Origin of the sequence: Telmatospirillum siberiense, from assembly GCF_002845745.1 — a bacterium.
GTDB lineage: Bacteria > Pseudomonadota > Alphaproteobacteria > Rhodospirillales > Magnetospirillaceae > Telmatospirillum > Telmatospirillum siberiense.
In genome coordinates this window covers 1-57,671 of record NZ_PIUM01000035.1, presented here as the reverse complement: position 1 = coordinate 57,671, position 57,671 = coordinate 1, and the positions used below count along the sequence as shown (strand labels likewise).

Annotated in this window: 45 protein-coding genes and 2 tRNA genes (1 of these 47 running past the window's edge); 20 read left to right on the top strand and 27 right to left on the bottom strand. The window is 63.6% G+C overall.

Annotation, left to right across the window (positions count from 1 at the left end):
* Positions 1-223, bottom strand: partial view of a hypothetical protein gene (locus CWS72_RS22665; RefSeq protein WP_199175891.1) — the beginning only. It extends 1,436 nt beyond the left edge of the window; the window shows 223 of its 1,659 coding nt (coding positions 1-223); its start codon is at positions 221-223; the stop codon falls past the left edge of the window.
* Positions 224-526: 303 nt separating this feature from the next.
* On the opposite strand from CWS72_RS22665, the gene CWS72_RS22660 reads away from it, so the two are divergent.
* Positions 527-1,531, top strand: a complete 1,005-nt coding sequence (locus CWS72_RS22660) for a LacI family DNA-binding transcriptional regulator (RefSeq protein WP_158240785.1) — start codon at positions 527-529, stop codon at positions 1,529-1,531.
* Between the two features lie 15 nt (positions 1,532-1,546).
* On the opposite strand, the gene CWS72_RS22655 is transcribed toward CWS72_RS22660, so the two are convergent.
* Both CWS72_RS22655 and CWS72_RS22650 read right to left on the bottom strand, forming a co-directional pair.
* Positions 1,547-2,515 carry a bile acid:sodium symporter family protein gene (locus CWS72_RS22655; protein WP_101252929.1) on the bottom strand — a complete coding sequence of 323 codons (969 nt, stop codon included), beginning with the start codon at positions 2,513-2,515 and terminating at the stop codon, positions 1,547-1,549.
* A gap of 264 nt (positions 2,516-2,779) precedes the next feature.
* Entirely contained in the window at positions 2,780-4,633 is a 1,854-nt protein-coding gene (locus CWS72_RS22650; RefSeq protein ID WP_146002840.1) for a tetratricopeptide repeat-containing sulfotransferase family protein, read from the bottom strand.
* A gap of 301 nt (positions 4,634-4,934) precedes the next feature.
* On the opposite strand from CWS72_RS22650, the gene CWS72_RS27935 reads away from it, so the two are divergent.
* Genes CWS72_RS27935 through CWS72_RS22630 form a run of 5 tightly spaced genes read left to right on the top strand, consistent with a single transcriptional unit; the run spans position 4,935 to position 7,616 of the window.
* The gene (locus CWS72_RS27935) at positions 4,935-5,096 is read left to right on the top strand and encodes a hypothetical protein (RefSeq protein WP_158240784.1); all 162 of its coding nucleotides are present in this window, start codon (positions 4,935-4,937) and stop codon (positions 5,094-5,096) included.
* A 1-nt stretch (position 5,097) separates the two neighbouring features.
* A complete protein-coding gene (locus CWS72_RS22645; RefSeq protein WP_241911858.1) occupies positions 5,098-5,775 on the top strand; it encodes a sigma-70 family RNA polymerase sigma factor in 678 nt (225 codons plus the stop codon).
* Positions 5,772-6,419 (top strand): ChrR family anti-sigma-E factor, encoded by a 648-nt coding sequence (locus tag CWS72_RS22640; RefSeq protein ID WP_101252927.1) that lies wholly within the window; start codon positions 5,772-5,774, stop codon positions 6,417-6,419. Before CWS72_RS22645 ends, CWS72_RS22640 begins: the two co-directional genes overlap by 4 nt.
* 46 nt (positions 6,420-6,465) lie before the next feature.
* Positions 6,466-7,194: an SDR family NAD(P)-dependent oxidoreductase gene (locus tag CWS72_RS22635; protein ID WP_101252926.1), complete on the top strand. Its 729-nt coding sequence runs from the start codon at positions 6,466-6,468 to the stop codon at positions 7,192-7,194.
* A complete protein-coding gene (locus tag CWS72_RS22630; RefSeq protein WP_101252925.1) occupies positions 7,191-7,616 on the top strand; it encodes a nuclear transport factor 2 family protein in 426 nt (141 codons plus the stop codon). Before CWS72_RS22635 ends, CWS72_RS22630 begins: the two co-directional genes overlap by 4 nt.
* Here the strand turns inward: CWS72_RS22630 and CWS72_RS22625 are convergent.
* The 6 genes from CWS72_RS22625 to CWS72_RS22600 form a co-directional block, all read right to left on the bottom strand.
* Positions 7,585-8,130: a DUF3833 domain-containing protein gene (locus CWS72_RS22625; RefSeq protein WP_101252924.1), complete on the bottom strand. Its 546-nt coding sequence runs from the start codon at positions 8,128-8,130 to the stop codon at positions 7,585-7,587. The two genes, CWS72_RS22630 and CWS72_RS22625, sit on opposite strands and share 32 nt — an antisense overlap.
* Positions 8,131-8,295: 165 nt before the next feature.
* Positions 8,296-9,513 (bottom strand): SAM-dependent methyltransferase, encoded by a 1,218-nt coding sequence (locus tag CWS72_RS22620; protein ID WP_101252923.1) that lies wholly within the window; start codon positions 9,511-9,513, stop codon positions 8,296-8,298.
* Positions 9,510-10,286 (bottom strand): DUF1365 domain-containing protein, encoded by a 777-nt coding sequence (locus CWS72_RS22615; protein WP_101252922.1) that lies wholly within the window; start codon positions 10,284-10,286, stop codon positions 9,510-9,512. Before CWS72_RS22615 ends, CWS72_RS22620 begins: the two co-directional genes overlap by 4 nt.
* Positions 10,287-10,291: 5 nt before the next feature.
* On the bottom strand, positions 10,292-11,611 hold the full coding sequence (locus CWS72_RS22610; protein ID WP_101252921.1) for an NAD(P)/FAD-dependent oxidoreductase: 1,320 nt from the start codon (positions 11,609-11,611) through the stop codon (positions 10,292-10,294).
* A gap of 251 nt (positions 11,612-11,862) precedes the next feature.
* Positions 11,863-11,939 (bottom strand) — tRNA-Pro (locus tag CWS72_RS22605).
* Positions 11,940-12,048: 109 nt separating this feature from the next.
* The gene (locus tag CWS72_RS22600; protein WP_101252939.1) at positions 12,049-13,074 is read right to left on the bottom strand and encodes a polyprenyl synthetase family protein; all 1,026 of its coding nucleotides are present in this window, start codon (positions 13,072-13,074) and stop codon (positions 12,049-12,051) included.
* Positions 13,075-13,257: 183 nt separating this feature from the next.
* Here CWS72_RS22600 and CWS72_RS22595 point away from each other — a divergent pair, with 183 nt between their 5' ends.
* From CWS72_RS22595 to CWS72_RS22570, 6 genes are all read left to right on the top strand, one after another.
* The gene (locus tag CWS72_RS22595) at positions 13,258-13,992 is read left to right on the top strand and encodes a tRNA1(Val) (adenine(37)-N6)-methyltransferase (RefSeq protein WP_101252920.1); all 735 of its coding nucleotides are present in this window, start codon (positions 13,258-13,260) and stop codon (positions 13,990-13,992) included.
* Between the two features lie 493 nt (positions 13,993-14,485).
* Positions 14,486-15,367 carry a glycine--tRNA ligase subunit alpha gene (locus tag CWS72_RS22590; protein ID WP_101252919.1) on the top strand — a complete coding sequence of 294 codons (882 nt, stop codon included), beginning with the start codon at positions 14,486-14,488 and terminating at the stop codon, positions 15,365-15,367.
* Between the two features lie 4 nt (positions 15,368-15,371).
* A complete protein-coding gene (glyS, locus tag CWS72_RS22585) occupies positions 15,372-17,438 on the top strand; it encodes a glycine--tRNA ligase subunit beta (protein WP_101252918.1) in 2,067 nt (688 codons plus the stop codon).
* 169 nt (positions 17,439-17,607) lie between these two features.
* Positions 17,608-20,286 (top strand): pyruvate, phosphate dikinase, encoded by a 2,679-nt coding sequence (gene ppdK / locus CWS72_RS22580; RefSeq protein WP_101252917.1) that lies wholly within the window; start codon positions 17,608-17,610, stop codon positions 20,284-20,286.
* A 90-nt stretch (positions 20,287-20,376) separates the two neighbouring features.
* Positions 20,377-21,303, top strand: a complete 927-nt coding sequence (meaB, locus tag CWS72_RS22575; protein WP_101252916.1) for a methylmalonyl Co-A mutase-associated GTPase MeaB — start codon at positions 20,377-20,379, stop codon at positions 21,301-21,303.
* Positions 21,300-21,797, top strand: coding sequence for a hypothetical protein (locus tag CWS72_RS22570; RefSeq protein ID WP_101252915.1), 498 nt, complete (start codon positions 21,300-21,302; stop codon positions 21,795-21,797). The genes meaB and CWS72_RS22570 overlap by 4 nt, the downstream gene beginning before the upstream one ends.
* A 68-nt stretch (positions 21,798-21,865) precedes the next feature.
* Here the strand turns inward: CWS72_RS22570 and CWS72_RS22565 are convergent, their stop codons facing one another.
* Positions 21,866-22,141, bottom strand: coding sequence for a hypothetical protein (locus CWS72_RS22565; protein WP_101252914.1), 276 nt, complete (start codon positions 22,139-22,141; stop codon positions 21,866-21,868).
* Between the two features lie 235 nt (positions 22,142-22,376).
* Between CWS72_RS22565 and CWS72_RS22560 the strand changes: the two genes are divergently transcribed.
* The gene (locus tag CWS72_RS22560; protein ID WP_101252913.1) at positions 22,377-22,799 is read left to right on the top strand and encodes an HIT family protein; all 423 of its coding nucleotides are present in this window, start codon (positions 22,377-22,379) and stop codon (positions 22,797-22,799) included.
* 310 nt (positions 22,800-23,109) lie between these two features.
* Here the strand turns inward: CWS72_RS22560 and ygfZ are convergent, their stop codons facing one another.
* Both ygfZ and CWS72_RS22550 read right to left on the bottom strand, forming a co-directional pair.
* Complete coding sequence (ygfZ, locus tag CWS72_RS22555; protein ID WP_101252912.1) at positions 23,110-24,003, bottom strand: CAF17-like 4Fe-4S cluster assembly/insertion protein YgfZ; 894 nt, start codon at positions 24,001-24,003, stop codon at positions 23,110-23,112.
* 107 nt (positions 24,004-24,110) lie between these two features.
* The gene (locus CWS72_RS22550; protein ID WP_101252911.1) at positions 24,111-26,051 is read right to left on the bottom strand and encodes a methyl-accepting chemotaxis protein; all 1,941 of its coding nucleotides are present in this window, start codon (positions 26,049-26,051) and stop codon (positions 24,111-24,113) included.
* Between the two features lie 198 nt (positions 26,052-26,249).
* On the opposite strand from CWS72_RS22550, the gene CWS72_RS22545 reads away from it, so the two are divergent.
* On the top strand, positions 26,250-27,278 hold the full coding sequence (locus tag CWS72_RS22545) for a glycosyltransferase (RefSeq protein WP_158240783.1): 1,029 nt from the start codon (positions 26,250-26,252) through the stop codon (positions 27,276-27,278).
* A 142-nt stretch (positions 27,279-27,420) separates the two neighbouring features.
* On the opposite strand, the gene CWS72_RS22540 is transcribed toward CWS72_RS22545, so the two are convergent.
* Together CWS72_RS22540 and CWS72_RS22535 are read right to left on the bottom strand one after the other, a co-directional pair.
* Positions 27,421-27,684 carry a hypothetical protein gene (locus CWS72_RS22540; RefSeq protein WP_101252909.1) on the bottom strand — a complete coding sequence of 88 codons (264 nt, stop codon included), beginning with the start codon at positions 27,682-27,684 and terminating at the stop codon, positions 27,421-27,423.
* A gap of 66 nt (positions 27,685-27,750) precedes the next feature.
* Positions 27,751-28,818 (bottom strand): M48 family metalloprotease, encoded by a 1,068-nt coding sequence (locus CWS72_RS22535; protein ID WP_101252908.1) that lies wholly within the window; start codon positions 28,816-28,818, stop codon positions 27,751-27,753.
* A 152-nt stretch (positions 28,819-28,970) separates the two neighbouring features.
* Between CWS72_RS22535 and acuI the strand changes: the two genes are divergently transcribed.
* Positions 28,971-29,975 (top strand): acrylyl-CoA reductase (NADPH), encoded by a 1,005-nt coding sequence (gene acuI / locus CWS72_RS22530; RefSeq protein WP_101252907.1) that lies wholly within the window; start codon positions 28,971-28,973, stop codon positions 29,973-29,975.
* A gap of 55 nt (positions 29,976-30,030) precedes the next feature.
* Here acuI and tusB read toward each other — a convergent pair whose 3' ends face one another.
* The 4 genes from tusB to CWS72_RS22510 all read right to left on the bottom strand — a co-directional run bounded on the left by tusB (position 30,031) and on the right by CWS72_RS22510 (position 31,948).
* Positions 30,031-30,342, bottom strand: coding sequence for a sulfurtransferase complex subunit TusB (gene tusB, locus CWS72_RS22525; protein WP_101252906.1), 312 nt, complete (start codon positions 30,340-30,342; stop codon positions 30,031-30,033).
* Entirely contained in the window at positions 30,339-30,701 is a 363-nt protein-coding gene (gene tusC, locus CWS72_RS22520; RefSeq protein ID WP_101252905.1) for a sulfurtransferase complex subunit TusC, read from the bottom strand. Before tusC ends, tusB begins: the two co-directional genes overlap by 4 nt.
* Positions 30,702-30,717: 16 nt before the next feature.
* Positions 30,718-31,077: a sulfurtransferase complex subunit TusD gene (gene tusD / locus CWS72_RS22515; RefSeq protein WP_101252904.1), complete on the bottom strand. Its 360-nt coding sequence runs from the start codon at positions 31,075-31,077 to the stop codon at positions 30,718-30,720.
* Positions 31,078-31,174: 97 nt separating this feature from the next.
* Positions 31,175-31,948, bottom strand: a complete 774-nt coding sequence (locus tag CWS72_RS22510; protein ID WP_158240782.1) for a CbiX/SirB N-terminal domain-containing protein — start codon at positions 31,946-31,948, stop codon at positions 31,175-31,177.
* 373 nt (positions 31,949-32,321) lie between these two features.
* Here CWS72_RS22510 and CWS72_RS22505 point away from each other — a divergent pair, with 373 nt between their 5' ends.
* Positions 32,322-33,497: an acetyl-CoA C-acetyltransferase gene (locus CWS72_RS22505; RefSeq protein ID WP_101252902.1), complete on the top strand. Its 1,176-nt coding sequence runs from the start codon at positions 32,322-32,324 to the stop codon at positions 33,495-33,497.
* A gap of 65 nt (positions 33,498-33,562) precedes the next feature.
* Here the strand turns inward: CWS72_RS22505 and CWS72_RS22500 are convergent, their stop codons facing one another.
* The gene (locus CWS72_RS22500) at positions 33,563-34,276 is read right to left on the bottom strand and encodes a S1 family peptidase (protein WP_101252901.1); all 714 of its coding nucleotides are present in this window, start codon (positions 34,274-34,276) and stop codon (positions 33,563-33,565) included.
* 277 nt (positions 34,277-34,553) lie between these two features.
* Here CWS72_RS22500 and CWS72_RS22495 point away from each other — a divergent pair, with 277 nt between their 5' ends.
* Together CWS72_RS22495 and CWS72_RS22490 are read left to right on the top strand one after the other, a co-directional pair.
* A complete protein-coding gene (locus CWS72_RS22495; RefSeq protein WP_101252900.1) occupies positions 34,554-36,011 on the top strand; it encodes an anion permease in 1,458 nt (485 codons plus the stop codon).
* A 172-nt stretch (positions 36,012-36,183) separates the two neighbouring features.
* The gene (locus tag CWS72_RS22490) at positions 36,184-36,795 is read left to right on the top strand and encodes an outer membrane protein (protein WP_101252899.1); all 612 of its coding nucleotides are present in this window, start codon (positions 36,184-36,186) and stop codon (positions 36,793-36,795) included.
* A gap of 42 nt (positions 36,796-36,837) precedes the next feature.
* On the opposite strand, the gene CWS72_RS22485 is transcribed toward CWS72_RS22490, so the two are convergent.
* The 5 genes from CWS72_RS22485 to CWS72_RS28155 form a co-directional block, all read right to left on the bottom strand.
* Entirely contained in the window at positions 36,838-38,037 is a 1,200-nt protein-coding gene (locus CWS72_RS22485) for an ABC transporter substrate-binding protein (RefSeq protein ID WP_101252898.1), read from the bottom strand.
* A 4-nt stretch (positions 38,038-38,041) separates the two neighbouring features.
* The gene (locus tag CWS72_RS22480; protein WP_101252897.1) at positions 38,042-38,908 is read right to left on the bottom strand and encodes a prohibitin family protein; all 867 of its coding nucleotides are present in this window, start codon (positions 38,906-38,908) and stop codon (positions 38,042-38,044) included.
* The gene (locus tag CWS72_RS22475) at positions 38,905-40,629 is read right to left on the bottom strand and encodes a cyclic peptide export ABC transporter (protein WP_101252896.1); all 1,725 of its coding nucleotides are present in this window, start codon (positions 40,627-40,629) and stop codon (positions 38,905-38,907) included. Before CWS72_RS22475 ends, CWS72_RS22480 begins: the two co-directional genes overlap by 4 nt.
* Positions 40,626-53,306, bottom strand: a complete 12,681-nt coding sequence (locus CWS72_RS22470) for a non-ribosomal peptide synthetase (RefSeq protein WP_101252895.1) — start codon at positions 53,304-53,306, stop codon at positions 40,626-40,628. The genes CWS72_RS22475 and CWS72_RS22470 overlap by 4 nt, the downstream gene beginning before the upstream one ends.
* Before the next feature lie 135 nt (positions 53,307-53,441).
* On the bottom strand, positions 53,442-53,873 hold the full coding sequence (locus CWS72_RS28155) for a hypothetical protein (RefSeq protein ID WP_199175889.1): 432 nt from the start codon (positions 53,871-53,873) through the stop codon (positions 53,442-53,444).
* An 894-nt stretch (positions 53,874-54,767) separates the two neighbouring features.
* Here CWS72_RS28155 and CWS72_RS22460 point away from each other — a divergent pair.
* Positions 54,768-55,319 (top strand): YcjF family protein, encoded by a 552-nt coding sequence (locus tag CWS72_RS22460; protein ID WP_101252893.1) that lies wholly within the window; start codon positions 54,768-54,770, stop codon positions 55,317-55,319.
* A gap of 420 nt (positions 55,320-55,739) precedes the next feature.
* On the opposite strand, the gene CWS72_RS22450 is transcribed toward CWS72_RS22460, so the two are convergent.
* Entirely contained in the window at positions 55,740-56,279 is a 540-nt protein-coding gene (locus CWS72_RS22450) for a YcjF family protein (RefSeq protein ID WP_101252892.1), read from the bottom strand.
* Here CWS72_RS22450 and CWS72_RS27930 point away from each other — a divergent pair.
* Positions 56,278-56,439: a hypothetical protein gene (locus CWS72_RS27930; RefSeq protein WP_158240781.1), complete on the top strand. Its 162-nt coding sequence runs from the start codon at positions 56,278-56,280 to the stop codon at positions 56,437-56,439. The two genes, CWS72_RS22450 and CWS72_RS27930, sit on opposite strands and share 2 nt — an antisense overlap.
* A gap of 243 nt (positions 56,440-56,682) precedes the next feature.
* On the opposite strand, the gene CWS72_RS22445 is transcribed toward CWS72_RS27930, so the two are convergent.
* Together CWS72_RS22445 and rlmB are read right to left on the bottom strand one after the other, a co-directional pair.
* A tRNA-Thr gene (locus CWS72_RS22445) sits at positions 56,683-56,758 on the bottom strand.
* A gap of 62 nt (positions 56,759-56,820) precedes the next feature.
* The coding region (gene rlmB / locus CWS72_RS22440; protein WP_338056218.1) for a 23S rRNA (guanosine(2251)-2'-O)-methyltransferase RlmB at positions 56,821-57,671 on the bottom strand (851 nt) is incomplete at its 5' end.

Genomic DNA, 57,671 nt, shown 5'->3' with positions numbered 1-57,671 from the left:
CGTGGCCCCGGTCGGTCTTGACGGGGTGGGCCCGTTTCATGGTGACGCCGAACCGTTCCGTCAGCACGGTTTTCAGCTTGTTCTCGAACTTCTGCTGGACCGGCCAGCAATTGACGTTGGCCGATTCGCGGAGATCCGCATTGGTGACGAGGAGGACCTCGCCCGCTTCGGCTTTGATGCGTGTTTTCGGTTCGGGAAGGGTCAGCGTCAACATACTGGTCACCTGGCGATCTTGGAGTTCGTGACGAATCAACAGCTTGTCAAAGCGGCTTATTTGTTTGCTGCGTCGAGTTAGCATACTATTGCAAGGTGCGTTGGGGAGGCAAGAAGGAAAGGGCGGGGAGTGGCATCGTCCAGATGGTGCTCGCCTGGCGTGTCATCCTCTGCTAGTGGTCCGATCCCGATGCTTGCTTTCCAAGCGTCGGGTGAATCGGCCCACCAACTAATTGCTCCGATCCCGATGCTTGCTTTCCAAGCGTCGGGTGAATCGGCCCACCAACTCATTGAATTGTGTTCGGATTCTGCGATGACGAAGACGATTAAGGAAATAGCCGGCGAGACCGGGGTTTCGATCACCACCGTCCGTCTCATCATCAGCGGTCAGGCCGAGAAATACCGGATCAGCGCGAAAACCAGGGCCCTGGTCGAGGACTATGTCGCCCTTCACGGTTATGTGCTGCACCATGCCGCGCGTAGCCTGAAGCTCAAGCGCACCGATGCCGTCGGCCTCATCGTTCCCGACCTCGCCAATCCCTTCTTCGCCCGGCTGATGGCGGCCATGGAACGGCATTGCCGCAGTCAGAATCTTGTTCTCGTCAGCGCCTCGACCAATGACGATCCGGCGCTGGAAATGCGCGCCATCGACAATTTCCTGGCGCGCGGGGTCGATGGGTTGGTCGTGGCGCCCTGCCAGCCGCCGACTTACAAATCCGTGCTGAACCGCAAGCCGAAACTCGCCATGGTCCTGGTCGACCGCGACTATCCCCAGGACCGCTTTCCCGCCGTGGCCAGCGATAACGTCGAAAGCGGCATGGCGCTCGCCCGGCAGATGTTTTCCGACGCCGGAGCCGAACCCGTCGACTTCTTCTGTGCTTACACGGCGTTACCCAGCATCCGGGACCGTATCACGGGATTTTCGGAGATCGCCTCGGAACAGGGATGGGCGGACTGGGAGCGTCTGGTGCATTCGGCGGCGGAAGACAGCGTGGCGAGCGGCCGTCTTTTGATGCGCAATTTCATTACCGCCCGGGGGGCGCCGCCGCGCGCCTTCATGACCTCGTCCCTGCTGGTGCTGGAAGGCGTGATGCAGGAGGTGAAGTCGGCGTTGGGGGCGATTCCGGAAGATCTGTTGATCGGAACCTTCGATGACCATGCCATGCTCGATTTCCTGCCGAACCGGATCTATTCCGTCGTGCAGGATGAAAAGACGCTGGCGGCCCTGGCTTTTGCCAGCATCAGCGAACAGATGGCCGGCCGGGCGGTCGAGGCAAGCCATATGACGGTTCCCAGCCGGATCGTTCGCCGCAACTGATGCTGGGAAAGGAAATCAGCGGGTTTCGGCGCAGGCGGCGGTATCGATGACGGGCTCTTCCTCGTCGCGGCCGCCCCAGTAGCCGGCCAGCAGCGAGCCGCTGAAGTTATGCCATACGCTGAAGATGGCGCCGGGAATGGCGGCGATGGGGTCCAGATGGGCGATGGCCAGGGCCACCGCCAGGCCGGAATTTTCCATGCCGATTTCAAAGGCGACGGCCTTGCCCTTCCGGTGGGACATGCCGATCCCCCTGGCCGCGCCATAGCCCAGACTGAGCCCCAGGGTGTTGTGGGCCACCACGGCGACGAAGGCGATCACGGCGACGGTGGCCAGCTTGGCGGCGCTCAGGGCCACCACGATGGTGATGATGGCGATGATGGCCACCACCGAAACCAGCGGAACGAAGGTGACGATCCGCCTGACCGCCGCGCCCGCCGTCATATTGATGGCGACGCCGATGGCGATGGGGGCCAGCACGATCTTCAGGATGTCGATGAGCAGGGCGGTGGCGTCGACGGGGATCAAGGTGTCGGCCAGGAACAGGAAGATGAAGGGGGTGACGATCGGCGCCAGGCAGGTATTGATGCTGGAGATGGTCACCGACAGGGCGGTGTCTCCCTTGGCGATGAAGGTCATGACGTTGGAGGCGGTGCCGCTGGGGCAGCAGCCGACCAGGATCAATCCCGCCGCCAGCGACGGCGACAGGCCGAGAACGCGGGACACCAGAAAGGCCACGCCCGGCATGATGATGAAACGCAGCAGGACGCCGGCGATGACGTCCTTCGGACGTTTGAGGACCAGCCGGAAGTCGTCCAGGCTCATGGTCAGGCCCATTCCCAGCATGACGATACCGAGCAGCCAGGGAATGGATTTGCCGTAGGGCTTGAAGGGCTCGGGGGCGAGATAGGCGATGCCGGCGCAAAGGATGACCCACAGCGGGAACAGCTTGGTGACGAATTTGACGGCCTTCTGCACATTGCCCATGGGGCGGCATCCTTCCTTACGCGCTTGTGTCCCCCCTGGAACGCAAGCAGTCGATGGTCCTTGCCGCATAGTCCGGATGTCACGGCGCCGATGAAAAACCCGCCAGGCTCTCTCAAGCTCGACGGGTGCATCGGTGAAGACCTCCGAAACGAGGCGCGAAATATTCCCTCATTCCGGCATTCCCGGAGTTATGCGCTATTGCGCGTCCTATCCGAAATAAGCAATGTCTGTCAATGATGCTATTGCCCGGCCAGGGCAGAGCCGTCAGCCCAGCGCGTCGATCAGGGGCTGCGCCAAATCGCCGAAGACGTGCCAGCGGCCCACCGCCGTACGGTAAAGCGGCTGGCGGACCTGGGTGACGCTGGCTGTCCGTACCACCCGGTCGGTCCGGTGAAACGCCAGGCAGCGAGCGTCCCAGGCGAGGCCGCAATGCGCCAGCAGGCGCCGGGCCTGCCCCTCCATGTCCGCCACCATGTCCTCGTAACGGACCTCCAGCATGACGCCGGGCGGCAATACGCGACGCCAATGAGACATCAGTCTGTCGTAGGCCCGCCAATAGCGTCCCAGTTCGGCGAGGTCATAGGCGAAAAGCTGCTTGTCGGTGAACAGTTTGGAAAAGCAGGACAGGCAGGTATCGACGGGGTCGCGGCGGACATGGATGATCCGGGCGCCCGGTAATGCCTTTCGTATGATGCCGATCCGCTGGAAATTCCCCGGCAGTTTGTCGACGATCCGTTCCGCCGTCCGGGCATGGGGGCTCAACCGGTCGAGATAGGCGGCGCCCAACCGGTGCAAAGCCCGTGGAGAGAGATCGGAAAAGTCCGGTCCGCACAGGTCGTCCGTCAATCGTTCCAAATCGAGCACCTCGCCGGCCCCGAACGCCTTCGGGTGACTGGCCAGGATCTGCTCGACCAGCGTGGTTCCCGATCGGGGCATGCCGACGATGAAGACCGGCAGGCGGGAGGAAATGGCGTTTTCCGGTTCCTTGGCCAGCCATTCGGCGGTGAAGACGCCAGGGAGGCTGCGCAGAGACTCCAAGGCTTCCGCTTCGTCATAGGTGAACGTGGCCCGCTTGAGCCGATTGCCGGCCAGGAGATGATGAAAGGCTTCCCGATGCCGGGCGGTGTCTTCGTAAGCCTTGCCCAGCGCGAAATGCAATTCCATCCGATCGTCATCCGGCAGCTCGTCGATGGTTCGCGCCAGCGCTTCCATCCGCCGGAAATGGGGGCCGTTCGCATCGACCGGAAAGCTTTCGGCCAGCATGCGATGGAAAACACCCCGCTTCGGCGCCAGTTCGATCGCTTTAGCGAAGGCTTCGCTGGCCTCGCCGAGACGGCCGCTTTCCAGCAGGCAGACTCCCCGGTTGTAGTGGGCCTCGGCAAAGCCGGGGGCGAGGGTGAGGGCTCTGTCATAGCAGGTTTCGGCTTCCTCGGTCCGGTCGAGGGCTTGCAGGATGGAGCCGAGATTGCTGTATGTTTCGAAGCCCGCCGGTGCGAGGGCGACGGCATCGCGACAGGCGCGGCGCGCCTCGTCAAAACGTCCCAAAGCCTGCAAGGCGATGGCGAGATTGTTGCGCACCGCGTCGGACGCCGGGGCCAATTCGGCGGCGATTGCAAGATGGTGGACCGCCTCGCCGTTTTGTCCAATGGCCGCCAGGCTGTTGCCCAATCCATAGTGCCCGTCGGCATTGCCGGGGTCGATGGCGATGGCGCGGCGAAACAGCGGGATCGCCGTCCCGTTCCGCTCCGACTTGGCGAGCGCGGTTCCCAGGCTGACATATGGCGTCGCCCGGGACGGATCGAGGGCGATGACCGTCCGCCAGCAGATCTCGGCTTCCCGATAGCGTTTCAGGGCGAACAGGACGCGACCCAAAACGAACCGTGCCGCGTCATAGTCTGGTTTCCAGGCAATTGCGTTGCGCAGCGGCTCCACCGCCTCGCCATGCCGGTCCAGGCTATGCAGCATCAAGCCGAGATTGTGGGAGGCCTCGGCGAAGCGGGGACTGCCGGCCAGCGCCCGGGCGAAGCAGTCGATAGCCTCGCTCGGCCGGCAACGGGCGGCGAGGGAAAGCCCGCGATTGAAAAGAGTGGTGCTTCTTGATTGCTGATGCGTCTGCAAGGAAATCACATTGCCGAAAACCAGAATGCGACGTTACCCGCCTAATGTTTCGCCACTGCGTGCGAGAGGGGGGTGATTTGTAACAGATTGTTGAGGTGGATTGCGTCGTTCGCGAGCCAAAGACGACGCAATTCTCCCGTGGCACCGGCGTCCCCGCCGGTGTTCCGGCTCGAAACACCGGCGGGGACGCTCATTTACACGAAAAATCCGACACCCTCGGGCCGGCGGACGCGTCTTTCGTGTGATCCAGCACGGGAAATCCTTCGTAAGAACGACATGGTTCAAATCAAGGAGCCCCATTATGCCGACCCCTCCCGCGACCACGGCGCAATTGCTGGAACTGTGCTCGATGCTGCGAGCCATCGCCGCTTCCCATCAGGACGCCCGTCCGCTTTTGCGTCAGATGGCTGAGGCCTACGAACTCAGGGCCATCGTTGACCAGATGCCCCAATACGGCGGCTGACATGGGTTCGCCTCTAGCTTTTTCCTTCGCCGCTATCGATGATGCTCATGTGCCCGACATGATGCGTCGGCGCTTGGAGGAAGGTAGGGGCGGCGTGCCCGACGAGACACTGGACATCGAACCCGAACTGGGTCGTCGGCGTATGAGCGATCTGTTGTCGGCGGTGGCGCAAGACGGCGATCGCCAAGCCTTCGCCGTGTTATTTCAGTACTACGCCCCGCGCCTCAAGACCTATATGCGCAAGCTGGGGACCGAAGCCGCGGTGGCCGAGGAACTGGCGCAGGATGCCATGTTGGCGGTGTGGCGCAAGGCCGCGTCCTTTGATCCCAGCCGGGCCAGCGCCGGCACCTGGATTTTCACCATCGCCCGCAATCTGCGCATCGATATGCTGCGCAAGGAGAGGCGTCCCGAGATCAACATCGACGATCCGGAACTGGTCCCCGATCCGGCCCCGCGCGCCGATGAGGTCATGGTCACCGAACAGAGCGAGCGCCGCGTCCACGCTGTCATGGCGGGATTGCCGGCGGAGCAGACCGAAGTGGTGAAACTGTCCTTCTATGAAGACACCCCCCATGCCGAGATCGCGGCGCGGCTGAAGATTCCCCTGGGGACCGTGAAGTCACGGCTGCGTCTTGCCATGAAGCGCTTCCGTTCCGAACTGGGAGACGACCTGCCATGAACGCCACCTTCCATCCCTCGGACGAATTTTTGATGGCCTATGGCGCCGGTTCCCTGGATGAGTCCTCGGCCTTGCTGCTGGCCACCCATCTGGCGCTCTGTCCGCGCTGCCGGGCCGAGGTCGGACGGATTGAGGCTCTGGGCGGCGCCATTATCGAGGATCTGGAGCCCTCCGATATGGGGGCTGACGCCCTGGTATCGGTGTTGGCCAAGCTGGACGAGCCGCCGCCTCGCCCTCAGCCCAGATGTCCGGCTGGGGGGCCGTCCGGCTTGCCGAGCCCATTGCGCGACTACCTTCCCGCCGACATCGACGCTCTGCCCTGGAAGCGGCTCGCCGCAGGCATCGAACAGGCAATTTTGCTTCAGGGGCGCGGCATCCGTGCCCGATTGCTCCGCATCGGGGCTGGCATCACGGTCCCCGAGCACGGCCATGGCGGCATGGAAATGACGATGGTGCTACGGGGCGGCTTTTCTGACCTGGGGCGGGGTTATGCCCGTGGAGACGTGGCCATGGCCGACCCGCAGGTGGTGCATAGTCCCGCGGCCGATGGCGGCGAAACCTGCTTGTGTCTGGCGGTGACCGACGCGCCGTTGAAGCTCACCGGACTGGTGGGGATGCTGGTCAATCCCTTTCTCGACCTGTGATGCGATCCAAGGTGCATGTGAGCATCGCCCCGGCGGACAATCACCGATGAGCCGGGTATGGCTCACCGGAGCGGGAACGGGCATCGGCGAGGCCCTGGCGCGGCGCCTTGCCGCCGATGGCCATACAGTCATTGCCAGCGGTCGGCGACTTGAGCCTTTGGCGGAACTGGCCCGCAGGCAACCCGGTATCACGCCTTTGGCGGTTGACGTCACCGACCGCGCCGCCATAACCGAGGTGGTGAGCGGAATGGGGGGCGTCGACACCGCCATTCTATGCGCCGGAATCCATACGCCCACCCCGGCCCGCAGCTTTGATGCCGCCGTCGTGCGCGAGCTGATGGAGACCAATCTGATGGGGGCGGTCCATTGCGTCGAAGCCCTGCTGCCCGCCATGATCGAGCGAGGCCGCGGCCATCTGGTGCTGGTGGCGTCGGTGGCGGGCTATCGCGGCCTGCCCACCGCCGGGGGCTATTCGGCCAGCAAGGCGGGTTTGATTGCCCTGGCCGAATCTCTGAAGCTGGATCTGGATGGCAGCGGAGTGCGGGTCAGCCTGATCAATCCCGGCTTCGTGGACACGCCGCTGACCCGCCGGAATCCTTTTCCCATGCCCGATCTGATCACCTCCGAGCAGGCGGCGGATGCCATATTGCGCGGATTGCAAACGGGGCGGTTCGAGACGGCCTTTCCCCCCCGCTTCGCCCTGGCCATGAAAATACTGCGCCTGTTGCCCGATCGCCTGTATTTCGCCCTCATGCACAAGGCGACGGGACTGTGAGTCCGCTGGATGCCTGGGGCGATTTCTGGGAAGGACTGACGCCCGGCGGCGTGGCGCGCTTGCGTGAGCTTTGCGCCCCCCATATTCGCTTCGTGGATCCCTTCAACGATTTGACCGGCGTCGAGCGGCTGGAGGCCCTGCTGGTTCATATGTTCCAGACATTGGAGGGCCCGCGCTTCGTGGTGGAGGATCGAGCCCTGGGGCGGTATGCGGGCTATCTGCGCTGGCACTTTTCCGCCACTCTGCTGCGGGGCGGCCCCATTGCCCTGGAGGGCATGAGTGAGGTCCGTTTCGATGCCACCGGCAAGGTGATCCTCCATCAAGACCATTGGGATGCCGGTACCCAGGTCTATGGCCGCATCCCCGTTTTGGGAGCGGCCATCAGGCTGATCAGGAAGCGGCTTTCAGCTCCGGCTTCATGAAGAAGAGGGTGACCTCGCCTATGTCGAAGCCCCATTTGGAGACCTTGGCCCGGTTGATCATGGTGCCGCCCGGCTGCAGGAACATCCAATCGTCGAAGGCGACCCGAAGGGTTCCTCCGCCCACCTTCAGATCCATCACATAGGCCCAGTTGAGGGCATTGCCGGCCGACGCGCCCGACGCGCTGCCGACCACGTCGGAAGCAAGGCCTTCATAGCTTCCGTCGCCGAGCTTTCGAATCGTCCAGACCCGTTCATCGGTCTCGCCGTCGTTGTAGAGAAAGTGCTCATCCAATACCAACTGCTCTCCGTTCCATGTTCCGGTGATCTCTACCGTGAACTGTCGCTTCACATTGCCGAAGCGGTCCTGAAACAGGCCCCAGGCCTGGGTGCGTCCGGCGAAATACTCTTCCAACACCAGCTTGGGTTGGGCATTGGCGAAATCGGCAGGTTTCATGGTCGAACACCCCGTAAGCACGAGAAAGGCGGACAGGACGAGAGCGGATCGTGTCAACATGGATCAGGCCTCCGACAGAATGGCGATACGGCGCTCGGGGTTCTGCTGGCGCGCCTGGTCCAGCCGAAAACGACCCATTGCGGTTACCGCCGCGAGCGTCGGTAAAACCGGCGCACCGGCGGAAAGCGTCCCCAGGGGCGGCAGCCGGCCCGGCCGGCGCATGATCTAGTCCCGAGTCAGCAGCAGATGGCACACGTCGACGGCCTTGGTACGGAAGCCCGCGCGGCAATAGGCGATGTAGAACTCCCACAACCGCTTAAATCGAGTGTCGAAGCCCAGGGGGGCGATCCGTGGCCATGCTTGCTGGAAGTCCCGCTCCCACAAGGCCAGGGTTCGCTCGTAATCCATGCCGAAGCGTCGCGGCGTGGACAGGCCCAGTCCGGCGGCATCGGCCTGAGCTTGTAAGGCGCCGGGCGAAGGCAGCATGCCACCGGGAAAAACATGGCGCTGGATGAAGTCGCAGCCCCGACGGTAGGAATCGAAGCGCTCGTCGGCGATGGTGATGGCTTGCAGTCCCGCCTTGCCGCCGGGGACCAGCCGGTCGCGGATGGTGGCGAAATAGGTGGGCCACCAGCGTTCGCCAACCGCTTCGATCATCTCGACGGAGACGATGCGGTCGAACTGTCCGGTGACGTCGCGGTAATCCTGCAAGCGGATATCGGTTCGCTCGGCCACCCCAGCCTTGGCCAGCCGCCTTGTTGCCCAGGCGTACTGCTCCTCCGACAAGGTCAATCCGACCACCGTGGCGCCGTACTCACCGGCCATCAACTGGGCGAAGCCGCCCCAGCCGCAGCCGATCTCCAGCACCCGCATGCCCGGTTTCAGGCCGATATCCTCGGCAATGGCCCGGTATTTCCGCTCCTGGGCCTGGGCCAGGCTATCGTCGGGGGAGGCGAACAGGGCGGCGGAATAGGTCATGCCCCGGTCCAGCCACTGGGAATAGAAGGCATTGCCCAGATCGTAATGGGCCGAAATGTTGCGGCGGCTGCCACGCCGGGAATTGTCGTGCAGGCGCTGCCAAAGCTTGAGGCCCAGGCGCAGCAGCGGATGACCTTCCAGGGGATCGCCCAACACCCGGTCGTTGACGTCGCCCAGTTCCAGCAGGGCGGCCAGATCGGGACTGTCCCAGTCGCCATCCATATAGGCCTCACCCAATCCGACCGGGCCGCCGGTGATCAGGCGACGCAGCGCCTGAAGGCGGTGAAGGCGAAATTCCGCCCTCGGGCCTGGGGCGCCGCCGGTGTAGACCCGGCTTTCCCCGCTGGGTAGGGTTACGGTCAGTTGGCCGGCCGCCAGTCGGTGCTCCAGCATGGACAACAAGAGATTGTCGGTCAGGCCATGGGGAATGGCGGCGATGGGCAGCAGACGGGATTGGGCATTCATGAAAAATCCCCCTTGTCGGTGAAGGATACCAGCGATGTCGGCGGTGCGGGCTTGCGGTGGAATGGCGCGCCCTTGATCCAGATGCGCAACGCTTCCCAATGGATGCCCCCCAGGATCTTCAGCGGCAGCAGGGGATAGGCGATGGCGGCCCGGATCAGGGCGGCATCGGACAGCGGCACCCGCTTCGCCACATGAGAGGCGACCAGGATCGGCTTGCCGGTGGCACGGTCGGTCTCGCGGATGGTCAGAGCGAAGCTCTCGCCCGGTGGGCGCAACGCGAAGGCATATTCAGCGTTCAGGCCAAGCAGGGGCGAGACGTGGAAGCATTTCTCCGCCGAATGGCGCAGCGTCTGACGCTGGTCGCCCTCGGTGCGGACCAGATAGGCATGGCGTTCGCCGAACGTGTTGTGGACCTCGTACAGAATGGCGGACAACGTTCCATCGGCGGCATGGCAGAACCACGTGGTCAGCGGCGTGAAGCCCATACCGAGAAAGCGGGGAAACAGGTGCACCCGCACCGCTCCGCCGGGAATGAAGATGGAGTGGCGGGCAAGTTCCGCCTCGATCCAGCGGCGCGGCGCCGCACCATCGCCCAAATCGGCGTCATGGACCGAGAACAGGTTACGGCGATTGTGGGACAGCAACCTCAAGCCAAGTTCCGGCAACTCGTCCAGATCGACCAGCAGCGAGACGACGTCATAGGTGAAGCGATGGCCCACCGGTTCGAGGCGGTGATGCATGACTTGGCCGCGATACAGGCCGGAGGCGGACATTCCCGTCACTGCGCCGCCCGACGCGGTGTATCGGATTGCCAGGGCGCGGGGCAGCCCATGGACTCGGCCGCCGCCAGTCCGGACGAGAACGCATCCTCGTGGAAGCCGTAGCCGAAATATGAGCCGCAGAACCACACCCGGTCCGCACCCTGAATCCGTCCCAATTGCCGCTGTGCCGCCATGGCGGCGCCGTCGAACATGGGGTGTTGGTAGACAAAGCTGGCATGAACCATTTCCGGCCGGGGCGGGGTGATGGGATTCAGGGTGACGATGACCGGCGATTTGGCATCCAGGGACTGAAGACGGTTCATCCAATAGCTGACGCAAAGGTGGCGCGCCCCGTCCAGGCCGGTGCGGCCCATGTAGTTCCACGAGGCCCAAAGCTTTGGTCGTTTTGGCATCAGGGCCGTGTCGCCGTGGAGAACGGCCAGGTTCTCCTGATAGCTGAAGGCGCCCAGCAGAAGGCGTTCGTCCTCGCTGGGGTTGGCCAGCAAGCCGAGGGCTTCGTCGGCATGGGAACCGATCACCACCGCGTCAAAGCTTTCGCAATGGCCGTCGGTGGTGATGACATCGACCCCGGCGCCATGGCGCTTGATCGTCAGGACGGGGGTGCTCAGTCGCGCCTTGTGACGCATGTCGTTGGTGAGGCGGCGAATATATTCCCGGCTGCCGCCTATCACCGTGCGCCATTGCGGCCGGTCGGCTAATTGCAGCAGGCCGTGATTGGAGCAGAAGCGCACGAAGCTGATGGCGGGGAAATCCAGCATGGCCGAGGCCGGGGCCGACCAGATGGCGGCGGCCATGGGAAGCAGGTGGTCTTGGACAAAGGCGTCGCCATATCCGTTGGCGCCCAGATACTCGCCCAGACTGGGGCCGGGCTCGCTCATCTCCATGATCATGGGGGCGTTTCGGTAGAAGCGCAGAATATCGGTGACCATGCCCAGGAAACGCGGCCGCACCAGATTGGCCGGCTGTCCGAACAGGCCACGCAGGTTCTCGCCCGAATATTCCATGGCGCCCTCGTCCAGGGACACCCCGAACGACATGTTGGTCGCCTTGGTTGGCACAGCCAGTTGTTCGAACATGCGGATCAGATTGGGGTAGGTTCGCTCGTTATAGACGATGAAGCCGGTATCAACCGCGGTCCGATGGCCGTCCGCCTCTGTCATCTCGACAGTGTTGGCGTGGCCGCCCAGATGAGCATTCTTTTCGAAAATGGTGACGTCGTGCCGGCGCGATAGCGACCATGCCGCGGCCAACGCCCCGGCACCAGAGCCGATCACGGCGATTTTTCGCCCCTGGTGGAGTGATGTGTCCCGGCTCATGGAGCCCCCCCTCGATATCGCTCATGCCTTTACTACGTGGCATGGCGAGGGTTGGATCACCACCACACAAGCCGTCGAGGCCTGAGAACAGATCTTCCGCCACCCATTTTCGGGGAAGTGCCACTCCGTGGACGAACGAGAAAGCGGCAACAGCGTGGCAACTGGCCAAAAAGCGATGGGCCTTCGCAATCGGTGCCGCCAAACAAAAACCCGCTAAGCCATTACAGCTTAACGGGTTTTTGTAAACCAACTGGTCGGAGTGAGAGGATTCGAACCTCCGGCCCCTGCCTCCCGAAGACAGTGCTCTACCAGGCTGAGCTACACTCCGGCATTGCGGCGCGAAGAAGTGCGCCAAACTTGAAAAACGCCGGTGTTGGCCGGCGAGGCGCCTCTTATAGCGCCATCGATCGAGGATCGCAAACGGGAAATTCAGCTTCTTAGAACGCGCGCTCGATACAGAAATCGATGATGTCGGTCAGGGCGGACTTGGCAGGGCTGTCCGGGAAGATTCCGAGGGCGTCGCGGGCGATGGCCCCATAGTGGCGGGCGCGTTTCACGGTGTCGGCCAGGCTCTGGTGTTTTTCCATGAGACGCTGGGCCTCGCGCAGGTCCGATCCGTCTTCCGCCTGTTCGAGATCCTCCAGTGTGCGCCGCCAGAACTGGCGCTCCGCGTCGTCGCCGCGACGGAAGGCCAGGATCACCGGGAGCGTGATCTTTCCCTCGCGGAAATCGTCGCCCAGGGCCTTGCCTAATTTTTCCTGCTTGGCCGAATAGTCGAGGACGTCGTCTATCAGCTGGAAGGCGATGCCGAGGTTGAGGCCATAGCTTTCCAGCGCCTCCTCCTCGACCTTCGGGCGGTCGGACACCACCGCGCCGATCTGACAGGCGGCGGCGAACAGGGCGGCGGTCTTGGCGCGGATCACCTCGAGATAGGCGTCCTCGCTGGTGCTGGTGTCGTTGGCGGTGACCAACTGCAGGACCTCGCCTTCGGAAAGGACCGAGGCGGCGTGGGAGAGAATGGCCAGGACCTGCAAGGAGCCGTCCTCGACCATCAGCTCGAAGGACCGGCTGAACAGGAAGTCGCCGACCAGGACGGACGGTTTGTTGCCCCAGACGGCATTGGCGCTGGCCAGGCCGCGGCGGAGCGAGCTGTCGTCGACGACATCGTCGTGCAGCAATGTCGCCGTATGGATGAATTCGACGCAGGCCGCCAGATGAATATGCCGTTGTTCCCGATGGCCGCACAGCTTGGCCGAGGCCAGGGTCAGCATGGGGCGCAGGCGCTTGCCGCCGGCCGCGATGATATGACCGGCCAATTGCGGGATCAGTTCCACCGGGCTGTGCATCCGCTCGACGATGGAGGTGTTGACCAAGGCCAGATCGTCGCTCACCAGAGCCATCAGCGCGTCCAGGGACGCTCCTTTCTTGCTCCGTTCGTTTTCAAGGTTGACGACGATCGCCACGGTCACTCTCCCAGCATAAAGCATCGCCACGCCTTCGTGGCCGCGCGGCGAGCATAGTGTTGCGCCGCCGTGACGGTCAAGGTTACAACCAAATCGCACCGGTGTGGTCCGTCGATTTTTGACTTCTTAAAATCGCCGCCATCCGAACACTGGCGGGCTGTTCCAGGAACGGACGGAAGAGATATGGACGAGGTCAGCGAAGACGCATTGCTGGATGGGCGCGTGAAATTCCGCCAGCCGGTGGACGGATACCGCGCCGCCATCGATCCGGTGTTTCTGGCGGCGGCGGTTCCGGCCAAGGATGGCCAGTCGGTGCTCGATGTCGGCAGCGGCGTCGGCGCGGCATCCCTTTGCCTGGCGGCCCGCGTTCCCGGAGCGCGCCTTTTCGGGCTGGAGGCGCAGCCCCCCCTGGTCGCCCTGGCCCGCGAGAACATCGCGATGAACGGGATGACCGGCCGTGTCGAGTCCCTGATCGGCAGCTTGCAGGCTCCTCCCCCGCGCTTGGCGCCGGGCAGTTTTCATCATGTCATGACCAATCCGCCGTATCAGGCCCTCGACGAGGGGCGGGCCTCGCCGCATCCGGGCAAGGCGATGGCCAACCAGGAGGGTGAGGTCGATCTCGCCGCCTGGATGCGCTTCGCCATTAATATGCTGCAGCCGAAAGGTACCCTGGTGGTCGTCTATCGCGCCGATCGACTGGATGATCTTCTGGCCGCCCTCAACCGGCGGGTCGGCGAGATCGTCATCCTTCCCCTGTGGCCGAAAGCCGGGCGCCCGGCCAAGCGCGTCCTGCTGCGGGCCCGGAAGGGGGTGTCCTCTCCCGTGACCTTGTTGCCGGGCATGATTTTGCACGAGGAGGACGGCCGCTACAGCGCTTCCGCCGACGCCGTCCTGCGCCATGGCGCGGCATTGGCCTGATATCAGCGTGCGCTGATCGGAAGCGATCCGCGTCCCTCAGGCGCCAACGATGGCGCGGGCACTCGAATGCGCCCGACGAAATACCAATGTCGTGAAGAGTTTTACGGTGCGTAAATAAAGATCAACCCTCTCCGCCCAGGGTGGGTGCGTCGGAGACGCGGGCGGAGAGGGTTGCCGGCCCCGGGTGAGGAGTGGGGCCGTGCTGCATCCGGTAACTTTTTCCCTGATACAGCTTCAGGCCTGATTTTATTAGATGGCCGAGCTGTGATCATTGTCACAGACATATTTGATTCATTGCGACATCAAATTCAAATAATTTTATTTGTCAGAAATTTTGCATTAATTTACATAAAATTGTTTATAGATGTCCGGGGCCGATCCAGCGATGAGGTCTTCGCCCGTCAGGCATGAAATGCGCAGCCTTGACCGACGGTGGGGCGCCGCTTAAGTTGCTGCAACTTTCCAGCTCCCACTAGATCGGCGGCGGTTTCCAATGGCTTCTCGGCCGAGTTTCCAATCCCTTATCCTCACCCTTCAGGCTTTCTGGGCCGAACAGGGGTGCGTCATCCTGCAGCCCTATGACATGGAGGTCGGTGCGGGTACCTTCCATCCGGCGACCACCTTGCGCGCGCTGGGGCCCGAGCCGTGGAAGGCCGCCTATGTTCAGCCGTCGCGCCGGCCGAAGGATGGACGCTATGGCGAGAACCCCAACCGTCTGCAGCACTATTACCAGTTCCAGGCCTTGTTGAAGCCGTCGCCGGAAAACAGCCAGGACCTTTACCTGGAAAGCCTGCGCCGCCTCGGCATCGATCCCCTGGCCCACGACATCCGTTTCGTCGAGGACGACTGGGAAAGCCCGACGCTGGGGGCCTGGGGCCTGGGATGGGAAGTCTGGTGCGACGGCATGGAGGTGACACAGTTCACCTATTTCCAGCAGGTCGGCGGCATCGAATGCGATCCGGTCGCGGTGGAGATGACCTACGGCCTGGAACGCCTGGCCATGTATATCCAGGGGGTCGAGAACGTCTACGACCTCGATTTCAACGGAGCCGGCGTGCGCTACGGCGACATCTTCCTTCAGGCCGAGAAGGAATATTCGGCCCATAATTTCGAATATGCCGATACCGAAATGCTGCTGCGCCATTTTCTCGACGCCGAAAAGGAATGTGTGGCGCTGCTGGCCGCCAAGCTCGCCTTGCCGGCCTATGACCAGTGCATCAAGGCGAGCCATCGCTTCAATCTGCTGGATGCCCGCGGGGTCATCTCGGTGACCGAGCGGCAATCCTATATCGGTCGTGTCCGGGCCCTGGCCAAGGCCTGCTGCGAGGCGTGGATCGCGTCGAGGCAGGGCGCCGCCCCCGCCGGGGAGGCTTGAGATCATGGCCGAATTCCTGCTTGAACTGTTTTCCGAGGAAATTCCCGCCCGCATGCAGGCCCGCGCCGCCGAGGATCTGGGGCGTCTGGTCGGCGAGGGCTTGCGCAAGAACGGTCTTACCTTCGGAGATCTGCGCACCCTGGTGACGCCGCGTCGCCTGACCCTGGCCATCGAGGGACTGCCGACCGCGACGCCGGACATTTCGGAAGAGCGGCGGGGCCCCCGGGTCGGCGCGCCCGCCCAGGCGCTCGACGGTTTCCTGAAAGGGGCCGGCGTGACCCAGGCGGAATGCGAGGAGCGCGACACTGGCAAGGGTGTCTTCTATTTCGCGGTGATCTCGCGCAAAGGGCGTCCGACCGCAGATGTCCTCAAGGACGTGGTCGAACAGACCCTCGCCGATTTCCCCTGGCCGAAATCCATGCGCTGGGGTTCCCTGGCGGTTCGCTGGGTGCGTCCTTTGCAAAGCATCCTGGCCCTGTTCGACGGGAAGGTCGTTCCCATCTCCTTCGGGCCGGTGACGGCCGGCGAGCGGACGCGCGGCCACCGTTTCCTGGCGCCGGCGGTCTTCCCGGTGACGTCCTTCGCCGACTACGCCGCCAAATTGGCGGCGGCCAAGGTGGTGCTCGACCCGGCCGAACGCCGCGAGTCGATCCTCGATCAGGCTGAAAAAGCAGCGGCCCGGGAAGGGCTGATCCTGCGCCAGGACGAGGGGCTGCTGGCCGAGGTGACCGGCCTGGTCGAATGGCCGGTGGTGCTGGTGGGCACGATCGACCAGGCTTTCATGGATGTGCCCGACGAGGTGCTGATCACCTCGATGCGCGCGCATCAGAAATATTTCTCGCTGCTGAAGGCCGATGGACGTCTGGCCAACCGCTTCCTGGTGGTCTCCAACATGGAGACCGCGGACGCTGGTGCGGCCATCGTCGCCGGCAACGAACGCGTCCTGCGGGCGCGTCTCTCCGACGCCAAATTCTTCTGGGACACGGATCGCAAACATCGTCTGGAATCCCGGCTGCCCAAACTGGCTGAACGGCTTTATTACGCCAAGCTGGGGACCATGTCCGACAAGGTCGAACGGGTCGCCGCGCTGTCGCGGCGCATCGCCCAGGCCATCGGGGCCGACGAAAATCTGGCGGAGCGCGCCGCCCGCCTGTCCAAGGCCGACCTGTCTTCGGAAATGGTCGGTGAATTCCCCGAACTGCAGGGCGTGATGGGACGCTATTACGCGCTGGCCGATGGCGAACCCGCCGCCGTCGCCGACGCCATCGCCGACCATTACGCGCCGCAAGGCCCGAACGATCGTTGTCCGACCAACCCGCTGTCGGTCGCCGTCGCCCTGGCCGACAAGCTGGATTCCCTGACCGGCTTTTTCGCCATCGACGAAAAACCGACGGGGTCCAAGGATCCCTTCGCGTTACGCCGGGCCGCGCTGGGGGTGATCCGCCTGATTTTGGAGAACGGTCTGCGCCTGTCTCTGAAGCCGTTGTTCATCGCCGCCCACGCCGCCTTCACGCAGCCGTTGAGCATCGGCGCCGAGCAGACTGCGCTCGATCTTCTCGACTTCTTCGCCGACCGCCTCAAAGTGCATCTGCGTGAAAAGGGGGTTCGCCACGACCTGATCACGGGCATTTTTGCCCTGGGTGGCGAAGACGATCTGGTGCGCCTGCTGGCGCGAGTGGACGCCTTGACGGATTTTCTTTCCAGCGAAGACGGCGCCAATCTGTTGACGGCCTACCGCAGGGCCGCCAACATTGTCCGTATCGAGGAAAAGAAGGACGAGAAATCCCACGCCGGGGATATCGATCCGGCATTGCTGGAAGCGCCCGAGGAAAAGGCGCTGCAACAGGGATTGGGCGAGGTGCGTCAGGCGATGGTGCCGGCCTTGGCCGCCGAGCGGTTCGCCGATGCCATGACCGCCCTGGCCCGGTTGCGCAGGCCGGTCGATGCTTTTTTCGAGGCGGTGACCGTCAACTGCGATGCGCCGGCGGTCCGTCTCAATCGTTTGCGCCTGCTGGCGCAGATCGGCGCCGCCATGGGCGCGATAGCGGATTTTTCGAAAATAGAGGGCTAGGCGATCGGTCTTTCCCCTCTGCGGCGTCTTGAGCCCGCCTGTAAGCGGTGAGCCAAGCGTCCTATCGGATCTAAGGGTCGGGAGCAAATGGGCCCTTAGTGGTTTGTGCCGGAGGCTTGGGAGTGAAGCTTCCGGATATGCGAACCAATTGCGCTGGAGGAAAGCAGCTATGAGCAAATGGGTGTACGCGTTCGGCGGCGGTGCCGCGGAAGGTCGCTCTGGAATGAAGAATCTGCTGGGTGGCAAGGGCGCCAACCTGGCTGAAATGGCCAATCTTGGTTTGCCCGTCCCGCCGGGTTTCACCATTACCACCGAAGTCTGCACTTATTACTATACCAACGGTAACGTCTATCCGGCCGACCTGAAGGCGCAGGTTTCGGCGGCTTTGACCCAGATCGAGAAGATCATGGGATCCACTTTCGGCAGCATCGACAATCCCCTGCTGGTCTCGGTCCGCTCCGGGGCGCGGGCCTCGATGCCGGGCATGATGGACACCGTGCTCAATCTCGGCCTGAACGATCAGACCGTCGAAGGCCTGGCGGCGCGGTCGAAGGATCCGCGTTTCGCCTATGACAGCTATCGCCGTTTCATCCAGATGTATTCGGATGTGGTGCTGGGGGTCGAGCATCATCATTTCGAGGACATCCTCGATTCGCACAAATCAGACCACGATCTGACCCTCGATACCGATCTGTCGGCCGAGGATTGGAAGACGGTTGTCGCCGCCTACAAGGAAAAGGTGAAGGAAGAACTGGGCCGGCCGTTTCCGCAGACGGTGGAAGACCAGTTGTGGGGTGCCATCGGCGCGGTTTTCGGATCCTGGATGAACCAGCGGGCGATCACCTATCGCCGGCTGCACGACATCCCCTCGGAATGGGGTACGGCCGTCAATGTTCAGGCCATGGTGTTCGGCAATATGGGTGACGATTGCGCCACCGGCGTCGCCTTCACCCGCAATCCCTCGACCGGGGCGAACGAGTTCTACGGCGAATATCTGGTCAACGCCCAGGGCGAGGACGTCGTCGCCGGCATCCGCACCCCGCAGTATCTGACAACGGCGGCGCGGCAGGCGGCCGGTGCCGATCTGCCCTCGATGGAAGAGGTGATGCCCCGGGTCTTCGCCGACCTGGAGGATGTCCGGCGCAAGCTGGAGGCGCATTTCACCGATATGCAGGATCTGGAGTTCACGGTTCAGCAAAGCAAGCTGTGGATGCTCCAGACCCGCACCGGCAAACGGACGGCCGCCGCGGCCTTGAAGATCGCCGTGGACATGGCCGAGGCCGGGTTGATCAGCAAGGAAGCGGCCGTGCGGCGCATCGAGCCGGGCGCTCTCGACCAGTTGTTGCATCCGACGCTCGACCCCAAGGCCGAACGCCGGCTTCTCGCCCACGGTTTGCCCGCTTCGCCGGGTGCCGCGTCGGGGCGCGTGGTGTTCTCGGCCGAGGATGCCGAGCTTTGGACGAAAAAGGGCGAAAAAGTCATCCTGGTGCGGATCGAGACCAGCCCTGAGGATATCGGCGGCATGCACGTCAGCCAGGGCATCCTGACGTCGCGGGGCGGCATGACCAGCCATGCCGCCGTGGTCGCCCGCGGCATGGGCCGTCCCTGTGTCGCCGGTGCCGGCGAGCTCAGGATCGATTACCGGGCCAAGACGCTCAAATCCATGGGCCAGGAAGTCAAGGAAGGCGATGTCATCACCCTGGACGGTTCCACCGGCCAGGTCATGCTGGGCGCCGTGCCGACGGTCCAGCCGGAGCTGACCGGCGATTTCGGCACGTTGATGGGCTGGGTCGATTCCATCCGCACGCTCAAGGTGCGGGCCAATGCCGAGACTCCGCTCGACGCCAGGACGGCGCGTCATTTCGGAGCCGAGGGAATCGGCCTGTGCCGGACCGAGCATATGTTCTTCGACCCGTCGCGCATCATTGCCGTTCGTGAAATGATCCTGGCTTCCGACGAGGAGGGGCGCCGCCATGCCCTGGCCAAGATCCAGCCCTATCAGAAGAACGATTTCGTCGAACTCTTCGAGATCATGCAGGGACTGCCGGTGACCATCCGCCTGCTCGACCCGCCGCTGCATGAGTTTCTGCCCGGCAACGACGCGGAAATGGAGGAGGTGGCGCGGGCCGCCGGGACCGATATCGCGGTTCTGAGGGCGCGCAACACCCAGTTGCACGAAGCCAATCCGATGTTGGGCCATCGCGGTTGCCGTCTCGGCATCACCTATCCCGAGATCTATGAAATGCAGGCACGGGCGATTTTCGAAGCCGCCGTCGAGGTGGCCCGGAAATCGGGCAAGACGGTGTCTCCCGAGATCATGATTCCGCTGGTTGGCACGAAGAAGGAGCTCGATCTGCTGAAAGAGGTGATCGACCGTGCGGCCGCGGAGGTCTTCAAGGCCTCCGGGACTACCCTCGATTATCTGGTCGGCACCATGATCGAGCTGCCGCGGGCGGCGTTGACGGCGGGGGCGATCGCCGAATCCGCCGCCTTCTTCAGCTTCGGCACCAACGATCTGACGCAGACGACGCTCGGTATGTCGCGTGACGACTCGGGGCCCTTCCTCGAAGTCTACCGGCAGCGCGGGATTTACGAGCATGACCCCTTCGCCAGTCTCGACCAGGAAGGGGTGGGCGAGTTGATCCAGATCGCCGCCGAGCGGGGGCGCAAGACCCGCCCCAATCTCAAATTGGGGATCTGCGGCGAACATGGCGGCGATCCCGCCTCCATCGCGTTCTGCCAAAGGGTCGGGCTCGATTACGTCTCCTGCTCTCCCTACCGGGTGCCGATCGCCCGTCTGGCGGCGGCCCAGGCCGCCCTTGGCGTGCGTTCGGATACGACGGCCTGACAATGGGGATCAGGTTCGGCCGTTTTCTTGGCTTTCCGTCCTCCCTCGACCGGGGGAGGCGGCCGGTTTCCTTCTGCCGAAGGACGGCCGATGCCTGATCCCCTTTCGCTTTCCGCCCTCAAGGAGGGGGGAAAGGCCGCACTGGCGCGGGCGTTGGCCCGCATCGAAAAGGCGCCCGACGATTCCGACGTCATCGATCTGCTGTCGGACGCCTATGCCGCTCCACGAGGGCTGGTCGCCGGAGTGACCGGCCCGCCGGGAGTGGGCAAGTCGACTTTGGTGAATACCCTGATCCACGGCTGGCGGGAGCGCGGCCGTACCGTCGGCTGCATCGCCGTCGATCCTTCGTCGCGACGGTCCGGCGGGGCGTTGCTGGGTGATCGCACCCGTCTTTCCACCGATCCCGAGGACCAGGGCGTCTTCGTTCGCTCGATGGCGGCGCGCGACCGGCTGGGTGGTTTGGCCGGGCTGACCGTCTCGGCCATGGTGCTGATGCGCGCACTCTACGACGTGGTTCTGATCGAGACGGTGGGTGTCGGGCAGTCGGAAACCGACGTGGTCGGCGTGGCCGACACGGTGATCCTCTGCATTCAGCCGGGATCCGGGGATTCCTTGCAATATATGAAGGCCGGCATCGCCGAGATCCCCCACATCGTGGTCGTCACCAAGGCCGATATGGGGGCCGCCGCCGAGCGTGCCCGCGCCGATGTGGCGGGGGCTCTCAGTCTGGCGGAGGCGGCGGCGGACTGGGAGGTTCCCGTTTTGATGCTTTCCGCCGCGGGGCGTCTTGGCACCGAGGAACTGATCGACGCCGTCGAGGCGCATGGCGCCTACTTGCGCCAACGGGGTGATATTTCGAGAATTCGCAAGGAGCAGGCCGCCCAATGGTTGACCGAGGCGGTCCGTGAGCGCTACGGTCGCGATGGAATTCGGCGGGCGGGATATTTAGGTCTCGACGGGGCCGATTCTCCATTCCGCCGCCTAGCCGAAGTCAGCCGACGCCTATCGCAGCAATGATTTTTCCTCGTCTTTTCGCTTTCCTGCTTCTGGTCTTGTTTCTCCAGACGGCCGCCACGGCGGTGCGCGCCGCCGATGCCGTCTGGCTGTCGTTCGATATGCTGGGGGGAGATCGTCCCCTGGCGGAGGCCGCCCTGTCCGATATGTTCGGTGAGGATCCGGAGTTTTGGCCGGATTGGCTCGACCCTCGCGCCGTTCTGTTGCAGGCCGGCGGCAACCAATCTCTGCTGGTGGTGCGGGAACCCTATCGGCAGCCCTGCGGCCAATATCTGTTCATCATCTTCGGTCCGCTGACCGCGGACGGAACCCGCAATCGTCTGGGGACGGGATTTTGCGCGGGCGACATGGCGGTCGGTCCAGTCAGGGGGCGGAGTTTTCCGGACCTTCTGTTTTCCGAAGGCCGGCAGCAAAATCCCGCCGACGGGCAGTGGCAGCGCTTGGATCAAAGGGTTCGCTGGAACGGATCCGGATGGATCCAGATCACCGCGAAGTAACGGGGGGCTGTTTCCTTCCTCCCGGGCGATCGCCCGGGGGGAAGGAATGACTTGAACCCGAACGGCGGTCAGTTCGTTTTCGCGGGGACCGTCGCGTCGGTCTTGACCACCGAGGCCTTCACCTGATCCTGCTTATGGACCACCTTCACATGCTTTTTTTCCGTCGCCGACTTGGTGGTGGACGTGCTGACCTTTTCGGCCTTGGCCGGAGCCGTCGTCTGAACCTGGGAGGCCGGGGCCGCCGTCTGAGCCTGCGGGGCCTGGGTCGTCTGATCGGCCGCGAATGCCGCGCCCCCGGCCATCACCGAAGTAACCACCAAAGCGGACAGCACATGCTTGAACATCGAATTGCTCCATTTCCTGCGATTCTCCGGATCGTTCCGGAGACAAGAAAAGGTTTTAGCCCCGTCCGGTGTCCGCTTGATGGCGGGCAAGGCGTTCTTCAAGGTGTTTTCGCTCTATCTGCGGCGTCTTCGCCATAATTGCGTCTTTTTAAACCAAGAAAAGCGCTGAGAAATATTTAAAAGCGGTCGTTTGGCGCCACTTGTTCCCTGATGCGGTTCACGGTAAACAGGATGGATGATCGAGCATGACTGCATCTTCTGTCGTATCGTGGCGGGGCAATCACCCTCGATTCCGCTTTACGAGGACGAACTCACCAAGGCCTTCATGGACATCAATCCGGTGGCGTGCGGCCATGCCCTGGTGATTTCGAAACTGCACGCCGAGACCATTCTCGACATCCCGGCGCCCGTCCTGGCGGCGGTCGGCGCAACCGCGCAGCGCATAGCCCGCGCGGTCGATACCGCGCTGCATCCGGACGGCATCAGCATCGTGCAAAGCAATGGGCCGGGCGCCGCCCAATCGGTCTCGCATTTCCACATGCATGTGCTGCCGCGGTCGTTCTATGACGATCTGCCGATGAACTGGCGTCTGACGCCGGGTGAGCGGAAGGTCATCGAAGAGGCGGCCCGGACCATCCGGACCGCCCTGGAGATCTAGCCCGGATTTCTCACACTGGCACGTTCGGCACGGAGGAAAAAATGGCAACACAGCAGGCAGCGGGCGCGGATCGATGCGGCGCATCGATCAAGGCCGATAACGCACTGTGTTGCCATTTTTTCCCCGCCCTGAAGGGTCGCGTTTTGGCGGACGACTGTCGGCTTGGCCGACGAAACGATATGTTTGCGCGCCAAGCACGCGGCCGGCGTCGCGGCTTTTGCCAAGGCAGCAAGCCTTGGCGGCAAGCCGCGACTTGTCGGATCGCCTCCCCAAAACGCGATGCCGAGCGCGTCAGTGTGAGAAATCCGGGCTAGAACACCGCCCACGCCGGTTTGTGCGGGGTGAGGCGGCTTTCGCCGGCTTCCAGCGCGCGTCCGGTCGCAGCGATCTGTTCGAATGCGTCGATCCGGATCATGGCTAAGCCGACATTTCCGGCATGAGAGCGCATTTCTCCGGCATCCGTCCCATCCAACAGGATGGGCGAGCCCGGTTCGGGAACCGGGCCGGTGATGTCGACCGGCAGCAGGCGTTTGCGGACCAGGCCGCGATATTTCGTGCGCGCGGTCAGTTCCTGGCCCAGGTAGCACCCTTTCTGCCAATCGACGCCGTGCAATTCGTCAAAGCCGTTTTCAAGAAGAAGGGCCTTGTCGGGCACCAGATCCCGGCTTCCGTCGGGAAGTCCCAGTTCGATGCGATGCTTATCCCACAGGTCGATCTCGCCCTCGGTCAACCCGGCCTCGCGCAATGCCGCCTCACCCTCCGGGGGCAGCCAGGCGCGCAGTCCGGCTTCCGCCAGTCGGGGATCGACGAAGATCAGTCCACCGGCGAAGGGTCGAGCATCCCCGGCGGTCTCGGCCAGACCGAAAAGGCCGGCGGCCCCGGATCCGACGATGGCGTAGGGCCGCAAGCCATCATTGGCGGCGATGCCGACCTTGCTGCGCAGTTTGTACAGGGACAGGCGTTTGGCGAAATCCGCGCGTCGCTCCGTTTCCGTTTCCAGAAGCAGCGTCTCGTCCTGCTCGCCCAGAAAAAACTCGTGAAGGAATTTTCCCTGCGGGGTGAGGAAGGCGCTGTAAAGAGCGTGATCGGCGCCGGCTTTGGTGACGTCGTTGGAAACCAGGCCCTGGAGGAATGTTTTCCGTTCCTCGCCGCTCAGGCTGATCAGCGCGCGGTGGGGAAGGGGGATGAAATGTGACTTCGCCATGATTGCTTGCCCAATATCCATCGGAGTTCAGAAACTTGGCCCGCCGACGCCGGCTTGGCAAGGCCTTGATGAGATTGTATGGGGGGAGGGCGCATGGCTAAATAGCCTTATGCCGTACGCACGCCATGCAGGAAGTCCGCAGCGACGTCCTTCAGTTGCGCCGCGTCGCTGGCCAGGGAGCGGGCGGAGGCGAGCACCTTGTCGGCCGCCTCTCCGGTTCCCGAAGCCAGACGGGTGACGCCGGCGATATTGGTCGAGACATGTTGGGATCCCGCGGCCGCCTGCTGGACGTTGCGCGCGATTTCGCTGGTGGCGGCCGATTGCTGCTCGACGGCGGCGGCGACCGTCGTGGCGATCTCGTGGATTTCCCGGATGCGATGGACGATGCCGTCGATCGCCGCGACGGCTTCCCGGGTCGCGGTCTGCACGGCGCCGATCTGAGCGCCGATTTCGTCGGTGGCGCGGCTGGTCTGGCTGGCCAGATTTTTCACCTCGCCCGCGACCACGGAAAAACCCTTTCCCGCATCGCCGGCCCGGGCGGCCTCGATGGTCGCGTTCAGGGCCAGGAGGTTGGTCTGGCTGGCGATATCGTTGATCAGCTTGACCACCTCGCCGATACGGTTCGATGTCGCGGCCAGTTCGACGATCACGCCGCTGGTTCGCAATGCCTCTTCCGACGCGACCTGGGTGGCGCGGCTCGACTGCGTGACCTGCCGGCCGATTTCCCCGATGGAGGTCGATAATTCCTCGGCGGCGCTGGCCACCGTCTGCACATTGGTCGAAACCTCGTCGGTGGCGACGTTGGCCTGCCCCGCCCGTTGTTTCGTCTCGTTGGCGGTGGAGGACATGGAGTGGGCGTTCCGCTCCATGTCGGCGGCGGCGTCGCCGACCTTTTCAAGGACATGGCTGACATTCTGGTTGAAGTGTTCCAGAAGGCCGTCGAGAAGACGCCGCTTTTCGGTTTCGGCCTCGCTCTGGGCGCGGATACGGTCCTCGCTCAGGCGTTCCTTTTCCAAGGCGTTCCGACGGAAAATCTGCAGCGCCGCGGCCATGGCCCCGATTTCGTCACGCCGCTCGGTCGCCGGAATTTCGATGTCGGCCCGGCCAGCGGCCAAATCGTCCATGGCGCGGGTGATGTCGGTGATGGGACGCGAGACCTGTGCGGCAAGCATCCAGCCGAGAGCGGCGATGATCAGCAGCATGACCACCAGCAGTCCGAACACCAGCGAATGCCGGAGGTCGTCGAGCGGCGCGAAGACCCGGGCTTGGTCCAGTGATATGCCGACGTACCATTTCACCGGCAGCCCGGCGATGGGATGAAAGCGGACGATACGGTCCCCTCCTTCTTCGGCGATGGCGCCGGACGCGGCGGCGGGCGACATGCCGAGCGGCTTCATCACCATGTCCTTGTCGGGGTGGACGAGCACCGTTCCGGCATCGTCGACCAGAAAGGCGAATCCCTTGCCGCCGAAATCGAATTTCTTCAGGAAATCGTTGATGGCATCGAGTTCAAGGTCGGCCCCGAAGACTCCGGCCAACGCACCGTCGCGTCGGATCGGGGCGACCAGGGAAATCACCAATTTGTGAGTCGAGGCATCGACATAGGGCTTGGTCATTCCGATGCCCCTCGCCGCGACCGCCGCCTCGTACCAGGGGCGCTTGCGCGGATCGTAGTCCGCCGGCATGGGATGGTCCGGTCCGTCGATGAAGGCGCCGCTTTTCTGTTCGCCGAAATAAATATCGGCGAAGGTCTGGGCCATGGTGGGACGGACGAAGACGCTTTTCATGTCCCGGGCGTCCGCGATGTCGCTGATCGCGTCCGTCGTTTCGCGGGCGAGAAGAAGTCGGCCATCCAACCATTTTTGGATGCCGTCCGCCGCCGATCTGCCGGAGTCTCCGACCTGGGCGGAAATTTCAGTGCTCAGGCTGCGGCTGGCGATCGAATAAAACCAGACGCCGAGAGCGCCGAAGGAGAGGAGGATGAGAAGGGTGGAGGCCGCGAGAATTTTATAAAGAATTTTGCTGCCGGACGACGACCTGGCGGACATGGCGTTTTCAATCAAACTGGTGTCGGGAATCTCCCCACTGATAGTGGGTTTTAGTTCCTAGGCCTGTCGCGCCCCATCTGTCAACGGAATGTGTCATGGTAATTGATTACCCTTTTTTGAACCTGTTCCTCGGGTATCCGTCTTTAGGGGCGTGGCCGTCTTGCGAAGCGGTGGGCCGCCCTTTATAAGATGGATTCCATGCATATTACCCTGGTCGATGATTCCATTCCTTTCGACGGATTTACGCCTGCCACCCGCGCGCTCGGCGGCGCCGAGAAGGCTTTCGCCAGCTTGCCCGGGGCTCTGGTGCGTGTCGGACATGACGTCCATGTCTATAATCGGGCCCGTTTTCCGCTGATGATCGAAGGCGCTCATTGGGAAACCCTCGAAAAGGATTTCCCGACGCAGACCGACGCCCTGATCGTTTTCCGCAAGCCCTCGCTGCTGTCGTCCGTTCGTCTGGCGGGAAAACGGATCCTGTGGGTTACCGCGTCGGCGCGGCAGTTGGAGCCGGCCCGGAAGGCCATCGATAGTTTCCGGCCCGCTTTGGCCTTCCTCGGCAAAACGCAGATGGCGCCCTGGCGCAACGACGAGGGATTGACGGTGCGTGCCCTGGCGCCGGGCGTGCGCCAGGATTTCATCGCCGATGCGCCGACCCGGTTGGACGAACGGCCGACCGCCGTCGTGACCACCCATCCCTCCCATGGCCTGTCCTGGCTGCTCGATCTGTGGACGGCGAAGATCCGGCCGGCCGTTCCCAATGCCCGGCTGGTCGTGGTGTCGGCCATTCTCGACAAGGGGAAATCGGGGGGCGATATTCCTGGGGAGATGCGCCTTCTGCTCGATCGGGCCAGCGCCACCGAGGGCGTGGAAATCAAGGCGCCCGGCGGCGATACCACAATGGCGGAGCTTTACCGGTCGGCCCGCGTCCATCTGTATCCCGGCCATCCCGACGACATGGTTTGCTGGACATTGATGGAAAGCCAAGCCTGCGGCCTTCCCGCCGTGACACGTCCGCTGGGGGCCATTCACGAGCGGCTGCGGGACGGGGAAACCGGCCATATCGTTCCCGACGACGAGGCTTTCGCCAATGTCGCCGTTCGCCTATTGACCGATGACGCGATGTTCTGGGCGGAAAACCGTGACGCCCGCCTGCTGCAGCGCGGGCGTAACTGGGACATGGTGGCCAACGAGTTCGTCTCGTTGATCGCCGAAGCGGTTCGCTGAGGCGAAGTCTTCGGATTCTGGAGCAGTTCGCGCTTCGCTTGAACTGCTCCAGGCTTGCATGACGCTGAAAAAACTCCGTTTTTTCAAATGCTCAAACGCCGCTCGGGCTAACGAGCGCGATTCAGTCCAAACGCAACGCGCCCTAGTGAATTTCGTTCGAATAGGCGGCGTAGATCATTCCATCGGGACGCGGCTGGTCGAGATCGGCAATGCGCACCGAGTGCAGTTGAATGTCGATATGGTCCGCCCAAAAGGTCAGAAAGCGTCGAAGCTCGGGATAGTCCGGGGCGCTGTCGTAGTCCTTCCAGACGAAGCATTCGAGCAGGTGCGGCTGATCGGGCGGAGTGTAGAGAATCTCGGCCGAGGTCAGTTTGTATCCACCGTTCAACGGGCTGATGTCGTCCATGCTTCCCTCCTCGAATGGCCAAACACGTCCTGCCGTTCGAACCACGCAAGAGTCGTGCCGGGAGACTCAGGAGCAGATGTTGCGGAGCGACTGCCATTCGCGATCGGTCAGGGCCGGGCGGGTGAAGGGCTGAATTCCCTGGGGATCCTGACGTTTCGCCGGAATTGGGTGATGTGTCTGGAAATCCGAGGGCTGCTTCCGGGCTCGCTGATGCAGTTCCTGGAGGCGGAAATAACTGCCCAGAGCCTGGATCGAAATGTCCGCCTTTTGCAGCAGTTTCTGTGCGAGATCAATGGCCTCGATTTCTTCCGGCGGATCGTAATCCAGCCGCACAAGATGGCCGAGGGAGCCTTTCGCGAAGGTGGGGGCGATATCGCTGGCGGCCAGGAACAGCAGTCCGACGTCGGTCCGCCGGGTGATCTGCTCGGCGGTGTGCCGCAAGTCGAGATGGGCCAGTTGCAGGGCGATCACGGCGGCCAGCTGATCGGGGGTTTCGACGTCGCCGACCATGCCCGCGGTGACAAGGATGGTCGCCTTCGGAACGGCATAGACGTCGATCGCCGGGGTTTTGACGGCCTTGAGATGAACAGGCAGGCCACGCGCGGCGTCGCGGTCGAAACGTTGTCCCAGAACATCGAGCGCCGCTTGGCCGCCGGGTCCGGTGCAGGCGCCTCCGAAGGAGCGCAGCAGATGATCGGCCAGCCGCTGGTTGGCGGCGGCTTCCCAGGAAACCGGGAGCATGCGCGACAAAGGTCCGGCGGCTGCGGCGGCAAGCTGCAGCAGAAGTGCCAGGAGAAGAACCCCCCCCGCACCCGCCGCCACCTTGAAGAGCCAGGGGGGCAGCGGTTTCCTGGGAGGACGCAAGGCATGGTTGGCTTTTTGCAACAGGGTGATGAGATCCGGATCTTCGATCAGCAGATGCGCTTCGGAATCGTTGTGGCAGATGATCCTGAGTTTTCTGATCGGCCGGCCTGGCCGCAAGGGGCGGGCTGGCGTCATGTCGGCATATGCCCATTGAGCCAGCAGGATCTTGTCCCGCGGGTCGCGAATCTCCAGGCTGTTGCCGACGATTCGCAAGTCGGCTTCGACCCGCGCGTTCGTCTTCCGATTGGTGAAAATCCCGCTGGCGCCCAATCAAGAGTCTCCACACGTGGCGTCGGGGTAAGTGTAGCGGAGAAATGAAAATTTTTCTCTTTGTTTGACGAAGAGGAAGCCCACCAATGATCGCCGGGATTGCCGCCTCAAGACGGGCTGGGTAATGTTGATCAAACAGGAGAGTTTTTCATATGAGCGACGATCAATTTTCGGCACTGGTTCTGGAAGAGCGTGACGGCAAGGTAACTGCGGGCATTCAGCGTTTATCCGACGACAGGCTGCCGCCCGGCGACGTGACCGTCCGGGTCAAGGCGTCGACCCTGAATTACAAGGACGGGATGATCCTCAAGGGAATCGGGCGTCTGGTCCGCAGCTATCCCCATGTGCCCGGCGTCGACTTCGCGGGCGTGGTGGAAACGTCCGCCCATGCCGAGTTCAAACCCGGTGACGAGGTCGTGCTGACCGGTTGGCGTGTTGGCGAAGTCCATTGGGGCGGCTATGCCCAGAAGGCCCGGGTCAAGGGGGATTGGCTGGTCAAGCGGCCTTCCGCGCTCAGTCTGCGCCAGACGATGGCGATCGGGACCGCCGGTTTCACCGCGATGCTGGCGATCCTGTCGCTGGAGGAGCATGGGCTCAGCCCCGACAAGGGCGAAGTGCTGGTGACCGGTGCCGCCGGCGGTGTGGGCAGCGTGGCGGTGGCCGTCCTGGCCCATCTCGGATATCAGGTCGCGGCGTCGACCGGCCGCGCTTCCGAACATGACTATCTGCGCAGCCTGGGCGCCACGACCATCATCGAGCGCGCCGAACTGGCGACCCCGCCCAGCCGCCCCCTGGCGGCGGAACGTTGGGCGGGAGCCATCGATGCGGTCGGCGGTACGACGCTGGCATCGGTGCTGAGCGCGGTGAAGTACCGCGGTTCCGTCGCCGCCTGCGGCCTGGCCGGCGGCAACGAGCTTGTCACCACCGTGCTGCCGTTCCTGTTGCGGGGGGTCAATCTGCTGGGGATCGATTCGGTCATGTGCCCGAAAGCGACCAGAATCGCCGCCTGGGAACGTTTGAGCCGGGATTTGCCCCTGGGCAAGCTCGACGCCTTGACCAGCAGCGCCGGCCTTAAGGATCTGCCGGACCTGGCCGACAAGATTCTACACGGACAGGTGCGTGGCCGGTTGGTCATCGATGTGGATGAGGTGGCCTAATACCAAAGTGCGCTGATCGGAACAGATCACCGAACACAGCACCGCGCAATCCTGGTCAAAACCAAGATTGCGCGGTGCTGTGTTCGGCCGCCAATTGGACGAAATCGGGATAGTCGATGACCCGGAGGCCGTCAATCAGGCGGCGGGTGGCCAAACCTCGGGCGGCGAGATCGGGGGCGAGGGCATAGAGCGCGTGGCCACGGATCCCTTCGGCCAGTCGTTCGGCAAAATTTCCATCGGCCAAGGCGGCATAGACGCCGTCCTCGATCAACAACAGCGCCGCACCCTCGCTCAGGTGGGCGAGACAGCTTTCCAGGGCGCCACTGGCATAAGGCGTCGCGTTGACGATGTGCAGGGGGCCGTTCATGCGCTGATCACCACATCGATGCGCGCCATCAAGGCGGCGAGGGCGGCCCTGTCGACCAGCGTGACCGGAATGGTCAGGTCGGCTTCGCTCAAGCCGCGTTCGCTCAGCGAGTCCCGTTCGACCCATATGTGATCGATGTCGTACTCGCCCAGTTCGGAAAAGGCGGTGCCGAGATCCCTTTGGCCGAGAAGCTCGGGACGCTGGCCGCCGACCAGCTGGAACACGCCGTCGTCCAGAAAGGCCAGGTGGACATGCTGGTCGAAGGAGGCGGCGATCAACGCGGCGTCCAGCATTTCTGCCGCATGGGCGCTGCCCTGGGGGGCCTTGCGGTTGACGAAGAGGAAACTTTTCGGGGTCATCTTTCGCTCTTGCTCCTCACGCCCCGAAAGTGATCAGCCGGTCGGCGAGAATGCCCGCCTCGACGAGCTGTCCCAGGCCCGAAATGCGGAACCCCGGTGCCAGATTGGCTTCCCGGACGCCACGGCGCAGTCCCGCGGCGATGCACACCACCAGGTCGACCCCCCGTTCCGTAGCCAACCGGGACCAGTCGCGCACCAGATTGTGTTCGTCGTTGGCTGGCGCGGCCAGACGGTTGGCCGAATGAACGCCGTCGCTATAGAAGAAGACTCTGACCAGTTCGTGCTCGGAGTCGAGCACCGCCCGGGCAAAGGCCAAAGCGCTGCCGGCGGCCTGACGGTTGAACGGTCCCGCGGTGACGAGAATGGCGAATTTCACAGAGGCATTCCTTCGAGGCGGTTCCGCCAAAGTCTCCGACGGTTGAACCATGGAGAGCGCGTCGCTCCAAGGATTTTTGGTTGCTCCCTTGCCATTTTCATAATCCCACCGCCGTTTCGGCCTGCCGGATATGGTCGAGGATCATTTCAACCACCTCGTCATCCCGGCCGATGCCGTCCATCAGCCAGACGGTGCGGCCATGGATCTCCACCGGCCCGCCCCTGGGGGCGCTCATTCCGAAATGGGGCGGCAGATCCTCGCTGGCATGCATGCCCTCGGAAACCAGCCAGGGGGCGACCAGAACATGCCGGGCCGCGACGAGCTGAGGCCAATCGGCGACGAAGGGAGCCTGTTCCAGATATGCGGTGGCCACTTCGGCGAAGACCTCCTCGCCGCGCAGCGTGGCGGCGACCGCCTCCGGCGTGGCCGAGACGCCGCCGGGCCGACGCGAGCCGTGACCGATGATCAGAAGGCCCGCGGACTGCGGCGCGACGCGGTGGTCCCGGCACAGTTCCTCCGCCCGGCGGCAAAGGAGCTCCGGCAGGCGCGGATGACAGCCGACCGGGCGCGTGTAGACGAGCCGCCGATCGCCGAGACGACTGAGCGTGCCGGTTATGCCGAGCCGTTCCGGAATCAGCCGTTGGGTGAAGGCGCCCTCTCCAGCGAAGTTGGGGACGACGTAAACCGTCTTGGCGCGGACGAGGTCGAGGGACAGAAACGGGGCCTCCTTCCAGAAGCAGCCCCGCACCTCGGCGAACAGCCCGCGCCGGCGGATGGCCTCGACCAGGCGGTCGGTCGCCTGGCGGGAGGTGGCAAGCCGGCTCGATCCATGGCCGACCAGCAAGAGGGCCGCTTCGTTCCAGAGAGTCATTCGTTCCATTTGTCCTTAAAACGGGCGCCCCCATTTTCGCAAGATCGAGCAATACGCCAGCGAGGCGGCCGGCCGCAAGCTTCGATGGCCGCCCATCCGCCGGAAATGGGGGGATCTGCTGCCGGTGATGGTTTTGTCGCAACCTGAGCTTACACTGGACAGGCGGAAATAATTTCCTCAAGGTTGGGTCAAGCGTGCGCGATTAATGCCGTTAAGAGCGGCGGGATAGGCCGTGGGACGGGGATTTATTCGGCTTCTATGCCATTCGTCCGGGCTGCGTGGACGGATGGTCCAGCCGACATGGAAGAGAGATCCGTCCATTCGGCGGCTGATCGACGTAACGCCATAACCCAAGAGAGAGGAACGGAAACCCATGACCGACGTCGTCATCGTATCCGCCGCCCGCACTCCGGTCGGCAATTTCAATGGAAGCCTCGCCGCGTTGTCCTCCGTCGATCTCGGCCGCCAAGTCATCCAGGCCGCCGTCGCGCGGGCCGGTATCGATGCCGCCGAAGTTTCCGAAGTCATCCTGGGGCAGGTTCTGACCGCCGGCCTCGGCCAGAACAGTGCCCGGCAGGCGTCGCTCGGAGCCGGCATCCCGCAGGAGTCGCCGGCCTGGACGATCAATCAGCTCTGCGGCTCGGGGTTGCGGGCCGTGGCGCTGGGTGCCCAGGCCCTCGGTGCCGAAGGGAACGGCGGCATCATCGTGGCGGGCGGCCAGGAAAGCATGAGCAACGCCCCGCATGCGGTTTATCTGCGGACAGGCACCAAAATGGGCAATACCGAAATGGTCGATACCATGCTGAAGGATGGCCTGATCGACGCCTTCCAGGGGTATCACATGGGGATTACGGCCGAAAATATCGCCCAGAGATGGCAGATCACCCGCGAAGAGCAGGATGCGTTCGCCGTGGCCTCGCAAAACAAGGCCGAAGCGGCTCAAAAGGCCGGAAAATTCGATCAGGAGATCGTTCCCGTCACCGTCAAGACCCGTAAGGGGGAGGACGTGGTTTCGGTCGACGAGTTCCCCCGTCACGGCTGCACCATCGAGCAACTGGCCAAATTGCGTCCCGCCTTCGCCAAGGACGGCACGGTGACCGCCGGCAACGCCTCGGGGATCAACGATGGAGCGGCGGTTGTGGTCCTGATGACGGCCGCCGAGGCCGCCAAACGGGGATTGACGCCCTTGGCCCGCATCGTCTCCTGGGCGCAGGCCGGCGTCGATCCGGCGATCATGGGCACCGGTCCGATACCCGCGTCGAAGGCGGCGTTGAAAAAGGCCGGCTGGACGGTCGACGATCTGGATCTGGTCGAGGGCAACGAGGCCTTCGCCGCCCAGGCGATCGCCGTCAATCGCGATGTCGGTTGGGATCCGGCGAAGGTGAACGTCAATGGCGGAGCCATCGCGCTTGGCCATCCCATCGGCGCGTCGGGCGCCCGGATCCTGGTGGCGCTGCTGCATGAAATGGCCCGGCGAGACGCCAAAAAGGGGCTGGCCACCCTCTGCATCGGCGGCGGCATGGGGATCGCGCTGACGGTCGAGCGCTGAGGCCTGCATTCAAGAAAGCGAGGCCGCGAGGACTCGCTTTCTCGAAGCTCTTCCCCGAGGGGCGGTTAGCGGGCTCGCGCCCGGTATTCCAGGAGGAATCCCTCGATTTTGGTGGCCGGCAGGAAAACCGTGACTTCGTGCGGTACGCCGGGAATGTTTATGCCGAAAGTGCCATCGGCGGTCATGATGCCCGCCAGACAGCCATCCTTTGCGTCGAAGACGCCGCCGCCCGAGGCTCCCTTGGGGTGGCCCGCGGCCAGCATGGTCGACAGCGGTCCGGGATCACCGTCCTTCGGTGGATCGGCGCGTAGAATCGTCTTCTCCTCGGTCGTCTTGCCCATCCAGGCGATGGTGAAGTCCTGGGCCGGGCCAGGGTCGCGAGGGCAGGCTGTCACCGCTTCCAGGCCGCGCCGGCTGGCCGGCAGCGCCGCCGGGTCGACCTTGATCAAGGCCAGGTCGAGATGTTCGGCGGTGCCCGTGTAGGCGACCGTTCCAGGGACCCGCTGATTGTCGATGAAGACGGTGACCCGGGGGTCCTGGGGATTGACGGTGATGACGTGGGCCGCCGTCAGGACCAGGCCCTCGCCGATCAGCACGCCGGAACCTTGCGAGAATAGCTTGTTGTCCCCCGCCGGCTTTTCGACCTGAAGACCGACCAGATCGGGCTTCGGCGAGGCCTCGGCGGCGGCCGGCAGGAACAAGAGGGCGGCGAAGAGGGGGAGGGCCGCGGCGGGGAGGAGGGCCTTGCGCGGCGACACGGTCGTACGATGGATGAACATTCTGCCTTCGATTCAATCGTTTTGGCGCCTCCGGGCGAAAGCCCCGCTGCGCGCTTGCCCGTTGGATGGTAACGCGCATTGATGAAAAGTTGGTTGATGAAACGCCTGTCTCGGCGTTGAAACGGACCTGGGTAAAACCTTCGCGAGGTGACCTTTTGAAAGCTGATTGAAAGCAGGGGTGTGAAACAACTTTCCCGTTTAAAGTATATGGTTAATCATATATCTAACGTTGTTCGGCGTGCCTGGACAAGGTGCGAATTCAGACGGGGAATACACCATGTCGTCAAAGGAACAGAAACCGTATGGCTGGTCGGCCGTCGTTCCTCTCGCGCTGGCCATCGGCTTGGCCTTGCTGCCCGCTCCGCCCGGTCTTCCTCAGCATGCCTGGTATTTCTTCGCCTTCTTCGTCGGGGTGGTTTCAGCCCTGATCGTCGAGCCGGTTCCCACCACCGCGACCGGCATCATCGCCATCACGGTCACAGCCGTTTTGTCGCGTTGGATCCTGTTCAGTCCGGACGAACTGGCCAAGCCCGGCTTCAAGATCGCCGGAGAATCCGTGAAATGGGCTTTTTCCGGCTTCTCCAACCCCACCTGCTGGCTGGTCGGCGGCGCCTTCATGTTCGCGCTTGGCTATGAGAAGACCGGGTTGGGCCGGCGCATCGCCTTGATGCTGGTCAGGAAGCTGGGCAGGCGTTCGCTGACGCTGGGCTACGCCACCACCATCGCCGACTGTTTGCTGGCACCCTTTACGCCGTCCAACACGGCGCGGTGCGCCGGCACCATGTTCCCGGTGGTCGTCCATCTGCCGCCGATCTACGATTCCAAGCCGAATGATCCCTCGGCGCATCGCATCGGCGCCTACATCATGTGGACGACGCTGGCCGCCGATTGCGTGACCAGCAGCCTGTTCATGACCGGTTGCGCGCCCAATTTCCTCGCGCTCAGCTTCATCAAGAAGATCGCTCACATCGACATCACCTATGGGCAGTGGTTCTTCGCCGCGGCGCCGTTCGCCATTCCGCTGCTCTTGGCGGTGCCTTTGCTGGGCTACGTGTTTGTCCGTCCGACCGTGCAGAACAACGCGGAGGTGGTGAAATGGGCGGCTTCCCAACTCGACGAGATGGGGTCGCCATCGCGCAGGGAACTGACGCTCGCCGCCCTGGTCATCGGCGCGGTCGTCCTGTGGGTGTTCGCCGGCGACTATGTCGAGGCCGCGGTGGTCGCCTTCATCGTCATTTCGATGATGCTGCTTCTGCGTGTCGTCACCTGGGACGACATGGCGAAAAATCATTCTGCCTGGACCACCCTGGTGCTGCTGGCCACCCTGGTGGCCATGGCCGACGGTTTGAGTCGCACTGGCTTCATCAGTTGGTTCTCGGGCTTCGTCGCCGGCCACCTGAGCGGGTTGTCGCCCAACGCCGTGCTCATGGCGCTGGTGGCCATCTATTTTTTCGCCCACTATTTTTTCTCCAGCCTGACCGCGCATACCACCGCGATGATGCCCGTGCTGCTGGCGGTCGGTCTGGGCGTTCCCGGTCTGGCTCCGGAGAAGCTGGCCATGGGCTTGGCGATGACCACCGGCCTGATGGGGGTCGTTTCGCCTTACGCCACCGGGGCCAATTTGCCTTACTACAACAGCGGCTATCTGACCTCGGTGGAATTCTGGCGGAACGGAACCATCTACGGCCTCATCTATATCAGCGCCCTGATCTTCATCGGCCTGCCGCTTCTGTAGGCCCCGCCGACCCACCCGCTCCCGTGGAGCGATTCCAAGATCACAGAAATATTGCGGAGAAGTCACGCGATCAGGCCCGCCGAACCCCTTACAAAACGGGGCGTCCGATTACGAACGACTTAGGTCGTCTCGCCGCGGAACGCCTGTTTGTCAGACGAGGGACTTAAAGCAAATGAGGTTACTGATCGCTTCCACCGTATCGGCTGTCGTCATCCTGTCGGCCTCTTCGGCGATGGCCGCCGACGCCAATTGGAGCCGGGTCTATCTGAGATTGGACACCGGGGGGAGTTTCCCGACGGACGACTACGACAATTCGGCCATCATCAGCGGTGGCGTCGGCTACCGTTTCAACGACCGCCTGCGCGCCGATGTCACCCTGGGTTACCGGGGGTGGTACGGCGGCAACGTCGTTTGGGCCGGTCCCTCGGCCAACGGGGCCAAGGCGGACATATCGAGCTTCGACGGACTGGCCAATCTCTATTACGACTTCGGCAAGTTCGGGTTCTTCACCCCCTATGTCGGCGGCGGCATGGGCTTCGCGTCCAATACCGTGTCGAACTATCAGGTTTTTGCCAACGGTGCGCAGGTTTCCTCGTCCGACGATCACACGGAAACCGACTTCGCCTGGCAATTGAGCGCGGGAACGGCCGTCGACGTGGCGCCGAATTTGGCCATCGACGTGGGTTACCGCTATTTCGACGCGGGAAGTCTGTGGGCCGGTTGGCCGGGCAAGAGCGACCTGACCGCCCATGAACTTCAGGTCGGGTTGCGCTACTCGCTTTGAGCATCCGGTTCCAGAGTGCTTCATCGGTAAAAATGAAGCACTCTATCGGATCCTTACCGTGTGGGGGGCTTTCGGCTCTTCGCGAGGTGAGTGCGACTCTTCCGGCAGCAGTTTCGAGGAGCCCGCGACGAGGAGGAGCTTTTTCTCCATCAGTTCCCCTTGACCGTCAAACTGGTAGCGGCCGTTGGCGCCTTCCCAGGGTGGAATGAAGCGGATGGCGAAGGCCAGATCGAGGGGGTTGAGCGATCCCGTGGTGCGGACCGCTTCAGCCAGCAGGAGCAAGGCGTCATAGCCCTGTGCCGCCGAAGTGTCCGGATCCCTTCCATAACGGGCCCGGAATTTCTCGACGAACTTGAGATTTTCGGGTGTTGCCGCGGCGACGTCATAAAGGCCCAGGAATTGCGCATTCGCCAGCGCCGATCCCGCCTTTTGCCTGATCTCCGAAGTGAGGTCGCTGGCGACCAGGATGGGGGTGGTCAAGCCGACGCTTTGCGCCTTGCGCAGGAAGTCGGCGATTTCGGCGTCGTGGCCGGAGATGAGAATGACATCGGCGTCGACCGACTTCAACTGGTTGACCGGCAACCGGAAGTCGGTGTGTTCGGTGGGATAGGGCCATTGGTAGACCATTTGCCCCCCCAGCGCGTCCTGGGCGATGCGGAACTGATAGGCCAGATCCTTGCCATAGGCGTCCTCTTCCCAAACCATGGCGACTCTTCTGGCTTTACCGCCGGTCGCCGCCGCCTCGGCCAGAAACTGGGCGATCTTGTTGGTGGATTGGACGGTGCGGACAATATATTTGTAGTCATGCATCGTCATGGCCGGACTGTTGGCGTTGACGCACAGATGCAGCAGCCGGCTTTTTTCGAAAATGGGCGATGCTCTGATGGCGACGCCGTCGTCGTCGTAGCCGACCACGGCGCTCATTTCCGGCGTGTTGGCGAATTCCATGGCGATGTCTCTGGCTGTTTCCCAATCGTCCAGATCATCGCGCATGATCAGACGGATCGGTGGGCCGCCCGTCAGGGCGCCGGCATTGATCTCGTCTCGCGCCAGTTGCAGGCCATCGGCCATCCCGTCCCGTCTGACCGCGAAGGGCCAGCTCACTCCCACCAGGAGTTCCTTCGGATGGTGTTCGAGGACGGCGAAGCGCCGTTCGCCCATGCGATCCAAGGATTGCCATTGGGGCGACAGCAAATAGACGAACAGGCCAAGCGCCACCGCCCACAGGAGCAGTTTCCTCATGCCGTCAGTCCTTCCCCAGAATGATCGGCAGGCCGCCGCTTCCCGCTCCGATGACGACGACCTTGCTGTTGGTCGACTTGGCCAAATCCTGGGTCGCCTGGATGCCGTACCAATGGAGAAGCCCGGGGGTGAGGCTTTGGGCGAGCGTGTTGTTGTAGACCTTCAGGCCATCGGATTCGATGCGTTTGCGTTCGGCTTCCTTTTGGGCGATGGACAGCTTGTAGACATATTCCCCCTCAAGCTGCTGGTAAGCCATCTTGCTCTCGATGGCTTCCGAGATCCGGGTCGGTAAGGTGATGGTTTCGATCGGGACATCGTCGAGTTCGATGAAGCGGGCTTCCAGTCTTACTTTCGATAACTCGCTGACCCGCTCCTGGATGGCTTTCTGCGCGGTATAGATCTCCTCGGGTTTGTATTGCCCGAAAACCATTCTGACGACCGAACGGATCTCGGGGCGGATGACCACATTCACATACTCCGGTCCGACGCGCTGGTGCAGCAGGGGAAGCGTCTCGGCGGACAGAAAATAGCGGACGGAGTACTGGACGCGGACGTTCAGGCCATCGACGGTCAGGGCGTCGATGGTATCGCTGAACTGCTGTTTGCGGACATTGTACACATACATCTTATTGATCGGCAGGATCACGTGCATGCCTTCTCCATACACCGTGTCGATGACGGTGCCGCTTCCCAGGCGCCGCCAAAGCACGCCCAGTTCGCCGGGGCGGATCGAGATGATGATCGCGTCGTAGAAATACACGGCGGCGAAGCCCAGGATGAATAGCGTCAGGATCAGATAGGGTGCCTGGCGCCGCAGGAAGGTCTTGAAAGCCCGGCGCCGGTTGCCGAACCATGCACGAATTGTCTTCATTGACCAGGCTCCTGGGAGGTCGGTTTCTTACCGCGCGCGGTCGGACGTTTTCGCGGATTTCCGCCCTGTATCGCGGTGCGGGGAAGGTTGAGCAGCGTTCCGTAATCCATTTGCAGGACCCGGTCGGCGACGTGGAAATAGCGGTCGTCGTGCGAGACGACCACCACCGTCTTGCCGGCGCCCTTCATTTCCGGCAGCAGCGTTTCATAGAAATAGCGGCGGAACTGCGGGTCCTGGTCGGCCGCCACCTCGTCGAAAATATAGATGGCCTTGTCTTCAAGATAAGACACTACCAGGGCAAGGCGTTTGCGCTGTCCGGTCGAAAGTTGGATGTTGCTGAAACGCCCGTCGCCGAAAACCGTCTTGTGGGAGATTTCCATCAATCGCAACAGGGCGTTGACGCGCTCCGGCGCGGCATCCTTAAGTCCGTGCAGTTTGTCGAACAGGTGGAAGTCGGTGAAGATGGCGGAAAACAGATTGCGGTAGGATTGGATATTGGTCGGTCCGATCTCCACGTCATCGACGCGGATGCCGCCCTGCGCCGGCCGGTACAAGGCGGTGAACAACTTCATGAAGGTCGTCTTGCCGCTGCCGTTGCCGCCAACCAGGAACAGGATCTCTCCGCGCCGGACTTCGCCGTCGATGGGGCCGACCTGGAAGGTGGCGTTGCCGTCGGAATCCCGATAGGTGAAGCCCACTCCTTCGAGGCGGATGGTGCGAAAGGCGCCGAAGTCGGTCAGCGGCGACGTTTCCCATTCGGCGGATTTCTCCAAGCCCTCGTCCAGGGTGGCCTCCAGGCGCCCCAGATTGTCCACCGTCACATTCACCTGCGCCAGAACCGGAATCATGGTGACGACGTTCACCAAAGGCCCAAAGAAGAACAGGATGGCCGCAACGATCTTTGTTGCCGATGTGGAAAACGAATCGGACAAAATAGGCAGAACGAATGCGATGGCGCCAAGCAGAATGACGAAAAACATCTCGATGAAGATGACGTTGTTCGAAAAAAGGATCATCACGGAGGTGCGTGATTCGCGAACTTGAGCGGCGGTGGCATGAAAGTCTTCGAAGACGTCGTCGCTTTTCAGCTTGTTGATGCGAAGTTCCTTGAAGCCCCTCAGCAAGCCGTTGAGGGAATCGAACAGCTTGTCTTCCTGCTTCGAAGCATTGTTCAGGCCCTCCTCGTAGTGTTTGCGGTCCTTGAGATAGATGCCGGCACCGCCGGCAATCAGGGTGACGCACAGCAGCATGGCGATCGGAGAGACCGTGGCGATATAGATTATGGTGAAGACGATCATGACGACGGCCTGGGCGACGGCGAACAGCGGCCGTGCCGCCTGGGCGATGGCCCCGGTGTCCCGGGTGATCCGCGCATGAATGTCGGCCTCGCCGATGGATTCCAGCGTCAGCAGATCGGATCGGCGGATCTTGTCGGCCAGCCGTACCCGCACGCTGCAGATGGCGGCCTCGGCGATCCGGGTGGATTCATAAAGAACGTAGCGGAAGGAATAGACGAACAGGCCGATCGACAGGCAGAACCACAGAAAATGCTGCCAGGAGGGCCCGCCGTTCCGCAAAGCCTCGACCGAAGCGTTGATCACCGCCAGATTCAGCGCATTGGCCATGCCGGAGGTCGCCGTCAGCACGAACAGTTTTCGGTCCAGGGACTTCGTTTCACGCTGCAGGAAAGTAAAGACGCCGAACCGTATCGGGCTGCTCATGGGGAAGGCTCCTGGACGGTGGATGGAGAGAACAGCAAGGCGGCCTGACGCAGCATTTCCGCCTGCCCAGCCGCTGGAATGGGCGGCCAGACCAATCCCATCCGGGCCAGCAGGGCCCGGCTGCGCGCTGAGACGATTTCCAGCCGGCGGGCCCGGGGCTGCGGCGCCAGGCCGTGATACAGCCTGAAATTTTCCAAGGTGAGGTTCAGCGCGGCGTTCATGTCGGGCTGGTCCACCGCCGCGTCCAGTCGCGCCAGGAAGACGTCGAAAGCGCAGGCTCGGACATGATGCCCCGGCGCCGCGGCGACGAAGTCGGCCAGCGTGTCCCTGCGGGCATTCTCCAGATGATGGGTTTCGTTGGTCAGATCGGCCGCGCCGGCGAGCAGCAGCAGCCCGCGCGCCACCAGATCCACATGGCACAGCCACAGATGGGAATCGTCGGGGGCCGCGCCCAGGCGCAGGAAGGCGGCTATCTGGCGGAAGAACGCATTTTCCCCGATGTTGAGCTGAAGCGGTCCGCCCTCGGCGGCGAACACCACATTGCCGACCCGGTGGATGCAACTGTTGGCGAGATCGCTCCGGGCCGCGACCACCAGTCGTTCGGCCTCCTGCTTGCTGCGGATATAGTAATTCTCGTCCAGAGCCTCGGGGGCGGCGTCATATTCGGTGAACAGCCGAAAACTGTCCTCGGGAGGGGGGCCGCAGACCGAGAGGGTGGAAATATAATGGAAATCCGCGGGGTTCGCGGCGTTCCGGGCTGCCAGCGTCAGCAATCGGCCGGTGGACGCCACATTGTCGGCATGGAATTCGCGGTAATGGCCGAAATGCTTCACATTGGCGGCGCAGTGGAAAACCGCCCGCAGACCGTCGGCGAGGCCGTCGCGGGCCATCGGCGACAGGCCCAGATCGTCTCGACGGAGATCGCCCGCCAGCACCGTCAGGCGGGGATCGTCGCGCAAGGCTGCGCCTTTTTCCGGGCCGAAATAGTGGCATAGAATCGCACCCAAACGGGTCCGTGCCGTCGCCGCGTCGTCGCCGCGCACCAGGACGCTGACCCGGCGGTTTCCGTCGGCCAGCAATTCATGCAGGAGATAGCTGCCCAGATAGCCGGTCGCACCGGTCAGAAGAACCCGTCCATAGTCCCGTTTGTCCCCCGCCGCGCGTTGCCGATAGGCCTGGTTCCGCGCCTCATAGTCGCCCCATGCGGCGGCCAAAGCGGTATCGCGCTGGGCGTCATAGGCGGCGAGGCTTTGCCGGTAGTCGCGCCAATGGTGGATCGTGGATTGAATCAGCGCGCGCAGATGCTCGGGCCGTTGCCGGCAGACGGCGGCGAAATCCGCCAAACGGGGGTGCTCATAAAGATCGTTGATGGTGCAGTGGATGGTCCGCCGCAGTTGATCGACCACGGCGATCACGCGCAGGCTGTCGCCGCCGAGATCGAAGAAATTGTCCTCGCGGGCGATGAATTCGCGCTCGAGGCGTTCCGCCCATACTTGCGCTATGTGCTGTTCCATGCCGTCGCGGGGCCGGGTTCGGCGGATATCGTCGGTTTCGCCGTGGAAGGCTTTTTGCTCGGCCAACGTCCGCTCCAGCGCCGGGCGATCGACCTTGCCGGAGGATGACACCGGGATGGCCGCGACTTTGAACACCGCGCCGGGCAACATATAGGCGGGTAGAGTGCGCGACAGATGATCATGCCATGCGGCTTGGCCGGGTTCGCTCGTCCCGGCCTGCAGGCAGACGAAAGCCCACAGGCTTTGCGTGCCGTCACCCCGCGTCTCGACGAGGGCGACCGCCTGTAGGACCCCCGGATAGGCTTCGAGCCGGTGCTCGATTTCGCTCAGTTCGACCCGTTGCCCGCGCAGTTTGACCTGACCGTCGGAGCGGCCAAGGATCTCCAGATTGCCGAGCGTGGTCCAGCGTCCCAGATCGCCGGTATCGTAGAGCCGACCCTCGGGCGTTTCGACGAAGCTGGCGGCGGTCAAATCGGGACGGTTCAGATAGCCGACGGCCAATCCCATGCCGCCCAGCCAGACCTTGCCGATGGCTCCCGGGGGGACCGGCCGGCGGTCGGGATCGAGGATAAAGACGGCGGTGTTGGCCAGTGGCCGCCCCGTGTGGGCCGTTCTGCAAGGATCGGTTGGAAGAATACGCCCGATGGCGGCGGCGGCGGTGTTTTCGGTTGGACCATAACCGTTGAAGTAGTGCAGTTGCGCCGCATAATGGCGGGCGTCGGCCAAATGGGGCGGCTCGCCCACGGTCATCAGCACCCGCAGGCCCGGAAATGCCGTCTGCCCGAACAGGTGGAGATAGGAGGGGGGCAGCGTGGCGGCGGTGACGCCCAGCCCCGCCATCATGGCGCGCATGCCGGCGATGTCGTCCATCTCGGCGCGGCGGACCGGCACCAAGGCGGCACCGCCCGCCCAGGCCATGACCAGATCGGAAATCCAGGCGTCGAAAGAGGGAGAAGACGCCAGTAAAACCCGGTCGTCGGGTCCGATCTCCAGGATGGCGCTTCCGGCCAGCCCGAGATTGATCGTTCCCTGGTGGTGCAGCACCACCCCCTTGGGCACTCCGGTGGAGCCGGAGGTGTAGATGATATAGGCGGGGTCGGCAGGGGCCGGCATATCCAGGGCGGGGGCCGGATCGGAGTCATCGTCCGTCAGCTCCTCGGGCCGAAGCACGGTATAGCCGGCCTCGGCCAGCGCAGCGGGCAAGGACAATCCGTCGAGAACCAGAAGGATCCGGATGCCGGCATCGGCGGCCATGAAGGCCAGACGCTCGGCCGGCAGTTCCCGGACCAGCGGCAGATAGCAGCCGCCGGCTTTCCAGATGGCCAGGACCGCTTCCGGGAGGGCCGCCGATCGTTCGGTGAAGACGCCGACCACCGCCTGACGGGAGACCCCCAGCTTGCGCAGGATGCCGGCGAGGATATCGGTGCGGGCGTCGAGGGCCGCATAGCTGATCGTTCCCTGGAAGGTCAGCACCGCGGGGTGATCGGGTTGATTTTCGGCCAGTCGGCGGAACAGAGCGGGCAGGGTGGGAAGAGGGTGCGCCCGGACGGGACCCTGCTGCCAGGCGGCCAGCTGGGCTTCCTCAACAGGCCGCAAGGCCGGCAAGGGGGTATTGGAAAGGCGTTCCGGAGCGCCCAGGGTGCGGGCCCATTCGGCCAACGATTCGATCCAGACGCGGGCGGTCTCTTGTTCGTAAAGCGCGGCGTTGACATACCATTGCAGGACCAGACTGCCATCCGCCTGCCCCTCATGGACCAGCACCATGTCCTGGGCCGGCGCCCGATGGCGGAGTTCGTAATGGAACAGGCCGACCTCTGAGAGATCGAGGCCGGAAAAACGCAAAGCCTCCTCTTTCGCCGTATCGGCGGTGCCGGGGTTTTCCGTGACCGCCAAATCGAACAGCGGATAGCGGGCGGGATGTCCAAGCCCCGGATGATCTCGGCGGAAATCCTGATATATCCGGGCAAAGGGGTAGCGGGAATGCCGCAAGGCCTCGCCCAGAGCCCGTTGCAGGCCGCCGAGCGCCTTTTCGACGGATTCGTCGGCCGATACCCGGCAAGGCACCGGCAGCATATTGACGTAATAGCCGACCACGCCCGCCTCTTGCGCCGTCTCGCGGGTCGAGGCGGCGGTGCCCAGCAGAAATTCCTCCCGCCCGGTGCGCCGCCGCACTTCGCTCGCCATGAGGGTCAGCATCAAGGCATGCAGGCTGGCCCCATTGCGGCGGGCCAGGGCGCGGAGACCATCGGCGGTGGCCGGTTCGAGGCGGATCCGGTAGCAGTGGCTTCCCCTGGCATTCTTGGCGGTGCGCCCGGAAGGCCGGGGAAAATCCAGGGGCCATTCGTCGAAGGGCTGGGGGGCGTCGGCCGGACCGGTTCCCAGACCGGCCAGGACGTCACGCCAATAGGCGGCGTCGGCCTGGCAGGAATCCCCGGTCAGATAAGCGTCCTCGGCGGCCGCCGACAAATCGTAGGTGCCTTGTGTCTCGGGCAGGGGCTCACCCCGTAGCAGGGCGGAAAGTTCCGTCACCAGCAGACCAAGCGACAGACCGTCGCCCACCGAATGATGCAGCACCAGCCAGAAGAGAGCCTGTTCGGAGCGCGCCACCTGCACCAGTCCGGCGCGCCACAGCGGGGGCCTGCTCATGGTGATCGGCGTGGCCTGTTCCTCCGCTATGGCGGCGAGGGCGGCTGACATATCCGGCCGGGCTCCGCAGGCCAGTTCGAGCCCGGCGTCGGGATGGACGATCCGTCGCAGTACGCCGGACTGGTCCTCGCCGAATCCGGTCCGCAGGGCAGGGTGTCGCGCCACCAGCGTCGCCCAGGCGGCTCGCCAGCGGGCCGGCGGAGGAACCTGGCCATGTACTGCCAGGGTGAGCGGAATGGTGAAGCCGGCGGTATCGAGTCCGGCTTGCTCCGAGATCCAGAATTCCCGCTGGCCCTCGGTCGCCCGATCCGTCCCGCCCGGCGGGGCGGCCGAGGTTCGGCGCATCTGGCCGACCCGCTGGGCAAAGCCGCGCAAGGTCGGTTCGGCGAACAGTTCGCGGGCGGAAACGGGATAGCCGAGGATTTTTTCGAGGCGATGCGCCACGGCGATGGCCAGCAGGCTGTGACCGCCGAGGGCGAAGAAATTGTCGTCGCGATGGACGGACGCCAGTCCCAGCAGCTCGCCCCACAGCCCGGCGATCCTCGTTTCCATCTCGTCTCGCGGCGGGGACTCGGCGCCCTGCGGCGAACGTCCGGCCAGAACCCTCTTCAGGGCGCTTTTGTCCACCTTGCCGGAATGGGACAGGGGAATGTCGGAAATGGCGACGACCGTCGATGGGATCATATAGGCCGGCAGACGATCGGCCAGATAGCCGCGCCAGCTGTCTTCCGCCGGCGCTTGCCGTCCCGGCAGCGGACGGACAAAAGCCCAAAGGCTGGGGCCGCGCTCTCCGACGCCGTCCAGCAAGGCCACGGCCTGGGCGATATCGGGATGGCTGCCGAGGGCGTGTTCGATTTCCCCCAGTTCGACGCGAATGCCGTTCAGCTTTACCTGATCGTCGGTCCGGCCGATGATTTCCATTTCGCCGTTGGCGCGCCAGCGGCCCAGGTCGCCCGTCCGGTACCGTCGGCCGCCGGAGGTTTCGACGAAGGCGGCGGCGGTCAGGTCCGGGCGTCCCACATAGCCGCGGGCCAGGCCGGCCCCGCCAAGCCACAGCTCCCCGACCATCCCGGGGGGAAGCGGGGTCCCATCGGGGGCGCAGACATGGATGCTGGTGTTGGGCAGGGGGCGGCCGGCGGAAAGGACGTCGAGATCGTCGGGCCACAGCCTGCCCATGCTGCTGCTGATCGTGTTTTCGGTGGGGCCATAGGCGTTGAAATAGTCGAGGCGGCCGGCATAGGTCCGCACATCCGCCGGAAACGGCGCCTCTCCCCCGGTGACGAGGATGCGCAGCGACGGCAATGCGGCTCCGTCGAAAAGCCGGAGATAGGTGGGGGTGATGTCGGCCAGGGTGACGTCCAGCGTGGTCAGGAAGGTCTGGAACCGGCTGGGCGAACTGAGAATTTCATAGGGAACGGGGCAGAGGGCCGCACCGAAGGCCAACGGCAGCCCCATGTCCGACAGGGAGACGTCGAAAGACGGCGATGAAAACATCAAGCTGCGGTCGTTCGGAGTCAGGCCGAGGATCTCGCCGGCGCCGAGGACCATATTGACGTAGGCATCATGGCCGATCAGCGTGCCCTTGGGCTGGCCGGTGGAGCCCGAGGTGTAGATGATGTAGGCGATATCGCCCGCGTCACCCGGCGAGCGCGGGCGATGCGCATGGGTGCGGCGGAAGAGGGGGGCGATCTCTTCCGGGCGAAAAGCCGGGGGTAGATCCCGGGCCAGCGCCGGCGGGACCGCAAGCCCGTCCAGAGCCATAAAATGCGTGATCCCGGCATCGCGGGCCATGAAGACCAGGCGCTCCGGCGGCAGGTCGGCCGCCAATGGCAGATAGGTCGCGCCGGCTTTCCAGATGCCCAGAACCGTGGCCGGCAGATTGGCCGAACGCCCGGTCAGCACGCCGACCGTGACGCCGGGCCCGGCGCCGCGCAGCAGCAGGCTGTGGGCAATGACATTGGCTTCCCGCTCCAGTTCCGCGTAAGTCGTGCCGGCGGTTTCGGTGAGGACGGCCGGCCGGTCTCCCTGCTTGGCGCCCGGCGCATCGAGGACGCGTTCGAACAGCTCATGAAAGCGCAGCGGCGGTCGCTCCGCCTGTGGACCCTGTTCCCAGTTTTCCAGCAGCGCCGCTTCGCGCGGGAGGAGGGCGGGCAGGGGCTCGTCCGCCCGCAGAGGATCCTCTGCCAGCCATAGAGCCCAACCGCGCAGCGCCTCGAACCAATGCCTTGCCGTTTCCCGGCCATAAAGAGCGGCGTTGACATGCCATTGCAGCAGCAGGCCGCCATCGGCCAGGGCTTCGTGAATCAGCACCATGTCCTGGCCGGGCGACGCGTCGGAAAGTTCATAGGCGATGGCTGCCGCGCCTCCTTCCGCGATCGGGGAAACCCGGGCCAGATGGAGTGCCGCGCCGGTCGGGCGGATTTCCGGGTTCTCGGTGACCGCCAGATCGAAAAGAGGATAGCGCGCCGGGTGGCGATGCAGGGAACGGTCACGCCAAAAATCGTGATAGATGCGCGCGAAGGGATAGCGCGCATGCTGCAACCCGTTGGCCAGCGCCTGCTGGGTCTCGCGCAAGGCCTCGCCGAACCCGGCACGGCGCGGAACGTGGCAGGGAACCGGCAGCATATTGACATAGTAGCCGATCACCCGGGCTTCGGCGGCGGTCTCGCGGACGGAGGCGGTGGTGCCGATGACGAGGTCCTCGCGCCCGGTGCGCCGTCGCGTTTCCAGCGCCAACAGTGTCAGCATCACCGCATGCAGGCTGGCTTCGTGCCGGCGGGCGAGGGCCTTCAGCCCCCGGGCCGTCGCCGCGTCGAGGCGCGTTTCGAAACGATGGTTTCCCGGTTGCGCGGTCATCGAGCGGGCAAAATCCAGCGGCGCCTCGTCAAAGACCGGATCCGGCTGCCGGGCCAGAAGGTCCCGCCAATAGTCGGCGTCCTCGGTGCTGGCCGGTCCGGCCAGATAGGCTTGCTCGCGTTCGGCCGATTCCGCGAAATCGCCGGTGGGAGGAGGCAACTCCTCGTTTCGCAGCAAAGCCTCGATGTCCTTCAAGATGATTCCGAGGGATTGGCCGTCGCCCAGGGCGTGATGGAGCGCCAGCCAGAACAGTTGCTCGCCTGAGTCCGCCACCGCGACAAGACCCGCCCGCCACAGCGGGGGATTTTCCATGGCGAATGGTTCGGTCTGGCGCTGCCGGACGTAGGCTTGGGCCGAGACCCGGTCCGGCAGGGTGGCGATTTCCAGAGCTTGGCCCACGATCGGCACCGTAACGCGGTGAAGGCGACCTTCCGCATCCTCGCGGAAAAAGACGCGCAACATCTCATGGCGTGCCACCAGACCGGCCCATGCCGCGTTCCAGCGTTCCAGGGACGGCTTCTCCCCCTCGATGCGGCGGAGAAGCGGGATGGTGAAGGTCCGGGTATCCAGACCCGCCTTTTCGGCCACCCAGAATTCCCGTTGCCCTTCCGTGGCCAGATCGCTTTCGGCGGCCAGACCGCTTTCGACGGAACGTGGAGTCCGGCCGTCATGGTCGATCCGCGGCAGCTCCGCGATCCTTTGGGCGAAGCCGGCCAGGGTCGGCGCCGTGAACAGGGCGCGCGCAGGAACCGGACGTGCGAGATCGTGCGACAGGCGATGGGCCATGGTGACGGCCAGCAGACTGTTGCCGCCCAGAGCGAAGAAATTGTCCTCGCGGGAAACCTCGCATTCCAGAAGATCCGTCCACAAGGCGGCGATCCGTACTTCCATTGCGCCGCTTGGCGGGCTTTTCACGGTGCCGTGGCCTTGCTCCCTGGGGAGAAGCAGCAAGGCGTTCCGATCGATTTTGCCGGAGAAGGTCAGGGGCATGGCCGTGACGGGACTGAGCGAAGCCGGAACCATGTAGGGGGGCAGTCGTTCGCCGAGATGGCGGCGCCATGCGTCTTCCGGCGGCATCGCGGAGCCGGGGCGAAGCTGGACGAAGGCCCGCAGGATCTTGGTGCCGTTCGCCGCCGGTTCGGTCAGGACGACGGCCTCGGCGAAGGCGGGGTGGGATAACAGCGCCTGTTCGACCTCGCCCGGCTCCAGACGCTGCCCATGCAATTTGATCTGATGGTCGATCCGTCCCGAAAGTTCCAGCCGGCCATCCGGGGTCCAGCGGCCCAGATCGCCCGAGCGATAGAACCGTCCGTCCGGCGTCTCGACGAATCGCCGGGCGGTCAGCTCCGGGTTGTTCAGATAACCGCGAGCCAGGCCGACTCCGCCCAGCCACACCTCCCCCACCACCCCCGGCGGCACGGGGGTGGCGTTATCGCGGCGGATGGAGATGCGGAGATTGGCCTGGGGCCGCCCCGCCGACAGCGGCCGGCTGGGGTCGGGATGGGATGTCAGGCGTTCCACGCAGACGAAAAGGCTGGTCTCGGTGGGACCATAGGCGTTCCAGAGGGCGACAGGACCGGCATGGTGCCTGGCGTCGTCGTGGTTCGGCGGCTCGCCGCCGGTCAACAGGTTGCGCAATCCGTCGAACGGCGTCTGCTTGCCGACGCGCAGATAGGAGGGGGTGTGGAAGGCGACGCTGACGCCCATCCGCTTGTAATATTTCTTCAGCTCCCAGGGGTCGTCGCGCAAAGCGCGCGAGACGGGCACGATGGACATGCCGAGGAGAAGCCCGAGGCCCAGCTCCCAGAGGGAGGCATCGAAGCCCGGTGTGGCGACCAGGGAAACCCTGTCCTCGGGGGTGAGGCCGAGGGCCTCACGGGTCATCAGGATGGCGTTGACCAGCCCGTCATGCTGGAGCATGACGCCCTTGGGCATTCCCGTCGTTCCCGAAGTATAGATGATGCAAGCCAGATCCCCGGGGGCGCCGAAGCTTTCGGGACGAGGGGGATCGGGGAGGGGCGCACCGGCTTCGGGACGCAGAACCGCCGTGACCGCCTGCGCCAGGGAGGGCGCTACCGCATGGCCGTCGAGGACGATCAGTGTCCGGGCTCCCGAGTCCCTGACCATATAGGCCAGGCGTTCCGGCGGCTGTTCGAGAGCCAGGGGCAGATAGGCGGCCCCCGTCTTCCAGATGCCCAGCACGGTGGCGGGAAGATCGGCCGAGCAGTCGGTGAGGACGGCCACCGGTTCCTCGCGGGTGACGCCCTGGTTGAGAAGGGTCCGGGCGATGCGATTGGCCCGCTGTTCAAGCTCGGCATAATTCAGAGTGCCGGTTTCGCTGACGACGGCGGGCCGTTGCGGCTGTTGGCCGACCATCGCCTCGAAAAGTTCATGGAAGCGCTTCGCCGGCCGGGTCCGTTGCGGTCCTTGTTCCCAGAGCGCCAGGCGCAACGCCTCTTCTGGCAGAAGCGCAGGCGGGGGGGCCTCGGCGCGACCGATATCCTCGGCCAGCCAGCGCGTCCAGGCCGCGAACGCGCTCAACCACGCCTGTGCCGTCTCCCGATGATAGACGTCGGGGTTCCACAGCAGCGCCAGTTCCAGCCCCTCGTCGCCGTCCCCGATCGGTTCGTGGCTGAAGGCGAGGTCGATGCCCGCGGCGGGATAGGTCTGCTCTCCCGGCAAGCGTCGCGGCGTCAGGGAAAAGTCGGTGCCGGCATCACCGGATGTGCGAGACGGATTGGCGGTCAGGGAGATGTCGAACAGCGAACTGTGCGAAAGGGGGCGGGCGTCAGGGTGCCGGCGACGGAACTCCCGGGTGAGCAGACCGGAGGGATAGCTCACATGTTCCAAGGTCTCGCTCAGGCCGGCCTGGGCTGCGCATATCTGCGCCGCCAGCGGCGCCGTGCCGTCCCCATCCAGGATCAGAGGCGGCAGATTGACGAAATAGCCCACGGCCCGGTCGGCTCCGGGCGGGCGGACCGAGATGCCGCTGCCGAGAATGAGACAGGATCTGTCGCCGCGCCGCCGGGCCTCCACCGCCAGAAGCGCCAGCAGCACGGCATGCAGTCCGACATGTTTCGTTTGGGCCAAACGGATCAGCGCGGCGAGGGTGTCGGCGTCCAATCGTTCGACGAGGGGTGCGGCGCATCTTCCGCCGGGGCTGGTGGGGCGGCCATAATCGGTGGGAAACTCGTCGAAGGCGCCGGGGGGCAGGCCGTCCAGCTTGTTTTGCCAATAGGCGCGATCGCGCGGGGCGAGACTGGATGCCAGGTAGCGCTGTTCGGCCAGACTGGCTTGCGCGACGCCGTTTGGGGCCGGCGGCAACGGGCGCTCCAGCAGCAGGGCATGGATCTCCTCCTGGACGATACGCGCGGACAAGCCGTCGACCACCGAATGGTGCAAGGTGAACCAGAACAGTGTTTCGCCGCCTTCCTCCACCTGGACCAGGCCGGCCCGCGCCAGCGGCGGTTCGGTGAGAACGAAGGGGGCATCGGAGTGGGCGGCGATTCGCTCTTGGGCCTGATCCGGCGAGCGGCAATGGTCGAAATGGAGCCGGGCGGTCGGCGGCAGATGCTCAGGGGCTTCCGTACGCCAGAGCAGCTTGTCGTCGGCGCCTTCGAAAAAAGCCGTGCGCAAGGCGGCATGGCGGGCAAGAAGCCGGAACCAGGCCGATTGCCAGCGTGTCGGGTCGGGAACCGTTCCCGTTACGGCAAGGATCCGGGTGATCTGAAAGCCCGGCGTGGCGAGCCCCAGTTTCCAGGCGATCCAAAAATCCTCCTGTCCGAGGGTGGTGGTGTCCCGCCCCCCCGTCGGAACCTCGACCTCCCCTTCCTCCTCCGCCGCCGAGGCGATCTTGCCGGCCAGGGCGGCAACCGTGGCGGCGATCAGGATGGTCGGGGCCGAGACCGGATAGCCCCGCGCATGCAGGCTCTGGCTGATCGCGATGGACAGAAGGCTGGTGCCGCCCAGGGCAAAAAAGTTGTCGTCGCGCATGATGGGGCGGACATCGAGGCATTCTTCCCAAACTTCGGCGACCTGCCGCTCCACCGCCCCTTGTGGCGGTGTCCCCAGGACGGCGTCCCGCTGAGACTGCGCGGCCTGGACCGCCAACAGCGTCAGGGCCTGGCGATCCACCTTGCCTGAGGAATTGACGGGCATCTTGGCAAGAGTCGTCACCCGGGCCGGCAACATGTAGGCGGGCAGGGTCTTGCTCAGGAATCGATGCCAGTCTTCCAGGGGATGATGGTCCATCGGGTCGCTTTCCACAAAAGCGATCAACTGGCCTTCGTGCTGCAGCGCGGAGGCATGCCTCACTGCGTCGTGCGTCATCAGGGTATGTTCGATTTCTCCCAGTGACACCGTCTGTCCGGAAATCTTGATCGCGTCGCCGATGCGGCCCAGGACTTCCAGTTGACCGTCGGAGTTCCAACGTCCCAAGTCGCTGGTGCGATAGGCCCGGCCGAAGGGCGTTTTGATGAAGTGCTCGGCGGTCAGCTCCGGCTGATTGAGATAGCCGCGGGCCACGCCTATCCCCACCACATGAATTTCTCCCACGTCTCCTGGCGGGACTTCCCTGCCGTTACCGTCCAGCAGATGGACGGCCATGTTGGCGAAGGGGTGTCCGCTGGCAAGCGGACCGCTGCCGTTCGGGTTCACCCGCGTCATGCAAATGGTGCCGCAGACCTCGGCGGCGCCATAGACGTTCCAATAGTCCAAATGTCGCGCATAGGTTCGCGCGTCCTCGGCGTTGGGGCGTTCGCCGGCGGTCAAGAGACAGCGTAGACCGGTGGGAACGGCGCCTTGGAAGAGGCGCAAATAGGACGGTGTGAGCATGGCGACGGTCACGCCGAGGCGGGTCATGGCGGCAAGAAGCCCGGCGGGGTCGTCCAGCATCCGGCGCGAGACCGGGACGATGGCGGCACCGGCCAGCAGGGGTAGGCACAGCTGGCGGAATCCCATGATATAGCCGGGGGTCGAGGACAGCAGCAGGCGATCGGCCGGGACGATGTCTTGGGCGGCGATATGGCCATGGCTCATGTTGACGCAAGCGTCGTGTTGGAGCAGGACGCCCTTGGGCTGGCCGGTGGAGCCCGAGGTGAAAAGAATGACGGCGAGATCGGTCGGTTTTCCTCGCCTGTCGGGCCGGTGGCCGTCGCGAGCCAAATCGTCCCGGGTCAATGTCTCCGGTCTGAAAATCGCCGGTTCCGTCTCTCCGGCGGTGTCTGCCAGGGCGCTCAGCAACGCGGCGGGCGGATCGAGGCCATCGAGGACGATCAGGCGGCGCATGGCCGATTGCCTGGCCATATTGGCCAAGCGCTGGGGCGGCAGATCGGCGCCCATCGGCACATAAACGCCGCCCGCCTTGAGGATGGCCAAAAACGCCTGTGGCAGAAACCCGGAACGCTCGGTTAGTACGCCCACCGCCTCTTGCCCCGCCATCCCTTGCGCGAGCAGGGCGTGGGCAAGGCTATTGGCGCTTCGATCCAGTTCGGCATAGCTGAGGATGCCGCGGTCGGAAACGAGGGCGGGGGCGGACGGCCGTCGGACGACGAGACTCTCGAAACATTCGTGAATGCGGCTCGCGGGCCAGATTCCGGGCGGCCCGACAGTCGTCGCCGAAGTCGCATTCTTGTCGGCACAGGATGATTTTGTCTCTGCCATAAAGCTTAATTAAAATCTAACCGGAAAACCCTCACGGACATCGCCGGGCATTCGTGCCGCCGCCAATGTCATTGGTTTGTTTCACCCCGATGACGGTGGCGCCGGCACGCGGCGTGCCTGCTCGATGGGAGATCATCAGACGAGGAGAGCCGAGCATTCGCGCATGACGTCCGCCTTGCGACGCAGGTAGTCGCAGAAGAGTTCGCGGGCAGACGATTCGTCGATTTTTCTCCCCGTTGCGTCGCAGAACGCCTTGATGGCGTTGATGGCATGTCCGAAGTGGGCACTTTCCGTGCCGCCCGTATGAACGGTGACCCACGCGACGACATGGCGTACGCGGTCCACCGGGACGCCCATGATGCGTCCAAGCCAGTCCTTGAACAGCGGATGGATGAACTCCACCTCGCTGTGGGTATAGATCTCGTGGACCAATGTGGTGAGCAGACCGCTGGTGAGATCCCGATCGCGAAGTCTCCGCTGGTCCGTCCAGTCCTTGAATTCTTGCGCGGACGCCAGGCAATTGGCCTTCAACAACCATTCGTCGTCACCGCAAACGGTCGTTGCCATATTGTAAAACATATCGGAATGAAGCGTTCCGCCGAGCGCTCCTAGATCTTCATCCGTAATACGGTGCAGACTCGAGCAGGTTTCATATAATTTTTCCGAATTATGGGAGTCCAGCTCCGTCTTTGCCAGTAGGGTAACTCTATTGGAGAGTCCGGAAACACTCGCCGCCGAGTTGTTTGTCTTGGACCAGCTGGCAAAAAACCGTCGCAGAGCGTCTCGATCATGCTTTGCCGAAGTCAACCTCTTGAACGAATCTTCAATGCAGGCAAGCGAAGGGCGTTCGGCTTCGAACGCGTCGAAGAGGCCTCTCCGGAGGGATCCTGTCGGCATCTCCTCCAACACGGGGGCCGCGATGTCTTGAAGGCCGCACTTCGTCCCTATGTTATTCACTTTTGTTTATCCCCAAAGGGTTGCCTGGACTTTTATGGGGGCGTCCCCCTCTGAAGGTCAACGTCGGGATCAATCGCCTGTAGAAATATCGTAATTTTTTTTAAGTAGACGCTTAAGAGAAATTTATAAATATATGGCTTTCTGCATAAGATATATTAATTTCATCGTAGCTATTTTCGAAATATTGACCATTTTGAGATGGTATATGTATTATGATATATTTTATAAATTGGTTTCGATCGCTTTATGAAGATATGAGATTTCTGTCAAAAGTGGTGTATATGACGGACTGTATTGATGTGTATTGCAGATTCTAAGATTTCTTTCGCCGTCGGTATGCCGGGCAAGCCGTTGGGGGCACATAGGGGTCATTGCTCAACCGGATATGATGCGAGTTCCGTTCACCAGCGAAGCGCATTGAGGGGAGCAAGAGAGGTGATAACGTGATAAAAATAGCCTATAGCATGAATTATCTATAACTTCAAACACCCAGGAGTTGCTGAAATGTCTAAAGACGCCAAAGAGACCGCTCCCCCGCCCGCGCACGAAACCGTCGCCGAGTCCGAGGCCGTCGTCGATCCGGCTGTCCGCAGCCTGCGTGTCGAGAAGATTGGCAAGAACCACATCCTTGCTTCCATGGGTGTCGGCCTGATCCCGATTCCCATTGCGGACATCGTCGGTGTGCTGGCGGTCAACCTTGATTTGATCAATAAGCTCTCCGTCGAATACGGCGTTCCCTTTCACCAGGACCGAGGCAAGGCAATCCTGACCTCGCTGCTGGGTGGGCTGTTTCCCGTCGCGGTCGGGGGCGTGGTCATCAGTCTGCTGAAATTTGTTCCCCTCGTCGGCCAGACCACCGGGGCGGTGGCGTTGCCGGTCCTGTCCGGCGCCGCCACCTATGCCGTGTACAAGGTCTTCGTGCAGCATTACGAGGCCGGCGGCACCTTCCTGGACTTCGATCCGAAGAAGATGAAGAAGAGCTTTTCCGAGCAATTTCACGCCGGAAAAGACGTGGCGGCTGATCTGCATAAGAACGGGGCGGAGAAGACCGTCTGAGCGTCTTCAGATCAGGGTGTCGGAAGGGCATTTTCGGGTGCGGTCGCAGGTGGCCTGAGACTGTCTGTCTGGCGCCGTTTTCGGCGTGACATGTCTTGGGCCATCGGGCGCCTCTCGGATTCGAGCGGCGTTTGAGCCCTGAAAAAGGCGCGTTCGCACGCCAAACGAGAGAGCTTCAGCGGTATCTGAAGTTCGCCAGATGGGGGAGATCTGTCGTGGAGCTGTTTCTTCTGGTCCTTGTGAGCAGCCTGATTATCGGTTGGTGCGGCCGGAACAGGAAGTTCACGTTCTGGGGGTATTTTTTCTGCTCCCTGGCGTTGACCCCCTTCATCGGCCTGCTGGTTCTGATGGCATCCGACAGCAGAAAAAAAGAGGGTGGGAAGACGGCTCTTTCGCAATCGAAGCCTTAACCCTCATTTCTCATACTCCTGCCGCCGGCAGCCGCGTCGGGCCCAGCAGGCTCGGGACGAACTGTTTTCCTTCCCGGAATTTTGACTTGAAATAGGCGCGCACGACGTCGTTGCCGCTTTCCAGGAAGGTTTCGCCCGTTTCATAGTGTTTTTGGAAGGTCTTGCCGACGGCATAGACCGCCGCGCCGCCGGTAATGGAGAAGGCGCCGTAATAAAGCGCATATCCGACCAGCGGCAGTCCTTTCAGGGCGGCCTCCATCTTGTTGGAAAAATAGATCACGCCAACGCCGCCGATCAGGGACAGCAGCAGTTTGTAGGCGACCAGTCGATGGGGGACGGAAAGGCCGTAGAGCCCGGCCAGGTCGCGGATCATCTTTGTCTCGATGCCGGAGATGACGACGATGTCCACGACGGCCGACGGGATCAGGCCGAAACCCATGGCCGCGATGACGTGGGTGCGGATGCAGGCGTCCGCCCGCAGGCGCTGCCGCATGAGGTCGCTGGTTTGCGTGTGGCCGGTCGGCGGCGGCGCGGTTTGCTCCTGGGGCATGGCGGTCCCTTCCCGCTGGTGTTATCGACGGTGGTCGCGGCGGTGGTCCGAGGCCAGAAAGCTGTGGATCACCGGCAGCGCGGACAGGATGAACAAGGTGTCGATGCTCATGCCGGCGCAGATCAGCGCGGCGATCGAAAAGCGGCTGGACGCGCCTTAGGCAAACATCAGCGGCATCAGGTCGGCGATCATCGCTGCCATGGCCACGCCGACGATACTGCACCTGAAAGCAGTTTAGCATGGCCCGGTCGCCCCACAACACCGCTTCCATCTTGTTTCGGCAAGGTTGCGGCAGGGGCGAGGACGCTCGTTCGGTGATATGGAGGCGATGCCGAACAGCCAAGAGGCCGGTGACATTATATCACCGTCTTCACACTAATACCCTGATATTCCAGGGGAATTTTGGTGCCGGTTGCAGGGTTCGAACCCGCGACCCCCTGATTACAAATCAGGTGCTCTACCAGCTGAGCTAAACCGGCCCACCATCTGGCGCGGGCCAAATTAGAGGCAGCGTTCCATCCTTGCAAGCCCTTCCTGGAGCTCAGCGGCGGACCAGTTCATAGAGGGCGACGGCGGCTGCGTTGCTGACGTTCAGGCTTTCCACCAGATCGGTCTGCGGCAGCTTGACCAGATGGTCGCAATGTTCGCGGGTCAGGCGGCGCAATCCCTCCCCCTCGCTGCCCAGGACCAGGACCAGCTTGCCGCTCAATTTGGCTTCGGCCAGGGTGAGAGGCGCGTCGCCGGCCAGGCCGGCGATCCAGAAGCCGGCCTGCTTCAGTTCTTCCAGGGCGCGGACCAGATTGGTCACCCGGACCAGGGGCAGGCGTTCGAGGGCGCCCGAGGCCGATTTGGCCAGGGTGCCCGTTTCGTCCGGGGCATGGCGATCGGGAATCAGCAGGCCGAGCGCGCCGAAAGCCGCCGCCGAGCGGAGGACGGCGCCGACATTATGTGGATCGGTGACCTGGTCGAGACAGATGATGACGGCGCTCTCGCGGCCCTCGGCGGCGGCGGCGAGCTCACCGATGTCGGGCGTTTCCAGCGGTTCGGCCGCCAGGGCGATGCCCTGATGCACGGCTCCCGCCGGTAACAGGCCGTCCAGATTGGCTTTTTCGACGGTCTCGGCCTGCGGCAGCGGGCGCGTCTGGGCGAGGGCCGCGATCTGCGGGCCATGGGTGCGCAAGGCCTCGGCGGTCAGCAGCAGGCGGCGGCAATGCCGGTCGGGATTGGCCAGGGCGGCCAGCACCGGATGACTGCCCCATAACCAGAAGGTCGAGCCTCCGCTCCGCGCGGCCCTCGGCAGGGACCGGCGGTCTTCGCGACCGGCTCGCGGCGAGGCCGCGGAGGTCTCCGTCGCCTGCGCGGGATGGGAGGCGGCCGAACGGGGGCGTGCGG

What these genes read in the sequence shown, in the direction of transcription:
- CWS72_RS22545 (WP_158240783.1), top strand. Translation starts at nt 26,250, where the DNA reads ATGCATATTACCCTGGTCGATGATTCCATTCCTTTCGACGGATTTACG.
- tusB (WP_101252906.1), bottom strand. Translation starts at nt 30,342, where the DNA reads ATGAACGGCCCCCTGCACATCGTCAACGCGACGCCTTATGCCAGTGGC.
- ygfZ (WP_101252912.1), bottom strand. Translation starts at nt 24,003, where the DNA reads ATGGCGAAGTCACATTTCATCCCCCTTCCCCACCGCGCGCTGATCAGC.
- CWS72_RS22480 (WP_101252897.1), bottom strand. Translation starts at nt 38,908, where the DNA reads ATGAAGACAATTCGTGCATGGTTCGGCAACCGGCGCCGGGCTTTCAAG.
- CWS72_RS22470 (WP_101252895.1), bottom strand. Translation starts at nt 53,306, where the DNA reads ATGGCAGAGACAAAATCATCCTGTGCCGACAAGAATGCGACTTCGGCG.
- CWS72_RS27930 (WP_158240781.1), top strand. Translation starts at nt 56,278, where the DNA reads ATGGCGGTCCCTTCCCGCTGGTGTTATCGACGGTGGTCGCGGCGGTGG.
- CWS72_RS22540 (WP_101252909.1), bottom strand. Translation starts at nt 27,684, where the DNA reads ATGGACGACATCAGCCCGTTGAACGGTGGATACAAACTGACCTCGGCC.
- CWS72_RS22595 (WP_101252920.1), top strand. Translation starts at nt 13,258, where the DNA reads ATGGACGAGGTCAGCGAAGACGCATTGCTGGATGGGCGCGTGAAATTC.
- CWS72_RS22510 (WP_158240782.1), bottom strand. Translation starts at nt 31,948, where the DNA reads ATGACTCTCTGGAACGAAGCGGCCCTCTTGCTGGTCGGCCATGGATCG.
- CWS72_RS22640 (WP_101252927.1), top strand. Translation starts at nt 5,772, where the DNA reads ATGAACGCCACCTTCCATCCCTCGGACGAATTTTTGATGGCCTATGGC.
- CWS72_RS22625 (WP_101252924.1), bottom strand. Translation starts at nt 8,130, where the DNA reads ATGTTGACACGATCCGCTCTCGTCCTGTCCGCCTTTCTCGTGCTTACG.
- CWS72_RS22505 (WP_101252902.1), top strand. Translation starts at nt 32,322, where the DNA reads ATGACCGACGTCGTCATCGTATCCGCCGCCCGCACTCCGGTCGGCAAT.
- CWS72_RS22450 (WP_101252892.1), bottom strand. Translation starts at nt 56,279, where the DNA reads ATGCCCCAGGAGCAAACCGCGCCGCCGCCGACCGGCCACACGCAAACC.
- CWS72_RS22645 (WP_241911858.1), top strand. Translation starts at nt 5,098, where the DNA reads ATGGGTTCGCCTCTAGCTTTTTCCTTCGCCGCTATCGATGATGCTCAT.
- CWS72_RS22615 (WP_101252922.1), bottom strand. Translation starts at nt 10,286, where the DNA reads ATGTCCGCCTCCGGCCTGTATCGCGGCCAAGTCATGCATCACCGCCTC.
- CWS72_RS22565 (WP_101252914.1), bottom strand. Translation starts at nt 22,141, where the DNA reads ATGTTCAAGCATGTGCTGTCCGCTTTGGTGGTTACTTCGGTGATGGCC.
- glyS (WP_101252918.1), top strand. Translation starts at nt 15,372, where the DNA reads ATGGCCGAATTCCTGCTTGAACTGTTTTCCGAGGAAATTCCCGCCCGC.
- CWS72_RS22635 (WP_101252926.1), top strand. Translation starts at nt 6,466, where the DNA reads ATGAGCCGGGTATGGCTCACCGGAGCGGGAACGGGCATCGGCGAGGCC.
- CWS72_RS22570 (WP_101252915.1), top strand. Translation starts at nt 21,300, where the DNA reads ATGATTTTTCCTCGTCTTTTCGCTTTCCTGCTTCTGGTCTTGTTTCTC.
- CWS72_RS22500 (WP_101252901.1), bottom strand. Translation starts at nt 34,276, where the DNA reads ATGTTCATCCATCGTACGACCGTGTCGCCGCGCAAGGCCCTCCTCCCC.
- CWS72_RS22485 (WP_101252898.1), bottom strand. Translation starts at nt 38,037, where the DNA reads ATGAGGAAACTGCTCCTGTGGGCGGTGGCGCTTGGCCTGTTCGTCTAT.
- CWS72_RS22590 (WP_101252919.1), top strand. Translation starts at nt 14,486, where the DNA reads ATGGCTTCTCGGCCGAGTTTCCAATCCCTTATCCTCACCCTTCAGGCT.
- CWS72_RS22655 (WP_101252929.1), bottom strand. Translation starts at nt 2,515, where the DNA reads ATGGGCAATGTGCAGAAGGCCGTCAAATTCGTCACCAAGCTGTTCCCG.
- acuI (WP_101252907.1), top strand. Translation starts at nt 28,971, where the DNA reads ATGAGCGACGATCAATTTTCGGCACTGGTTCTGGAAGAGCGTGACGGC.
- CWS72_RS28155 (WP_199175889.1), bottom strand. Translation starts at nt 53,873, where the DNA reads ATGGCAACGACCGTTTGCGGTGACGACGAATGGTTGTTGAAGGCCAAT.
- CWS72_RS22475 (WP_101252896.1), bottom strand. Translation starts at nt 40,629, where the DNA reads ATGAGCAGCCCGATACGGTTCGGCGTCTTTACTTTCCTGCAGCGTGAA.
- CWS72_RS22550 (WP_101252911.1), bottom strand. Translation starts at nt 26,051, where the DNA reads ATGTCCGCCAGGTCGTCGTCCGGCAGCAAAATTCTTTATAAAATTCTC.
- CWS72_RS27935 (WP_158240784.1), top strand. Translation starts at nt 4,935, where the DNA reads ATGCCGACCCCTCCCGCGACCACGGCGCAATTGCTGGAACTGTGCTCG.
- meaB (WP_101252916.1), top strand. Translation starts at nt 20,377, where the DNA reads ATGCCTGATCCCCTTTCGCTTTCCGCCCTCAAGGAGGGGGGAAAGGCC.
- CWS72_RS22490 (WP_101252899.1), top strand. Translation starts at nt 36,184, where the DNA reads ATGAGGTTACTGATCGCTTCCACCGTATCGGCTGTCGTCATCCTGTCG.
- ppdK (WP_101252917.1), top strand. Translation starts at nt 17,608, where the DNA reads ATGAGCAAATGGGTGTACGCGTTCGGCGGCGGTGCCGCGGAAGGTCGC.
- CWS72_RS22620 (WP_101252923.1), bottom strand. Translation starts at nt 9,513, where the DNA reads ATGAATGCCCAATCCCGTCTGCTGCCCATCGCCGCCATTCCCCATGGC.
- CWS72_RS22460 (WP_101252893.1), top strand. Translation starts at nt 54,768, where the DNA reads ATGTCTAAAGACGCCAAAGAGACCGCTCCCCCGCCCGCGCACGAAACC.
- CWS72_RS22660 (WP_158240785.1), top strand. Translation starts at nt 527, where the DNA reads ATGACGAAGACGATTAAGGAAATAGCCGGCGAGACCGGGGTTTCGATC.
- CWS72_RS22560 (WP_101252913.1), top strand. Translation starts at nt 22,377, where the DNA reads ATGATCGAGCATGACTGCATCTTCTGTCGTATCGTGGCGGGGCAATCA.
- CWS72_RS22495 (WP_101252900.1), top strand. Translation starts at nt 34,554, where the DNA reads ATGTCGTCAAAGGAACAGAAACCGTATGGCTGGTCGGCCGTCGTTCCT.
- CWS72_RS22610 (WP_101252921.1), bottom strand. Translation starts at nt 11,611, where the DNA reads ATGAGCCGGGACACATCACTCCACCAGGGGCGAAAAATCGCCGTGATC.
- tusC (WP_101252905.1), bottom strand. Translation starts at nt 30,701, where the DNA reads ATGACCCCGAAAAGTTTCCTCTTCGTCAACCGCAAGGCCCCCCAGGGC.